This is a genomic window from Microcystis sp. M061S2 (genome assembly GCF_020245605.1).
In the GTDB taxonomy this organism is placed as follows: Bacteria; Cyanobacteriota; Cyanobacteriia; order Cyanobacteriales; family Microcystaceae; genus Microcystis.
Genome location: NZ_JADBUP010000071.1, coordinates 1 through 57,671 on the forward strand (window position 1 = coordinate 1; position 57,671 = coordinate 57,671).

40 protein-coding genes and 1 pseudogene (1 of these 41 running past the window's edge) are annotated in these 57,671 nt (G+C 42.8%); 16 read left to right on the forward strand and 25 right to left on the reverse strand.

The genetic code is table 11. The features are described 5' to 3' along the window. Window positions 1-123 (forward strand): annotated as a pseudogene (locus IM475_RS12065) (IS982 family transposase); the annotation flags it as partial. Window positions 124-199: 76 nt separating this feature from the next. Here IM475_RS12065 and IM475_RS12070 read toward each other — a convergent pair. The 13 genes from IM475_RS12070 to IM475_RS12130 form a co-directional block, all read right to left on the reverse strand. Next, window positions 200-979: a pentapeptide repeat-containing protein gene (locus IM475_RS12070; RefSeq protein ID WP_287727710.1), complete on the reverse strand. Its 780-nt coding sequence runs from the start codon at window positions 977-979 to the stop codon at window positions 200-202. Window positions 980-1,575: 596 nt separating this feature from the next. After that, the gene (locus IM475_RS12075; protein ID WP_287727711.1) at window positions 1,576-4,674 is read right to left on the reverse strand and encodes an efflux RND transporter permease subunit; all 3,099 of its coding nucleotides are present in this window, start codon (window positions 4,672-4,674) and stop codon (window positions 1,576-1,578) included. A 42-nt stretch (window positions 4,675-4,716) separates the two neighbouring features. Beyond that, window positions 4,717-6,072 carry an efflux RND transporter periplasmic adaptor subunit gene (locus IM475_RS12080; protein WP_194013288.1) on the reverse strand — a complete coding sequence of 452 codons (1,356 nt, stop codon included), beginning with the start codon at window positions 6,070-6,072 and terminating at the stop codon, window positions 4,717-4,719. A 60-nt stretch (window positions 6,073-6,132) separates the two neighbouring features. Continuing rightward, window positions 6,133-7,434 (reverse strand): MFS transporter, encoded by a 1,302-nt coding sequence (locus tag IM475_RS12085; protein ID WP_002776862.1) that lies wholly within the window; start codon window positions 7,432-7,434, stop codon window positions 6,133-6,135. A 48-nt stretch (window positions 7,435-7,482) separates the two neighbouring features. Next, the gene (locus IM475_RS12090; protein ID WP_287727712.1) at window positions 7,483-9,114 is read right to left on the reverse strand and encodes an FAD-binding oxidoreductase; all 1,632 of its coding nucleotides are present in this window, start codon (window positions 9,112-9,114) and stop codon (window positions 7,483-7,485) included. 80 nt (window positions 9,115-9,194) lie between these two features. Next, window positions 9,195-9,800: an isoprenylcysteine carboxyl methyltransferase family protein gene (locus tag IM475_RS12095; protein WP_002731647.1), complete on the reverse strand. Its 606-nt coding sequence runs from the start codon at window positions 9,798-9,800 to the stop codon at window positions 9,195-9,197. 12 nt (window positions 9,801-9,812) lie between these two features. Further along, window positions 9,813-10,988, reverse strand: coding sequence for a type III polyketide synthase (locus IM475_RS12100; RefSeq protein ID WP_193958744.1), 1,176 nt, complete (start codon window positions 10,986-10,988; stop codon window positions 9,813-9,815). Window positions 10,989-11,035: 47 nt separating this feature from the next. Next, window positions 11,036-12,355, reverse strand: coding sequence for a flavin-containing monooxygenase (locus IM475_RS12105; protein WP_287727713.1), 1,320 nt, complete (start codon window positions 12,353-12,355; stop codon window positions 11,036-11,038). A gap of 28 nt (window positions 12,356-12,383) precedes the next feature. Beyond that, window positions 12,384-16,346, reverse strand: a complete 3,963-nt coding sequence (locus IM475_RS12110; protein WP_287727714.1) for a beta-ketoacyl synthase N-terminal-like domain-containing protein — start codon at window positions 16,344-16,346, stop codon at window positions 12,384-12,386. A 40-nt stretch (window positions 16,347-16,386) separates the two neighbouring features. Continuing rightward, a complete protein-coding gene (locus IM475_RS12115) occupies window positions 16,387-21,828 on the reverse strand; it encodes a type I polyketide synthase (protein WP_287727715.1) in 5,442 nt (1,813 codons plus the stop codon). Window positions 21,829-22,023: 195 nt separating this feature from the next. After that, window positions 22,024-25,818 (reverse strand): AMP-binding protein, encoded by a 3,795-nt coding sequence (locus tag IM475_RS12120; RefSeq protein ID WP_287727716.1) that lies wholly within the window; start codon window positions 25,816-25,818, stop codon window positions 22,024-22,026. Window positions 25,819-25,911: 93 nt separating this feature from the next. Then, complete coding sequence (locus IM475_RS12125) at window positions 25,912-26,574, reverse strand: nitroreductase family protein (protein ID WP_002776854.1); 663 nt, start codon at window positions 26,572-26,574, stop codon at window positions 25,912-25,914. Between the two features lie 31 nt (window positions 26,575-26,605). After that, window positions 26,606-27,535 carry a VOC family protein gene (locus IM475_RS12130; protein WP_103112978.1) on the reverse strand — a complete coding sequence of 310 codons (930 nt, stop codon included), beginning with the start codon at window positions 27,533-27,535 and terminating at the stop codon, window positions 26,606-26,608. A 623-nt stretch (window positions 27,536-28,158) separates the two neighbouring features. On the opposite strand from IM475_RS12130, the gene IM475_RS12135 reads away from it, so the two are divergent. Beyond that, window positions 28,159-29,601 carry an AAA-like domain-containing protein gene (locus IM475_RS12135; RefSeq protein WP_287727717.1) on the forward strand — a complete coding sequence of 481 codons (1,443 nt, stop codon included), beginning with the start codon at window positions 28,159-28,161 and terminating at the stop codon, window positions 29,599-29,601. On the opposite strand, the gene IM475_RS12140 is transcribed toward IM475_RS12135, so the two are convergent. Next, window positions 29,598-32,315 (reverse strand): AAA-like domain-containing protein, encoded by a 2,718-nt coding sequence (locus IM475_RS12140; RefSeq protein WP_287727718.1) that lies wholly within the window; start codon window positions 32,313-32,315, stop codon window positions 29,598-29,600. The two genes, IM475_RS12135 and IM475_RS12140, sit on opposite strands and share 4 nt — an antisense overlap. A gap of 256 nt (window positions 32,316-32,571) precedes the next feature. Then, window positions 32,572-33,468: a helix-turn-helix domain-containing protein gene (locus tag IM475_RS12145; protein ID WP_287727719.1), complete on the reverse strand. Its 897-nt coding sequence runs from the start codon at window positions 33,466-33,468 to the stop codon at window positions 32,572-32,574. A gap of 197 nt (window positions 33,469-33,665) precedes the next feature. On the opposite strand from IM475_RS12145, the gene carA reads away from it, so the two are divergent. The 5 genes from carA (at window position 33,666) to IM475_RS12170 (ending at window position 36,980) form a co-directional block, all read left to right on the forward strand. Continuing rightward, window positions 33,666-34,814 (forward strand): glutamine-hydrolyzing carbamoyl-phosphate synthase small subunit, encoded by a 1,149-nt coding sequence (carA, locus tag IM475_RS12150; RefSeq protein ID WP_287656952.1) that lies wholly within the window; start codon window positions 33,666-33,668, stop codon window positions 34,812-34,814. Window positions 34,815-34,888: 74 nt separating this feature from the next. Further along, window positions 34,889-35,239 carry an STAS domain-containing protein gene (locus IM475_RS12155; protein ID WP_287656954.1) on the forward strand — a complete coding sequence of 117 codons (351 nt, stop codon included), beginning with the start codon at window positions 34,889-34,891 and terminating at the stop codon, window positions 35,237-35,239. A gap of 3 nt (window positions 35,240-35,242) precedes the next feature. Further along, entirely contained in the window at window positions 35,243-35,659 is a 417-nt protein-coding gene (locus IM475_RS12160) for a Mini-ribonuclease 3 (RefSeq protein WP_287656956.1), read from the forward strand. A 45-nt stretch (window positions 35,660-35,704) separates the two neighbouring features. Next, entirely contained in the window at window positions 35,705-36,571 is an 867-nt protein-coding gene (gene rlmB / locus IM475_RS12165) for a 23S rRNA (guanosine(2251)-2'-O)-methyltransferase RlmB (protein ID WP_287727720.1), read from the forward strand. Between the two features lie 112 nt (window positions 36,572-36,683). Beyond that, window positions 36,684-36,980, forward strand: a complete 297-nt coding sequence (locus IM475_RS12170; RefSeq protein ID WP_287656960.1) for a DUF1816 domain-containing protein — start codon at window positions 36,684-36,686, stop codon at window positions 36,978-36,980. Window positions 36,981-37,126: 146 nt separating this feature from the next. Here IM475_RS12170 and IM475_RS12175 read toward each other — a convergent pair whose 3' ends face one another. Then, window positions 37,127-38,560: a bifunctional orotidine-5'-phosphate decarboxylase/orotate phosphoribosyltransferase gene (locus IM475_RS12175; RefSeq protein ID WP_287727721.1), complete on the reverse strand. Its 1,434-nt coding sequence runs from the start codon at window positions 38,558-38,560 to the stop codon at window positions 37,127-37,129. A gap of 12 nt (window positions 38,561-38,572) precedes the next feature. Further along, window positions 38,573-39,577: a CHAD domain-containing protein gene (locus IM475_RS12180; protein ID WP_287727722.1), complete on the reverse strand. Its 1,005-nt coding sequence runs from the start codon at window positions 39,575-39,577 to the stop codon at window positions 38,573-38,575. 118 nt (window positions 39,578-39,695) lie between these two features. Between IM475_RS12180 and IM475_RS12185 the strand changes: the two genes are divergently transcribed. Further along, window positions 39,696-41,225 (forward strand): glycine betaine ABC transporter substrate-binding protein, encoded by a 1,530-nt coding sequence (locus IM475_RS12185; protein ID WP_287727723.1) that lies wholly within the window; start codon window positions 39,696-39,698, stop codon window positions 41,223-41,225. On the opposite strand, the gene cysS is transcribed toward IM475_RS12185, so the two are convergent. Continuing rightward, the gene (cysS, locus tag IM475_RS12190; protein WP_287727724.1) at window positions 41,208-42,650 is read right to left on the reverse strand and encodes a cysteine--tRNA ligase; all 1,443 of its coding nucleotides are present in this window, start codon (window positions 42,648-42,650) and stop codon (window positions 41,208-41,210) included. The genes IM475_RS12185 and cysS overlap by 18 nt on opposite strands. 302 nt (window positions 42,651-42,952) lie before the next feature. Between cysS and IM475_RS12195 the strand changes: the two genes are divergently transcribed. Next, complete coding sequence (locus IM475_RS12195; RefSeq protein WP_002768833.1) at window positions 42,953-43,228, forward strand: hypothetical protein; 276 nt, start codon at window positions 42,953-42,955, stop codon at window positions 43,226-43,228. A 12-nt stretch (window positions 43,229-43,240) separates the two neighbouring features. Here the strand turns inward: IM475_RS12195 and IM475_RS12200 are convergent, their stop codons facing one another. Then, window positions 43,241-44,407, reverse strand: coding sequence for an NAD(P)/FAD-dependent oxidoreductase (locus tag IM475_RS12200; RefSeq protein ID WP_287727725.1), 1,167 nt, complete (start codon window positions 44,405-44,407; stop codon window positions 43,241-43,243). A gap of 121 nt (window positions 44,408-44,528) precedes the next feature. Here IM475_RS12200 and IM475_RS12205 point away from each other — a divergent pair, with 121 nt between their 5' ends. Continuing rightward, window positions 44,529-45,170: a Uma2 family endonuclease gene (locus tag IM475_RS12205; protein ID WP_287727726.1), complete on the forward strand. Its 642-nt coding sequence runs from the start codon at window positions 44,529-44,531 to the stop codon at window positions 45,168-45,170. 24 nt (window positions 45,171-45,194) lie between these two features. Then, entirely contained in the window at window positions 45,195-45,836 is a 642-nt protein-coding gene (locus tag IM475_RS12210; protein WP_287656972.1) for a Uma2 family endonuclease, read from the forward strand. A gap of 3 nt (window positions 45,837-45,839) precedes the next feature. Here IM475_RS12210 and recN read toward each other — a convergent pair whose 3' ends face one another. From recN to IM475_RS12225, 3 genes are all read right to left on the reverse strand, one after another. Continuing rightward, the gene (gene recN / locus IM475_RS12215; RefSeq protein ID WP_287727727.1) at window positions 45,840-47,567 is read right to left on the reverse strand and encodes a DNA repair protein RecN; all 1,728 of its coding nucleotides are present in this window, start codon (window positions 47,565-47,567) and stop codon (window positions 45,840-45,842) included. 128 nt (window positions 47,568-47,695) lie between these two features. Continuing rightward, entirely contained in the window at window positions 47,696-48,376 is a 681-nt protein-coding gene (rppA, locus tag IM475_RS12220; RefSeq protein ID WP_012265866.1) for a two-component system response regulator RppA, read from the reverse strand. A gap of 103 nt (window positions 48,377-48,479) precedes the next feature. Further along, window positions 48,480-49,538, reverse strand: coding sequence for a DUF2157 domain-containing protein (locus tag IM475_RS12225; RefSeq protein WP_287727728.1), 1,059 nt, complete (start codon window positions 49,536-49,538; stop codon window positions 48,480-48,482). Window positions 49,539-49,716: 178 nt separating this feature from the next. Here IM475_RS12225 and IM475_RS12230 point away from each other — a divergent pair, with 178 nt between their 5' ends. Further along, window positions 49,717-50,187 (forward strand): DUF29 domain-containing protein, encoded by a 471-nt coding sequence (locus IM475_RS12230; RefSeq protein WP_002776837.1) that lies wholly within the window; start codon window positions 49,717-49,719, stop codon window positions 50,185-50,187. 616 nt (window positions 50,188-50,803) lie between these two features. Here the strand turns inward: IM475_RS12230 and IM475_RS12235 are convergent. Beyond that, the gene (locus IM475_RS12235) at window positions 50,804-51,373 is read right to left on the reverse strand and encodes a PEP-CTERM sorting domain-containing protein (RefSeq protein ID WP_046661903.1); all 570 of its coding nucleotides are present in this window, start codon (window positions 51,371-51,373) and stop codon (window positions 50,804-50,806) included. Window positions 51,374-51,777: 404 nt separating this feature from the next. Here IM475_RS12235 and IM475_RS12240 point away from each other — a divergent pair, with 404 nt between their 5' ends. Both IM475_RS12240 and IM475_RS12245 read left to right on the forward strand, forming a co-directional pair. Continuing rightward, window positions 51,778-52,218, forward strand: coding sequence for a Fur family transcriptional regulator (locus IM475_RS12240; RefSeq protein WP_002798934.1), 441 nt, complete (start codon window positions 51,778-51,780; stop codon window positions 52,216-52,218). Window positions 52,219-52,276: 58 nt separating this feature from the next. Next, a complete protein-coding gene (locus IM475_RS12245) occupies window positions 52,277-53,923 on the forward strand; it encodes a DUF3685 domain-containing protein (RefSeq protein WP_287727729.1) in 1,647 nt (548 codons plus the stop codon). A 67-nt stretch (window positions 53,924-53,990) separates the two neighbouring features. On the opposite strand, the gene lysS is transcribed toward IM475_RS12245, so the two are convergent. Then, complete coding sequence (lysS, locus tag IM475_RS12250) at window positions 53,991-55,712, reverse strand: lysine--tRNA ligase (protein WP_287727730.1); 1,722 nt, start codon at window positions 55,710-55,712, stop codon at window positions 53,991-53,993. Window positions 55,713-55,840: 128 nt separating this feature from the next. Further along, window positions 55,841-56,410 (reverse strand): TIGR04376 family protein, encoded by a 570-nt coding sequence (locus tag IM475_RS12255; RefSeq protein WP_287727731.1) that lies wholly within the window; start codon window positions 56,408-56,410, stop codon window positions 55,841-55,843. A 209-nt stretch (window positions 56,411-56,619) separates the two neighbouring features. On the opposite strand from IM475_RS12255, the gene IM475_RS12260 reads away from it, so the two are divergent. Continuing rightward, complete coding sequence (locus tag IM475_RS12260; protein WP_287727732.1) at window positions 56,620-57,534, forward strand: alpha/beta fold hydrolase; 915 nt, start codon at window positions 56,620-56,622, stop codon at window positions 57,532-57,534. 34 nt (window positions 57,535-57,568) lie between these two features. Further along, window positions 57,569-57,671, forward strand: partial view of a (E)-4-hydroxy-3-methylbut-2-enyl-diphosphate synthase gene (gene ispG, locus IM475_RS12265; RefSeq protein ID WP_287727733.1) — the 5' portion only. 1,118 nt of this gene lie beyond the right edge of the window; the window shows 103 of its 1,221 coding nt (coding positions 1-103); its start codon is at window positions 57,569-57,571; its stop codon lies off the right edge, out of view.

Here is a 57,671-nt window from a genome sequence, read left to right on the forward strand (position 1 = left end):
CATTCCCGCCACCGCAGCCCTGTTAATTTTTGCGTTAATCTTCTCTGTGGTTTGATTGCTTACTGTCACCAGCCGAAAAAACCCTCCTTGAAGATGGAATGGGCTTTACCCCCCGCTGCTTAACCCGAACTGGGGTTAATTAAGCTTTTCAACATCGATAATGTACCTCTTGCGAACAGGAAACGCTATATATTGACTTTTAAGTAGCAAAACGAGGCCGAAACCAGTCTAGGGGAAAAATATCATCTTCTTGGACGATTTCTGTCCAACCAGTGACACTCTCAAAACAAGTCCCCGTCAAGTTAGCACCCCTCAAGTCCGCTCCCTGTAGATTTACCTCTTGTAAACGCGCTCCCGCTAGATTAGCACCCGCTAAATTGGCCCCGCGTAAATCACTACCGGTCAGACGTGCCTCGCTAAAATTAGCCCTTTCTAAATTGGCCCCCTGAAAGTTCACCTCTTTTAGAAAAGAGCTGCTAAAATTGGCTTCCCTTGCGGAAATCTGACGACATTTAGCCCCACTTAACCGCGCTTCCTGCAAATTGGCCCAATTGAGATTGACTTTATCTAGGGTTGCCTCCAAGAGATTAACTAAGTATAAATTCGCCCCGCATAAATTCGCCCCGCATAAATTCGCCCCCCGGAGATTAGCATGGGAAAGATCCGCCCCACTTAATCGCGAGTTACGCAGGTTAGCCTGTACCATAAAGGCCCCGGTGAGATTGGCTTTGGTTAAGTCCGCTTCCACTAATTGCGCTTGACTTAATTTGGCATAGGTTAAATTCGCCCAATTCAAACTCGCTCCCCGCAGATTTGATTTAGTCAGAAAAGAGCGGCTCAAATTAGTTCCGCGCAAATTGGCCGCAGCAAAATTGACAGCGATTAGAGTCACTTGTTGTAGATCTAGACTCATCAAGTCAATGCCTAAAAAATCCCGTTCTCCTTGTTCGTAGAGTCTTAGTAACTGATTAACTTTCATCTCCCTTCTTCTACTTTAAGATGGTGGTTAAGAAGTAATCAACAAAAGCACCTAAAAACTTTGTCCGATAACTAACTCAGCTTTTAGATAAGAAATTTATCAGGCTCTCTTTTGAGTTTATGTAAAGTTTTTTGTCGATTTTTTAAGAGAAGATAACGCGAACAGCAAGTTAATTTTCATCATAGTTAAGTAGCTTGGCTAAAACAGTTGGACTGGTTTTTCCAATTCTACCCCAGTCCATCGGGTAATTAGTATCTAACACTACTCTTGTTAAAAAACTTATCTATTGTTTAAACTCGATTATATTTAACTCAGCTAATTCTCCGTACTTTCTCGGATCAGGGCGGTAGAGCCGAGATGACTTTCAGGGTATTTTTACCCAAATCATATTAAATCTGGTTATTAAAGACTGATTATTGATTGCCCCTTTTGCCGTTCGGACCTCGGCGTGAGCTTTTGTCGAACGCTGAGCTCACGGCCGAAGCCTATTGCCTATTGCTTTTTGCCGGTCCTGATATGTAGCCTATACTCAACGGATTTAGTATCAATAGAGACGTTGCCTAGCAACGTCTCTACAAAAGTGGTATTTAATCAAGTTACTCAGAAACAGACAGAGGGGAAACCTTTTGGGCTTGAGCGAGATAGTACCATCCCGACGGGACAAATACCAGTGCGCTTAAGGTGGTTCCGACCACCCCGATGGAAATACAGATAGCGAGGGGTTCCCAAAAAGCGCCGCCGTAGAGGAATAATGGCACAAATCCGGTCACGGTGGTTAAGGTAGTGGTGAGAATGTGACGGGTGGAAGCAATGACCACTTCCCGGATTGCCTTGCGTTGGCGTTGAAGATGGGGCGGTAAAGCTTGTAAAGCCGCCACCACGACAATAGAGTCATTAACGGAAACCCCAACTAAGCCGATAGTGCCTAAAATGGACATGAATCCCAAGGGATATTCAAATAACCAGAGGGAAAATAAGGCTAGTCCAATTGAACTAATACCGACGACAGTAACTAGGGCAGCAAGACGGAAGGAGTTAAAAGAAAGAACAAGGGTTGATAGCATTAGAATCGCCAAGACTCCCACACTAGCAATTAGATTAGCCACAGCCGTATCTCTTTCTTCTTCCTCTCCGCCAAATTCGAGCCGATACCCTGCCGGAAGGGAAAATTTGCCCGATTCTAAGTTTTGGCGAAATTCGTCTAAAACCGTTGCAGCGATCGCATCAGCTTGAACATAGGCCTTCACCGTATTAATTCGCTTGCCATTTCGTCGAGGAATCGTGGCTAATTCGGGGAGAAAATCAAATTCTGCCACGGAGGAAAGGGAAATATTCGCCCGTTCAGTAGTGGCGGAATTACCGAGAATATTTAAAGAGGCAATTTGTGGCAGTTGCTCGCGATCGCGATTAGCGACTCGGACTCGTACGGGTAATTCTTCCGTTGCTTCTAAAATCGAGCCACCCACAGAACCTTCTAAAAGGTTATCCAATTGACTTGCGATTGCTGCATTATCCAAACCAATTAGTCGAGCTTTTTCTTCATTAATTTTTAAGGCTAATTTAGCTTGAATTTCACTTAAATCAGCAACAGAATAGGTTATTTCGGGTATTTTTGCCAGTTCTTCCCGTAAGGACTCGCCAATTTTCCTTAACATCTCCAATTCTGAGCCATAAACCCTAATTTCGATCGGGGCGCCCACCGGTGGACCCTGTTCTAGGGGGCTGACTAATACCCTAGCCATCGGTAGAGCTTGACTTAATTGTTTTTGTAAGGTTTCGATCAATTGGGGTTCATCAGAAACTTGCCGAAGTTGAATCAACGCTTGGGCAAAATTAGGAGAGTCTTTGACGCCATCGGAGAGATTATAGTAGAAGGGGGGAGCATTACGCCCTAAAAACCAGTGAACTTCCCCAATTTCTCGATGATCTAGCAGTATTTTTTCAGCTTGAGCCACTTTTACCTGAGTTACTTCTAGGGTTGTGGTGGGGGCCAGTTCGATTTCTAGGGTTAACTGATCTCGTTCTGCCGGGGGAAAGAATTCTTCTGGGAGAGTGCCGGCGACAACAAAGCCAGTAATTGGGATAATCAAGCCAATAACCAGACCTAATACGGGAAAATAGAGAATTAACTTCAAAATTTGGCGATACAAACCCGTTAGGAGCGGTAAATTAATTCCCGTATCCCACCAATGGGTTTTTGTCTGGTGCGAGCGATGAGTCAGTTGATATAAACGTAAACTGAGGACAGGAATAATCGTTAGGGACAAAATTAGAGAACTAACCAAGGCTAAGATCACTGTTTGGGCGATAGTACGCACGAATTCCCCAGTGCCTCCTTGCAAAAGAGCGATCGGCATAAAAGACAAAATCGTGGTTAGGGTAGAAGCTAAGAGGGGAATCCCTAACTGTTTAACGGTTTCAGCAACAATATGTTGGTGAGCTATTCCCGTCCGTAGTCCTTTTTGCAGTTCATCGACAATCACAATAGCGTTATCGATCAAAAGTCCCAAAGCAATGACAATTCCTGTCACCGACATTTGATGTAGGGGAATTTGCCAGAGATTCATACCGGCAAAGACCATCAGGATCGATAAAGGCAAGGATACACTTACTACCAAGGCGGACTGCCATCCCATCATCACAAAAGCTGTCCCCATGACACAGAGTAACCCTAGGATCATGTTGCTGAATAATCCATCGAGTCGGTTAGCCACATAACGATTTTGGGCAAAAATTATCTTGAGGCTCACACCTTGGGGGAGAGAAGGGCGAAACAGGTCTAACTTGGCCTGGGCTGCCGCTGTCCATTCGTCTATGCGTTGCCCCGATTCCATCATAGCGGCCACCACAATAGCGGGTTTACCGTTAATAATGGTTAGTTCTGGTGGTGGTTCTTGAATTCCCTTGGTAACTAGAGCGATATCTCCTAAACGGGTAAATTGTCCCTCATTACTGTAACGAATCGGAATTGCTCGAATCCGAGAGAGTGATTCTAAACTGGTATCGACCTCCAATAATAAATTATTGCGATTACTGCGAAGTTGTCCGGCGGCGACCTTGGCATCACTGGTTTGAATTTGTTGGGCAACTTCGACGGCGGTTAGGCCCAGAGAGGATAATTTCACCGGATCGATTTCGACTAAAATTTCCTCGGCCGGAACCCCGACTAACTCGACCCTTTCGGTTCCCCAAAGGGCTTCTAATTCATCGAACAGTTCTTGGCCAAGTCGGCGTAAAATAGCGTAATTAGGAGCGGTATCTAGATCCCAAAGGATGGCAGTCAATAAACTAAAGGCTTTACTATATCCTTCTTCGTATAAGGGTCTTTGGGCTTCTGGGGGTAGTTGCGGGATGACATCGGTAATCCGATCGCGAATGCGTGACCAGACGGGATCCACATCAGTCACTTCATCTTTAAGTTCAATATTGACCGTGGAACGCCCTAATTCCGAGGAGGACTCAATCAGGCTAATTTCTTTGATGCTAGAGAGAGATTGTTCAATTTTTTCGGTCACTAGGGATTCGACCCGATAAGGACTGGCACCGGGTAAATTGGTGGTAATGGTGGCACCTCGATTAATTGTTTCGGGATCTTCCATGCGCGGCAAAATTTGAAAGGAAGACAATCCCCAGACAATAATCAGAATTAAGGTCAGAATTAGTAATCTAGGTTTACGTTCAAATAAGTTATTCATTGGAGATTATTAGGGATAATAAAGCTGATTAATGACCGCTGACTACCAAATTTCCACCATTTGCCCTGGTACGATGCGGTGAACCCCTTCGACGATCACCCGATCACCGGAGGTGAGAGTCCCGCGCACCAACAAGCGATCGCCTTGAATCGCTAGAACTTCTAAATCTTGGCGTTTGACGGTAAATTGTCGAGGATTATCGGGATTAGCTTCTCCTAGAACATAGGAAGACCATAATCCTCTCGTGCCTTGTACTAAAGCTTCTGTGGGCAACCAATAGCCCGATTGTGGAACCGATTGAGATAATTCTAGGCTGACCACTTGCCCCGGAATCAGGCCCTGAGTCTGATTTAAACTTAAAATAACCGTGGCGGTACGGGTAGTTGGATCAATTTGGGGCAAGGTTGAAGTGACTTGTCCTGTTAATATTTTGTTACCAATTTTTAAACGATGTTTACTCCCAATTGGTAAGTTTTCGGACTGGTCAATGGGAACCCCTATGCGCGCTTCCAGTTTATTACTTTCCACTAAACGAACGATCGGATTACTTGCAGAAACAACAGTGCCAATATTGACGTGAAGGAGGGCAATAGTGCCATCGTAGGGGGCTTGAAGTTGGCTTTTCTCAATCTCTAATTTAATATTCTTCAGTTGGGCATCAAATTGGTCAATAACGGCTTTTTGCAGAGAAATCAATTCGGGACGAGTACCAGCTTTGAGTTCATCTAATTGACTTTGGGCTTCATCAATTCTCGCTTGTTGTGCATTAACATCTGTTTGCACTTCTTCGAGTTGTTCTCTAGTAATTGCCCCTTCTTGATATAATCCTAGCCGTCTTTGGTATTTAGATTGGGCTAAAGCTAATTGTTCCCTGAGATCTCGGACTTTTGCTTGGGCTGCGGCGATACTTTCTTTCCTGGAACCAGCTTGTAATTCTTGCAGTTTAGCCGTGGCTTGCGATCGCTGGGCGATGAGTTCTTGTTTTTGTGCTTCTAAATTGCGTGTATCCAGAGTAGCAATTAAAGTACCTCGGCGTACCTCTTGACCCTCTTGAACCAATAAACTAATTAATTGTCCCGAACGCTCAAATCCTAGTTCACTTGTCCGTTTAGCCACAATATTACCGGTATAACGGCGCGGTTCTTGGTGATGGGTGACAGGACTTAAAGTTAAGGTTCGCACCGGTAAGGCTGCCGTCTTGCTCTTATCGATTGCTAACGAAGCGGTTTCTTCTGAGGTGGTGGATTCAGAGGTGTCTTCTAAGAGGACATTACGCAGGGTAGGATAGGCAAAAACCGAGGTGGCCGCTAGGATACCAGTAATAATTAATCGCCAAGGCAATCGCAGTTTTTTGATGGCAGTTTCTTGCTGTTTAGTGACAGGATTGGGGGAAGTCATAATCTAGTTCCAAATGAGTAGGGTTTTGTCAAGAGTAATAACAGATTAGCGAGGAAAGAACTATTTTTTGATGGCATAAGGCCGTAGGACAAAAGCCGCTGCTAGGGATAATATACCGGCGGACAAAAAGGCAATTTGTACCCCCCAGGGGTTATCAGGAGTTTTCCCGAAAGACAGGATTAATCCTGTTAGAAAAGACCCCGCACCTTGGCTAAATTGAATTAGTAGCCCCCTAGTTCCAAAAAATATTGCTTCTCGTCCCATTCCCTGTTGCTCCGCATCTTGATCGATAATGTCCGATAACATGGCATTCGGCAGACTAAAAAAGCTGGCTAGGGCTAAATTAGCGATGATCGAAAGGATTAACCAGGGAATCAAAGAATCTTGCCACCAAAAACGACCACAGGCCATGGCAATCATACCCAGACCAACCCAGATTAAAGAACCTTGAAAAACCAGTTTTTTGCCATATTTTCGCGCTAAGGGTAGAACTAGGGTAAATCCAGCCAAGGCACTACCGACGATAATAGTATTAATCACGGCGGCAAAACTTACCTCTCGTTTGAGGAGAGCAATTACTAAAAAAGTCGGAATCACCGAGATAATACTAATCACCATCCACGCCAAGATCATGGTGATCATATAGATACAAAAAGTCCGATTGGTAAAAGCCGCCGTTAAGGTGGTTTTAAAGTTAGGATATTTCCCCTTAGAAGGACTATATTCTTCTTTTTCTAGCAAGGGCATAGCTAGAGTAATTAGCCCAATAAGACTAATAGCAATACCCATTCCCTGAAAGCCATAGCTATCAGTTAACCAAGGGGCAATAATCCCACCAATGGTGGCACCAACTAAACCAAAAATTCCGATTTGAGTTGATAATTTAACCCTTCCTTCTGGGCTTTTAGCGAGAGTGGGCAACCAGGCTAAATAGGGAACATGATAGGATGCCATACCCACATAAAACACCCAAAGCATGGTGACTAAATAAATGAAGTAAGTGGTTTGATTTAAGTTATTAGGGGGATTAAACAACAGGATAAAACCACCAATTAAAGGGACTAAACTGGCCAGTATAAATGGTCTTCTTTTGCCCCAAGGACTCCAAAAGCGATCGGAAAAATAACCGACTACTGGCTGCACAAAAGCCCCAGCAATACGGCTAATCATTATCGCTATCCCCACTAAAGCAGAGGGCAATAAAATGGATAAGTTATAGTCATTGGGAATGCCGGGGTCGTAGCGATAGATTAGCATGGTTAGAAGGGCATTATTAACGATAAAGTTACCAAACCAACCAGTGATATAAGGAAGATAATCTATTCGGAGATGTTGCCATTTGCTGGAAGTGCTAGAAGTCATTATAATTGGGGGAGAGATGGGCAGTTAGCAGTAGATTGTTAGGCTTATTTAAAGAAATTCGTAGCGACCGGGTGAGAGAATGCGATGGGGATCCAAGCTGTCTTTAATTTTCTGGATTAAGCAACTATAATCGTCTTGGGCTGCGGGTAAAATATTCATAGAGTGGGTACTAAGACGGTAGGGATAATAGCCTTGATTGATCAATTCTGCCAACATTTCATCGTGACAATTTAAGGCTTTTTGGTCTTCGCCTTCTAGCAATCGATCATAAAAAATGGCAGCATTGATGTTAATATTGCGCTCGGTAACACAGTTAATGCCGATATTGGGTTCATAACCATATTTTTGAGCGATGCTGCTGATAATATTGAGAGCATTTCTGAGATGATTTCCCAGAAAAGGAACAGCGGGAACACACCAAATCATGCCACAGGCATCCAGGTCTAAATTCAACCTATCGGTGGGGGGCGTTTTTTTGCGCCAATAGGCCATCTTCAGCACTTTTTCGGTAATCATTCCTCGTTGGGGATTTTTGTGATAAATTAAATCCACCTTGTCCTTAATTTCCACACCAGTAAATACTTTAAAAATGGGACTCATTTTGCTGGCCATTTTGAACTTATTTTCATCAAAAAACATAAGTTTATTGACAATTCCTTTCAAGGCTTTTTCAATTAGGTTTCTTTCAACTTTTCCCTGTTCTGGTGAAGCCGAATATAAAGCACCTTCTCCTATCCAAACACCGCCACCCCATTGATGACTTAATTGTTCTAATAAATCGGGGGGTAAAGGGGTTTTTTCTTGGCATTCCTGCCAGGGATATTGTTGTTGAATAGACAACATTCGGTAGTTATTATTAATGTGGAAGGTGGTTTTAATTACCCCTGCCATTTTCAGTTGACGTAGTTTATCGATCAATAACTCTAATTTATTTTCCTGATCGATGCTATAGAAAAAAGCCTGAAAATATTCAGGATAGGGGGTTAACCAAAAAGTCATTTTGGTGACGATTCCCAGGTTAGATTGGGTAAAAATTCCATCAAAATAAGGACCGACTCCCCAACGATTGACCGCCCCTATTTGGGAATTTTCAAAGCGATTAAATCCCGTATGAACACATTCACCGGTGGGCAAAACTACTTCCATTCCACAGACATGATTAAAGCGATCGCCCAAAGGTCCTTTGGCTTCACCTCGTTCGAGAATATTGCCAATAATACTAGAATCAGGAGTCGAACCGGTGACACTCATTAATAATTTATTGCCATTTTTTTGCAAAAAATCGTAGAGTTGTCGCTGAGTAACACCGGCTTCAATAGTTACATAAGCTAGGGTTTCATTATAATCCAAAATCTGATTTAATCGACTCAAATCCATTAAAACCGAACCAGTGCGGCTAGGAACTCGCGAACCATAACCCCAATTTTTACCTGTACTAATAGGATAGACAGGGGTTTGATAGCGATTAGCAATTTTTAGAGATTCTTGGACTTCTTGACGATTACCCGGGCGAATAATTGCCGGGATTTTAGCATGGGTTTCGTAGGTAGCGGTCTCGGCTTCTAGGCGTTTTTTGTTATCGGTGCTGACATATTCGGAGCCTAATAAATTTTCCCATTCTTGTAGAGCGTTAGTTAAATTGTCGCTAATAATATTTTCGGAAACAATTAGAGAGTCCATAGTATTTTTTTTCTCCTTGAAATTCAGGTATGAAGGGTAATTAAAGGGCCGTAGGGAACCGGCCCTGCTATCCGTGGCAATTAACTTTTAAGCGGTTGCTGTTTGCGAGAGAAAATTGCGCTAAAACTAGGAATAAAACGGGGAGTATTGGCGAAAACTGCTTGATAATTGGTGTCTTGACTCAAAGCTTCTTCTTCAGCTGGAATGCGTTGGATTAATAACCAAGCATTCAGGAGACTAAAGACTATAGATGTCAGATAAGCGGTATGAAACAAGGGAACCACCGCTAATTCCGTGATCATGGCCCACCAGTTAGGATGACGGATATATTGATAAATGCCATTGTCGATCACGGGTGTCTGAGGAACCGTGACCACCTGATGAATCCAGCGATCGCCCAAGGCTTCAATGGAGGCATAGCGGAGCTTTTGAGCTAAAAAAGTAGTAATTAGGGAAAATAAAGCCAATGCTGGAATAAAAGGTCGATCGAGCAGATAAACTTCCCCGATCATGCAAAGCATCCAGCTAGATTGGAAAATCTTGACGAATCCCACATAATTAGAACTATGCAGTTTGCCACCTTCCGCTAAGACTTTGGCCATATTCTGTTTACTCAGACGAGTAACGCGCACTCGTTGGACAATAATGTAACTAATCAGGGCAATGAAAACTATTTGGCTTAACATCCTTAAATATCCTTAGAATTGAACTAAAATGGCTTCTTGAGCAAATCCAGGCCCCATGGAAATTATTAATCCGTAGGAACCCGTGGGAGGATGGGGACGGGAAAGGGTTTCATCGAGAATGCAGAGGATAGTAGCAGAGGCAATATTGCCAATTTCTGCCAAAATATCCCAACTAACCTGTAAAACATCCGGTTCTAACTGAAATTCTTCAACTATTGCATCGAGAATCTTTGGACCCCCCGGATGCACCATCCAACAGACAATTTCCTCGAGGGAAACTCCTGTTTTTTCCAGTAAAGATGTCACCGCTTTTCTCACCCCACCCTTGACGTAATCAGAGACTTCTGGGCGAAGAATTTGGCGAAAACCGTAGTCTGTTAAAGGTAATGCCATTAAATGCTCTGTGTGGGGCATTAACAGCGATTGAGTGCCGATAATCTTCAGTTTTGCTTTACCTTGCTTGACTAAGGGATGTTCATCTCCCGCTAAGAGAACCGTGCCGACTCCATCGCCAAATAAAGCCGCTACCACAAGGGTCATAATGATATTGCTATATTGAGACGGATCTTCGGGTAATTGTCCCAATAATTCCGTTAAATCGCTATGAATTGACCCTTGCCAAAGGCCAGAGGAGGGATCGGTGGTAAACAAAATCGCTGCTTCGGTGGGATGTCCTTGCAGATAATCGTTTACTCTGGCTAATCCTTGGGCGCCTCCCAAACAGCCGACACCGGATAACGCTTGCCGCTTGATATCGAGGGAAAAATCTAGACGATTGAGGAGTAAACTTTCTAGGGAGGGAACGGAAGGAAGAACAGTAACGGAAGTAACTAGGGAGATTTCTTTGGGAGAAAGAGCGGCTTTTTTGAGCAAATTAGTTACTGTCGATGTTACTAAATCCATAGTTAGATCGACCATTTGACGAAAGGGTTGGGCGATTCCGGGAGGATTATCGGCATCGAATTCATCTAGGGGAATAGTGAAGTATCGCCCTTGAATTTTGACATTACTGAAAAAACGATGAATTTGTTCTAAATCAAAAAAGGTTTGTTCCTGGAAGTCGAGATGATTTTCTCGGCAATAATCTTGAAGAAGATTAGCACAATGATTTCTGATATTGACTTCTAGAACCTCTTGGGGATAGTAATGTTCTGGAAAACCAGTAGCTGTCTCAATAATGTAGGGCATTGGAGTTAAGAGAGAGGGATTTCAGGGGGTAAATTATGGTGGGAGATTTAAGCCAGTAATCGGCGAGCTAATCCTTGGGCTTGGCGTATATAACCTAATTTGTCAATCACTAAGGAGTGAGTACCGCTATGGTGTTTATTGTCGGTGCTTAAATTGGAGCTAATTTGACGTTTTAGCTTTTCAAATTTATAGACAAACCGGGATTTTTTATCCTGAGCTTGTAGATAAGCGGCCACTAAATTACTTTGTTCTTCAAATACTCGCCAGTGGGTGCCAGTGGGATGAACCATTCCGATGACAAACAGGTTATTTTCCTCTGGGTGAAAAACATTCATATAGAGGTTAGGCTGGGTGGTTTCTTCTTGCCAATTTAAATCAGATTTGTCAATAAAAGAAAATTCAATTTTGTAACCAGTGGCGTAGATAATCAGATCAATTTCTTCTGTACTGCCATCGGCAAAAATAACATTCTTTCCGTCTAATTCTTGGATATTAGGCTTATGGGTGACATCTCCATGCACATAATAACGATAGATTTGTTGGTCACTATTGGGAATAATTAGACCGTTACTTTTACAATCTGTAGGAATATTGAGTTTTTTGAGATTAACTCCTTGTAAGAATAGAGCTATTGGTGATAATAAAGCCATCATTTTCATGTGTTCTTGGGCTGGAATTAGATTCATGATTGGCGTGTTAATCATCACCCATTCTGGGGGCAAACCGAACAAAAATTTCGGCATACAGAGAAAGCCACGGCGGGTACTATGGAAAGTTTTACTGCCATTGATAGCCGCTTCGACGACTAAATCCATGGCTGATTGTCCCGCTCCAACTACTAGGACTTTTTTAGCATTTAGTTGAGCGGGATTATCATAATCTTTTGAATGGATAATTTCCCCGTCAAAATGCCCAGAAAATTGAGGAATATTCGGTTTACTATGATAACCACTAGCGATTAAAACCCCTCGGTATCGTCTGGTTTCTTGGTTGCTAAGGGTGACATCCCAAAAGTTACCCACCTTTTTTACTTTCTCCACGCTGAGATTAAATTCCATGAAATCATAGAGATTGAAATGAGCGGCATAATTGCGAAGATATTCATAGACTAACCGATGATTGGGATAATCTGGGTAATCTTTTGGCATGGGAAAATCGGAAAAAGGTTGTGTGGTTTTATGACCAATCAGATGTGTATTTTTATACATTGGACTATCGGGACGATCATAAATCCAAATACCCCCAACATCCTGGGCAGATTCGATAACATTAAAGGGAATTTTGGCTTTGCTTAAGGCTCTAGCCGCCGCTAATCCTGCGGCACCAGCCCCAATAATACAGTATTGCTCTTTGTAATCTAAAGTCATGATTTTTCTCCCTTGAATAATTGGTTGATTAGGCAGTCATTTGTTCAGGAAACTCTCGTAAACTTTGGCAAATTATTTTCATAATTTTTTCCGTATGTTGATTGATAAAGAAATGTCCTCCCGGTAAGGTATGCAGGACAAAATCTTGATTGGTTTGCAGTTGCCATTGTTGTAATTGATCGGCAGAAACCTTGGCATCGTTGTGGCCTCCAAAAACGGTAATAGGACAATTTAATGGTTGACCTTGTTGATAAGAATAGGTCTCTAGGAGTTTGAAATCTGCTCGTAAAATTGGCAAAAAAGCCGCCATTAAATCGGGATTTTTGAGGAGAGTTTCTGGGGTTCCTTGAAAATGACCTAAAGCTGTTAAAAATTGCTCATCTCCCAGACGATGAATGGGTAAATCAGGATTGACAATTTGAGGCGCTCGAAATCCAGACATAAATAAATGTTGGGGTAGATTTTGCCGAGTTTTAGCTAATTCTCTGGTTAATTCAAAACTGATTAAAGAACCCATGCTATGACCAAAAAAAGCATAAGGTTGGTCTAAATAGGGAGTCAGAATCGGAATGAGACGATTAATCAGGGATTTTAGCGATGTAATCGCAGTTTCCTGAAGACGCGTTTCGCGTCCGGGTAGTTGAATCGCCCACAATTCCACTTGCTTGGGGCAGTAATTCAGCCAATTTTGGAATACGGAGGCACTCCCACCGGCGTAGGGAAAACAAAATAGACGAATGCTGGCGTTAGGATTAGCTTGTTTGCGAATTAGCCAAAGTTTCGGATCATTAGAGATATTTTCGGCTTTAGTCGTCTTGATTGGTTTTTTCTGTTTTGAGGGGAGAGGAGTTTTATTGCTAGTTGCAGTTTGGGAATTTTGGGTGATTAAGTTGAATATTTGCGGTAAAAACTGCTCAATACTCAATCCCGCTAGGTATTCCACGGGAACAATAATTTTTAAATCCTCCTCTAGTTGACGTCGTAATTGACTGGACATGAGAGAATCTAAGCCTAAACTAGAGAGCGGTTGCTTGGTATGTAGCTTGACCACGGATAAACCAGTAATCTGTTCTAAAACACCGATAATGTAGGTTTCTAGTTGTTTAAGCTGTTTCTCTGCGGGTGTGGCCAAAAGAGAGTCAAGGGTAATTAGATGACCAGAAGATGATGCGGTGGTGGTTTTGACAACTTCCGGCGGTTGCGGCGGTGTTTCTAGGAGATATTTCGACAATTCAGGCAATAATTGCGCTTCTTCTGGGGTCAAGTCGCCTGTTTTTAGCCAATAACTACTTCTTTCAAAGCTGTAAGTCGGTAAGATACAGGGTTTACTGTCTTGATTGGCCGTTATCTCTTGCCAATTCAGGGCGAATCCCCGCAGATAAAGCTGACTGACACTCTCGAGAATCTGTTGTCGGTCAGAGGTTTGACGACGCAAACTGGGCAACCAAAGACAAGAATAATTTTTATCCAGTAGGCTGCCCATGCCCGATAAAACGGGATGGGAGCCGCATTCGACAAATAGCTCATAACCGTTGTCCAGTAAGGTTTTTATCCCATCGGCAAAGCGAACAGAACACCGGAGATGACGACACCAATAATCGGGAGTAGTGACCTCAAAATTGACTAACTTGCCATTAAGGTTAGAAATTAAGGCTCGTTGAGGGGGATGATAGGTGATAGTTTCAGCAATTTGTCGGAACTCGTCTAAAATCTCCTCCATCAGAGGGGAATGAAAGGCTTGAGAGACATTTAACCGGGTAATTTTCAGATTTTTGACCTGAAGCTGTTTTACCAGGGTTTCTATGGTCTCTGCAGCACCAGACAGGACAATATTATCCTGACCATTAATAGCGGCAATAGCGACCTGAGATTGATAGGGGGCAATTAAAGGACTAATTTCAGCTTCACTAGCCGAGATAACGACCATTGAACCACTTTTTCCCACAGAATCCATCAATTTAGCCCGATAGAAGACTAATTTTAAGGCATCTTCTAAACTAAAGACTCCAGCAACACAGGCGGCCACATATTCCCCTAAACTATGACCCATAACCCCATGGGGGGTAATTCCCCAGGATTCCCAGAGTTTAAAAAGGGCGTATTCGAGAGCAAATAGGGCAGGTTGGCTGTAAAAAGTTTGATTGAGATGATTTTCTTGGTCAATAATCTCCGTTAGGCAATAGTCCCCATATTGACGGAGAATCTCAGCACAGCGATCGAGTGTTTGACGAAATAGAGGATAACATTGGTATAGTTCCCTTCCCATACCGGGGTATTGAGAACCCTGTCCCGGAAAGAGAAAGGCAATTTTTGCCCGATTTTTGCCATTAAATTCACTTTTTTGGCGAAAAGAACTGGGTTCACCTTGAACGAAAGCGGCTAATTTTTCTTGAAGTTGGCAGTGACTAGAGACAATACAGGTGAAACGATGGGGTAATTGGGAGCGACTGCGATTGCTAGTAGCACAAATAGAGCTTAAAGCCACATTTTTCGCATTTTCTAGGTAATTTGCGTATTTTTGGGCTAGTTTGATTAAAGCCGATTCAGTCTTGGCTGAGAGGGTGAACAGATAGGGCGATGAATCAGGTGCCGCAGTCGTTTGAGGTTCGTAAGGGTATTCTTCGAGAATAATATGGGCATTAGTGCCATTTAAGCCAAAAGAACTAACTCCAGCTAAACGAGCAGAATTTTCACTAACCCATTCACGGTTTTTAGTCGGAACTTTCAGCGGCTGATTTTCCCAGTCTAGATGGGGTGTCGGTTGCTGGAAGTGGAGATGGGGGGCAATTTGTCGATGTTGCAAGCATAAAATCACTTTCATCAGTCCGGCAATACCAGCGGCCGCTTCTAGATGGCCGATATTGGTTTTGACGGAACCAACCCAAACAGGTTGGGGATTTTTAGCAAAAACTGTCGATAATGCACCTAATTCAATGGGATCGCCCAAAGAAGTGCCAGTTCCATGGGCTTCAATATAGCTAATGTCCTCTGGCTTTACCTGAGCATTTTTTAAAGCTTGACGAATCAATTGTTCTTGACTAAGTTGATTGGGAACTGTTAAACCGCTACTCGTACCACCATGGTTAACGGCCGAACCTTTAATTAGTCCTAAAATCAAGTTATTATCCCGAATAGCCGCAGATAAAGACTTTAAAACTATAATACCGCCGCCTTCTCCCCGCACATAGCCATTCGCTGTTCTATCAAAGGTTTTACAACGACCGTCAGGAGACAACATCTGGGCGCGGGATTCCATGATAGTAACGAAGGGGGTTAACATTAGGTTGACCCCCCCAGCTAGGGCAACTTCACACTCGTTATTGCGTAAACTTTGGCAAGCTAAATGAACAGCGACTAAAGAGGAGGCACAAGCAGTATCAACCGTTAAAGTTGGGCCATGAAATCCAAAAAGATAGGATAAACGTCCCGAAGCTACACTTTTAGCATTTCCCGTTCCCGTATAGGCATCAATCAGATCGGGATGATGGCTAAAATGGGAGTAATCTTGAGTCATCATGCCGATAAATACCCCCGTTTGACTTCCTCGCCGATTTAAGGGTGATATTCCCGCATTTTCCAGAGCTTCCCAGGCTAGTTCCAGCAGTAATCGCTGTTGCGGATCCATTTGTGCCACCTCCCGGGGAGAAAGACCAAAAAAATCAGCGTCAAATTGATCTATCGGTTGATTTAAGAAGCCACCGTGACGGGTATAGACTTTTCCCCTTGCATCGGGCTTAGGATCGTAATAATTGTCAATATTCCAGCGTTGCGGCGGAATTTCGCTGATGGCATCGGTTCCTGATTGCAATAATTCCCAAAAAGTTTCCGGTGAATTAGCTCCCTGGGGAAAGCGACAGGACATACCAATAATTGCAATTGGTTCATTCTTAGCTTTTTCTAGGGTATGTAGCTTAGTTTTTAAGACCTTAATTTGATTTAAGGCATCTTTTATTAAGCTCATTTGATCAGTTTTGGCAGGTGTTTGTGTCATGGTAAACAGGTTATTTAGATAGGGTTTGAGGTCTGCTTTTCTAACTTAAGGAATTTAACTCCTGTAGCAGTAAATCGGACAATTCTTCTAGGGATAAATCTTCTTCGTTGAGGGGATCAAGATTGCTATCTTGATTTGCTCCTATTGCTAAGGGTTTTAAACTAAAGTCAAGGTCAATAACTTCAGCTACCAGATAATCGACCAAACTGGTCACTGTTGGGTATTTAAAAGTGATAGTTGCCGCCAAAGATTTACCTAAATCCTTGGCTAAACGATTGCGTAATTCCACCGTCATTAAAGAATCCATCCCCAACTCAAAAAAACCTTGGTCAACTTGGGTAAATTCTCTAGCCGGAATAGCGAGAATTTCCGCTACAATCCCTTGAACATGAGCAGTCAAAGCCGCAAAACGCTCCTCAATTGGTACTGTCCTTAAGACATCAATAAAATTATTGTCTGGGGTTAATTTTGGGGCTGAAAAACTTTGGAAATCTCGTAATAAAGGCGGAATTTTTTGATTCTCGAAACTGTTAAAAAAGCTATTCCAATTGAGAGAAGCGACAGTTACCTGTGTCCGAGAAGTCGTCAGCAATGTTTCGAGGAGATGTAAACATTTTTGGGGATCAAGAGGGGTAAAACCCTGTTTAATTAGCCTTTTTTTCGCTTTTTCGCCTAAATTTTCGGCCATACCACCCTCTGCCCAGGGTCCCCAATTAATAGTCAGGGCCGGCAGTCCTTGCGCTTGACGATAATGAGCTAGACTATCTAAAAAGGCATTAGCACTAGCATAATTACTCTGTCCAGAAGACCCTAACACCGAGGCCATCGAGGAAAAATTAATAAACCAGTCTAAATCCACTTCTTGACTGAGGAGATGCAAATTCCAAGCGCCGAGTATTTTGGGGGAAAAGACGCGCTCAAATTTCTCCCAAGTCTGTTTGGATAAGCTGGCATCCTCTAACACCCCGGCCGTGTGAATAATGCCTTTTAAGGGGGGTAACTGTTGCTCGATTATCTCAAAAGCCCGACGCATTTGGCCAAAGTCGCTAACGTCGGCGGCAAAAACTTCTACATTGGTTCCCTCTTGTCGCCATTGGTCTATAATTGGTTGGGTTTCTGGAGTTATTCCCCGGCGACTCAGTAAGACGAGGGATTTTGCTCCTTTTTTCCTTAACCAATTAGCCACTTGCTGCCCTAAGGCCCCTAGACCACCAGTAATAAGATAGGTGGCATTTTCGGCAATTTCTCGGTTTTTTAGCGACGATTTCGGGATAAATCGCCCTAAACGAGCCACATAGCTCTGGCCTTGCCGCCAAACGATTTGATTTTCCTCCTCCGAACTTTGTAAAGATTGGAACACCTCTAGGGCTAAGGTGTGGCTATCCTGAAATTTATCTCCATCTAGACACAGACAGCGCAATTCTGGGTGTTCTAGGGCAATAGTCCGTCCTAATCCCCAGAGGGAACTTTGGGCAAGGGCAATCACTGTGGGCTGAGAAGGAATGTATTGAGCCGATTGGGTGACAATATAGAGGCGAGGAGAGTAATTAACCTCTATTTTGCCTAGTTCTTGCACTATTTCCAGCAAAGTTCCACAAATTCGCTCCTGAGTGACGGCTAGGTTTTGATTATTTTCTAAAGCTTGGTCGTCATCGATTCCCCAGAGATAAATTAGACCTTGATAGGGTTTTTTGAGGAAATATTGCCAAGTCTGGCGATTGTTTTCGGTGATAAGTTGGCATCTATGCCCTTGTTGCGCCAATTTTTCGGCTAATTGTTGCCCCACTCCCTTTTTGTCAGCAAAAATTAACCAATCTCCTGTTTCTGTCCAATCCATTCCCGTCAAGTCCGTGGCTTGCCAAGTAATTTCGTATAAACTATCCTTGAGGTCGTTGGTCTGGGAAAAGAGGGTTTCTGGCCGGGCTTGTTGAAAAGTTAATCCGTCAATTTGGCTAATTAATTGACCCGATTCGCTGAAAATAGTCAAATCAGCGATTAAGATGCCGTTTTGCAAATTGCTATGGCTGAAGCGACCATGACAGTATATAGAGGTGTCCTTAACTCCCGAAAAGGTCAATCGGTCAATATTAGTGGGAAGATAGGTGCTATTCCCTGCGGGAAATAGTGCCGACATAGCGTGAAAGCAACCATCAAGTAAGACAGGATGTAGCTGGTAATCCACCGCTTGCGAGAGTAGATGGGAAGAAAGTTGAATTTTTGCGACAATTTCGGACTGATTGCGGTAAAGTTCCTGGATAACTCGAAAACTTTCCCCGTAGTTCACTCCTTTACTTAAACAGTCCTGATAATGCTGTGCAATTTCGATTTTTTGGTGACAACGGTTCCGGATATCTGTCCAATTGCAGCTGGGTAAGTCCTGGTTTTCATTGGTTAAATTACCGGATAGATGCAGTAGGGAAACTTCCCCTTCCCCAAGACTGAGAATCTGAAATTGTCCCCCCGCTAGTAAGCTTAACTGTACCTTTTTACTCTGGTTGTCTGAGAAAATTAAGGGTCGATTCAGACTCAATTGACCAATAGTAAACTGCTGATTGGGATATTGTTGACCGGCTGCCACTATAATCATCTCTAGATAGGCCGCGGCTGGGAAAACTACCTGGCCAAAAACTTGATGTTCTTGCAGATAGCTCGGAGAGCAGGGAGAAAGAGAGGATTGATAGTGGACATCCTTTGACCCCAATAGATGCAGCGGTTGCTGTAGGAGAGGGTGGAAAGCTGCCGCTGTCGGGGTTTTTAGCTGAGAATCAATGTAATCTAACCAATAGCGTTTTCTTTGGAAGGGATAGGTCGGTAAGGGGATTTTTTCGCGTAAATAATCCAGGTCGAATCCATTCCAGTCAATTTTGACCCCTTTTACATAAAGGGTCGCTAAACTTTGGAGCAGGGTTTCCCAATTCGACTGTTTTGGGGATAAACTAGCTAACCAGAGACCTTGGTCGGGGAGATTTTGCTGACCTAGGCTAATTAAGGTGGTTTTGGCACCAATTTCTAGGAATATTTCCGTATTTAACTCTCCTAATCTTTCTATACCCCGGGCAAACTCTACGGGAGACAGTAGATGATTAACCCAATATTGGGAAGTTGCTATCTCTGCATCGATAACATCCCCAGTCAGGTTAGAAATAAGGGGAAGACGTGGGGAATTATAGGTGATAGTTTCGGCAATCTTGGCAAATTCTCCCACCATACCCGTCATTAAGGGAGAATGGAAAGCATGGGAAACCGCTAAAGTCTGACTTTCAATGCCTCTCTGATTAAAGTTAGCGATTAAATGGTTAATAGCCTCAGTTTCACCAGAAATGACCGTATTTTCTCGACTATTGACCGCAGCAATGGTACAGATGCCCCTAATCTTCCTGAGATGATTGGTCACGGTGTCGGAATCGGTAAAAATTGCCGCCATTATGCCGTTTTTCGGTAATGTCTGCATTAAGCGTCCCCGATGGGCAATTAACTTCAAACCGTCTTCTAAGCTAAAGACTCCCGCTAAACAAGCGGCCACATATTCCCCTAAACTATGACCGATGAGAGCATCGGGTTTCACTCCCCAAGATAACCAGAGTTGGGCGAGGGCATATTCCAGAGAAAATAGGGTAATTTGACTGTAAAAAGTCTGATTAATCAACTGACTGGTTTTTTCGTCCCCATATAACACTTGCAGTAAGGATTTCACCCCATAGCTCCGTAAAATTTCGTCACATTTCTCTAAAGTTTGGCGAAAAGTCGGTTGCGTTTCGTAGAGTTCCCTCGCCATTCCGGGATACTGTGAACCCTGTCCCGTACACATAAAAGCCAGTTTAGGGGCTTTTTTCGAGGTTAAAAGACTTTTTTGACCTGAAAAGCGATTTTCACCCCTAATAAAGTCTTTTAAAGCTTGCTCAAGCTGTTTTTGAGCCAGAAAGGGAATAGCTAAACGATGCTCAAAATGCGATCGCCCAGTATTAGCGGTATAGGCCAGATTTGCCATGACCGTCTGGGAATTTTGACCTAAAAAATCGTAGTAGCGTTGAGCTAATTCCCGTAAGGCTGGCTCACTTTTCGCCGAAAGGGTAATTAAATGACAAGGACGTTCTAAATGAGGTTTTTCGTCACCAAGCCGCTCAAAATTGCTTTCCTCAACGATTAAATGGACGTTAGTGCCACTCATCCCAAAAGCGCTCACTCCAGCCCGTCGGACTCCTTCTCTGACCAACCAAGGGGTAAGAGTGGTGGGGATTTTGACCGGCAGTTTTTCCCAGGGAATATAGGGATTAGGGTTCTTAAAATGAAGATTAGGGGCTATTTGCTGATTTTGTAGCTGTAAAACTGTCTTAATTAACGCCGCAATTCCCGCAGCTCCTTCCAGATGCCCCATATTAGTTTTCACGGTTCCCAAAATCAGGGGATTATCTTGGCTATGACCCTGGCCATAAATTTTCCCTAAGGATAAAACCTCGATGGGATCTCCTAAAGATGTACCTGTACCGTGAACTTCGACGTATTGCAGATCTTTAGGTTGAATTTTCGCTCTTTCGAGGGCTTGTCTGAGTAAAGCTTCCTGTGCCTGACCATTGGGGGCGGTTAAGCCATTACTTTTTCCATCGTGATTGACAGCCGAACCGCGAATTTGGGCGAAAATAAGATTGCCATCTCGGAGAGCATCACTGAGACGTTTTAAGACCACGACACCGCAACCTTCGCCGCGACCATAACCATCGGCCGAAGCATCAAAGGTTTTACTGCGACCCTGGGGAGAAACGGCTTTTAATTTACAATTACTAATCGCAGTGGCCGGGGTTAACATCAGATTCACCCCCCCCGCTAAAGCGAGATTGCATTCTTGGCCGCGCAGACTTTGACAGGCCAAATGTACTGCCAAGAGGGAGGAAGAACAGGCCGTATCAATTTGCAGAGTCGGACCGTGAAACCCAAATAGATAAGAGATTCTGCCGACGGCAATAGCGCGACTGGTTCCTAAACTGTTGTAAGCATCAATGTGATTGACTACGCCTTGATGAAAACATAATTGGGCATAATCATCGCGAAAAATGCCCATAAATACGCCAGTTTGACTATTAATCAAACTTTCTGGCGCAATAGCCCCATTTTCTAGGGACTCCCAACAGACTTCTAACAGTAACCGTTGTTGCGGATCCATGGCGGCGGCTTCCCGAGGTGAGATGCCGAAGAAAGCCGGGTCAAATTCGTCAACTTTGTCTAAAAATGCCCCTTCCCGACTATACATTTTTCCCGGAACATCGGCATCTTGGTGATAATAATCGGCAATATTCCAACGTTCTAGGGGAATTTCTGTTACTGCATCGATGCCATTAACCAATAACTGCCAATAACTTGCGGAATCATTGACTCCTGCGGGAAAACGACAGCCCATACCCACAATAGCGATGGGTTCGGTTTGCGCTTTGACCATTGCATCGAGGTGTTTGTATTGTTCTAAAAAAGCTTGTTTTTGTTGATTCATCTTCCTAACAACTCTTGTCTTGTTATGTCACGTCACTTTCATCTCAGGTTATGCTTGGGAAAAAGTCACGGATAAGCGGGAAAAACCTTGATACTGTCGGGATGGGAAAATTTAGTAGCATAGTCACAATTGTCCCCGTGACTCCGAGGTGGGGGATAGGACAAGGGCAATTAGCTATCCTATCCCCACCAGCGATTAACTAAAGAAGGCAGAGATTTCTTCTTCGGATATTTGGGGTAAAACTGCTAAAATTTCGCTTTTTTCTCGATTATTTGTCGATTCAGCCGCCGTATTGCTTTGATTAATCTGGTTAGCTAAATATTCTGCCAAACTATCAATAGTGGGATAATTCCAAACAATGGTGGCTTCGACGGGAATTCCCGACCAATCGGCAAGATCTTGGGCTAATTCCACGGCAAAAATTGAATCTAAGCCAAAATCAGCAAAAGACTGGCTGGTTTGGATAGTGGCTGGATTGACCTTTAATTTCTGGTGTAACCAATTACCTAACCACATTTCCACCTTTTCGGGAGTTTGTTGGCTAAGAAGGGACTTTTTCGGACTAGAGGGGCTATTTATTCCGTCTTGCCGCGTTTGAATAGCAATTTCGACCAGAGAAGTTTCAGCTTGAGGATGAGTCTGTTTAGCTTCTGGTTCCAACGTCAATAACTCGTCGAGTTGATAATCGGAACCCTCTAGACGTTGTTCAATATCATCAATAGATTGAGTATAATCGAGGATACGATCGCGGATAGTCGCCACCGAAGAAGCAAAGTTTTCTTCGGGTGTTCCCCGGAGAGCTTTCTGCACAGATAAATCAAACTGCAATTGACTCCAAGCTAGGGCATGACTGTACTTTTCCCCGGGGTGAATTTGGGACATTTTCGCCGTTGTTGCTACTAAAGCGGCGTAACAACCCAATTCTCCGATTAAAGAATAAGCCCAAGCTAAGGCGGCAGAACGATCACCCCAGAGATTAGACTGGAGACAACGCTGATTAATAGATTGGGCAGTGGTGTGGAGTTGCAGGGCAATCTCGGGCGCTTCCAGAACTTTTGTCAGAAATTCGCCTAATTTGTCCGTATGGGTGATACTTTTGCCCAAAAAGATTTTCAAACTTTCGTTAGGACCTTCGCCAATTCGTAAAACTCTGGCATCCCGGAGAATTTGCGGGGCAAGATTAGTTTCCATGTAACCTCTACCCCCGAGCATCTGAACGAGACTATCGGCCGCTTCCCAGAGGTAATCAGCCCCCGTAATCTTGGCAATAACTGCCATTTCCCTGGGAACGGCAACTTTTTGGTCTAATGCGGTGGTGATACACTTTAAGAGACTGGACAAGGCCACAGTAGCCCCAGTTAAATGGTCAAAACGGGCTAAAGTAATCGGACTTTCTAGCAATTTACCGGTAGCGATCGAACGACGACTGGCATAACGTAACATTAATTGTAAACAGCGTTTCATGCCGCCAACTCCCATCATGCCAATACCTAAACGGGCATAAAGTAAAGCATCGTCGGCGGGTTCAGTGCCATTGCCCAATTCTCCCAGCAATTGCTCTTTAGTGACTAAAACATCCTCAAAATAGATGGCATTTTGCATAATTCCCCGTAATCCCATAGTTAGGGATTCAGGTCCCAAACGCAGACCGGGGGTACCTTGACGGACAAGAAAACCTGTCAAACCGTTATTCCCCGGTTCTTCCGAATCAAGCAAACGGACAAAAACATTAATCATTCCGGCCCAAGCAGAACCATTCCAACGCTTAAGGCCGCGAATTCGCCATTTATCTCGGCCATCCGGCACTGCAACGGTACTAATTGCCCCGATATTCGCTCCTGCTTCCGGTTCCGTCATGCCAAAGGAGGATAATTGTCTTCCTGTCGCTAAAAGAGGTAATAACTCTTGCTTGAGGGAAATAGTCCCGTAGTTGAGCAGCGGACGGATACCTAAGCTGTTATTAAGACTCACCATCGTCGCCAGGGTTAAATCAATGGCGGCTAATTGTTCCATCACCTGCAAAAAATTGCGATTATTAAGGGCTATTCCCCCGTATTCCTCAGGAATCTGCATTCCCATCAGTCCTTGATTGCCAAAATCCATGACAATATAGGGCGGCACACAACGACGGTCATCAATCAGATGGGAATTAATGCGAGTTTTGGCGTAATCTCGCAACCAAGTCAAGATTTGCTCGGTTTTTTCTTGACTAGCGGTTGTGGGGTCAGCTTGGTGACTGCTGAGGGGGGGGGTTAGCGTCGGCATAGGGGATGAAATTAGTGGAAGTTGCTGGTTTAAATACTGTTGACGGCAAGCGTGGCGTTGAATTTTGCCGCTAGAAGTTTTGGACAGAGATGCGGGTTTGATAAAAGCGATATCATAAACTTGCAATTCGTGTTCTTGAAAAACCGCTCGACGAACTGCTTCTAGGGCTTTTTGCTGGTTAAAACGGCGAATTGCCGTTCTTTCTACCTCTTGAACTAGGACTAACTTTTCTTCTGCCTCGATTTCTACGGTAAAGGCGGCAGTTCCACTGGGGCAAAAGTCGGGATAGCATTGTTCTACGGTCTGTTCGATATCCTGGGGATAGTAGTTACCGCCGCGAATAATCATCAGGTCTTTCAAGCGTCCGGTGATGTATAGTTGACCCTGATGAATAAAACCTAAATCCCCTGTACGCAAATAAAAACCCTGTCCGGTATCGGCGATAACTGCTTGAAAAGTTTTTTCTGTAGCTTCGGGATGTTGCCAATAGCCTTGGGCAACGGTTTTGCCTTTCACCCAAATTTCTCCCACCTGCTGGGAGGGACAGCGTTGACAGGTTTCAGGATTAACAATGGCAATTTCTGTGTCGATTTCTGTTTGTCCACAACTGACTAAGGATTGAGAATTTGGGCTTTTTTCCGTAAAAACGATTTGATGACGGTTTAAAGCGGCTTTTTCAACCCAGCAGATTTGAGGAACTTGATTTTTCCTGACAGCAGCAACTTTTAAGGTGGCCTCGGCTAAACCATAACCCGGACAAAAGGCGGCAAACTCAAAACCACAGGGGGCAAATTTACGAGCAAATTCGCTCAAAATTTCCATTCTGACGGTTTCTGCGCCATTTAAAGCCACTTTCCAACTGCTTAAGTCTAAATCCGTCAGCTGCTCCTCTTTAATCTTGTCAAGACAACGTTTATAGGCAAAATTAGGGGCGGCAGTGTGGGTGGCCCTGTATTTGCTGATGGCATTTAACCAACCGAGAGGACGTTGTAAAAAGGAAACCGGGGACATGAGATAACAGGGAAATCCTCGATAAAAGGGCAGTAAAATGCCATAAATTAGCCCCATATCATGAAAAGTTGGCAACCATGTCACCATAACGCTCTTTTCATCGTGTTCCCAACCTAAATCTAAATCTCGGAGGTTGGTCAAAAGATTCTCGTGATTGACCATCACTCCTTTGGGAGTCCCCGTGGAACCAGAGGTGTATTGTAAAAAGGCTAAGGTATCTGCTTTTATCTGAGTGGGGTGGTCTTCGGCTAAACTTTTGCCGATTAAGCTATCCGTAGCTAGAAAGGGAATATCTCTGTCTAGTTGCCTTTTTAATTGGTCTAATTCCGATTGTGTGCTTAAAAGTAAGCTTGCTTGCGAATTATTAATAATAGAAGTTAAGCGAGCCATCTTTTGGTTTTTCTTGGGCAAATTAACTGGAATTGCCACTACTCCTGCTAATAAACAGCCGAAAAACCCAGTAATAAACTCTAATCCCGAAGGGTATGCTAATAAAACTCGTTCCCCCGGTAATAGGATGGATTGGAGACTATTGGCAATCGCTTGCGCTTCTAGAAATAATTCCCCGTAGGTAAGGCGTTTTTCTTCGGTTTCGCCATCGACTAAAAAGGTATAAGCAGTTTTTTGGGGTTGGTATTGGGCGCGATAACGAATAATATCGACTAAACTACTTATTTCTGACAAATTAAGCTTAGTATCTAAACAAAGAGTCATTTTTTTACTCCCCATTATTCAATGGAATCGAAAACAAAGATTTAATCCTCTCGCACCGGGACAAGTTTCTGGTGACGGGGGGCGACGGTCACTCTAGGGGTGATTTGGGCTTAAATTAAAGGTTTCTCCGTAAATTTCGCCATAGCAGAGCTTCTGAGTCCCAAAACGTCCCCCATACTCGCTCAAGGGTTCATCAGCGTATCCCAAGGCTAACAAACAACAGACATCGACCGTATCGGGAATTTGGAAATACTCGCGCAAGGGTTTAGCCACAAATCCTTCTAGGGGACAACTATCCACCCCCAAGCTTTGCGCCGCTATCATGAGATAAGTAACCGCAATCATAACTTGTCGGTTGCTCCAAGCTTCTGGAGACTGATAACAGGGTTTAAATTGGAAAAAAGGCGGAATGGCCATGTGCATGAACTTGGCCCGTTTTTCGGAAATCGTCCCCTCTTGTTTTCCTAACTCAATCACTTGATTAATGTAACCACGATGGTTAACTTGGCGATCGCCACAACAGATTAAAACCACGGGTGCATCGACTAATTTATCTTGTTCAAAGCCGAATTCTCGCAATTTTGCCTTATTTTCTGGTTCTCTAACCACTATAAATCGCCATGGTTGCAAATTATAACTAGAGGGAGCTTGGAATCCTAAACGAAAAATTTCGGCTAAAATTTCTTCGGGAATGGCATCGGTGCGAAATTTACGAGTAGAGCGTCTTTTTTGAAATATTTCAGCAATATTCATCATCTAAACCCTTTTATGAGACGTTTTCAACGGTTTAACCTAAAAAACTTTCGGGAATCGCCGGTCCCCATTGATAGAGAATATCTAACCCACCCGCATGAAGTTCTGGCTCGGTGGTTTGCTCGAAAAGATCCCCATCGGTAAAATGTTCAATGAGGCTACCGAAAGGATCTTGCCAATAGTCAAACACTTGACTTCCCAACAAATGGCGACCAATACCCCACACAGGAGTCCATCCTTTTTCTCGTAACCAATCGTGGCCGATTTTAATAGAGTCAAAATCTTGCACCTCGAAGGCAGTATGATGGACTTTGGGGTGAGAACCTTGCAACATGGCGATGGTGTGATGATCAACCCATTCGTCTCCCCGTTGACAACGAAGAAAACCCCCGACTCGTAAACTGGGATGGCCGTAATAAATTAAATCTGTTGCTTTTAAGCCAAAAGTCTGCTGATACCAGTGATAGCTTTCCTCAAAGTCTTTGACATCAATAGCTAGATGACCTAGACGTAAAATAGGTGCGGGTTCTTTTTTCGGCCTTTGGGTGCGACCTAAACGGGTTTTGCGACTAGCGTGATTCCATTGCAAGGGTTCAGGAATCGGCAAAGGTTCCACTTCCTCGATACCATAGACCAATTCTAGGTTAAAACCGTTGGGGTCAATAATTTTGATGCGCTGACCACCGCCAGGGGTGAACAGGGTTTCCACGGTCGAAGCGGAGGCTAAAGTGGCTAGTTCATGTAAGACAGATTCTGATGTCGCTTCTAGGGCAAAACTGACAAATTTAGCTTCTTTTCCCCATTCTACGACATAGACAAACTGTTTTTTGCCTCTAGCTCGCATATACAAGGCTGTATCGGTTTTAACTGCGGTAATCAGGCCAAAATCCCTCAAAAAACGTTCGCACAGGTCTAAATCCGGATGTTGATAGGTAACGTAGGCAATATCAGCAATTTTAGTCATAGTCGGTCATCCAGTGGAGTTGTCTAATTCGGCACAAAATAGCCAGACAGATATCGGTCAAAGTGCTGCCATAGCAAGGGGAAAAAGACTATTAAGAAAATCTGAACTTTGTTGTGGTTGATTATGGCATTGTGGGTACACCCACAGTCAAAGGCTAATTTTTCTTGCCCTCAATTGCTATCCCAGACTGGAGTTTGAGTAACTTGGGGGTGGAGAAAAACCTTGGGGAACTTCGGGGTTTTGCGGAAAATTTTTTTGAGAGATGTGGTCAAGGTCGTCTAGAAAAATCCGCTATCGTTGCCATAACGGGAAATTCATGTTACTACTTGGAAATACTTGGATGGTCAACAGCCACAACCACCAGGCCCGCCAAATAGGGCTAAGTGGGTAGGTGAAAAAACTCATAAAATAGCCGAGAAACCTTTGTGGAGGATGAATCAAACCTTGCCAGTACCCCTAAAAATCGATTCGCTTGGATTTAGCGCACGCCGTTAAACAGGGGAGCGAAGCTTGCACTCAAAAAGGAGGATAGGAAACTCACTGTTTTAAGTTTAATCCGTAAGCAAATCATTACTTAAATTTTTCAATTACCAGCAAAGTCCTTAATTACTAAACTTGAGATAATGTCTAGAAAAGTTACCTATGGGGATATTCCCAGGCAAAGAACCAAATATCTGCTTAATGCTCTGTTAAAGTTTGCTAACTACGAGGTGGATAATTGTGAAAATCTGGCGATTAAATTTAGCTGGATTAATGAGAAAAAATTGAAAATTCAAGCCGAACTTAATGCTTTAGAAATGCTGACAGAAAAATGTGGTCAAAGGCTGGAGTTATGGCAAATTCGGGATGCTTTGACGGAATATCTTAACGAAAAGTTTTTAGGTATTTTGGAAGATCATCGTCTCAATAATCAAGGGAAAATTCGTACTTTTCAAATTACTTTTTGGCAACGGGGTCATGATATTTTAACTAACCTAAGGAGCTTTGATCAAGAGTGGGCAAACAAAAGTAAACATCAATCTCCCGCAATTGCTGCTATTTTCTCCTCTTTAGATGAGGAAAAACAACAGGATTATCAGACCTATATTAAGGATTATGTAAAACGTCCACCTCTGGAGGAAAATTGTCTCAAAGTTCTTCAGCAAGAACAATCGTTGCTAAGAATTCGCGCACCTCATAATAGTGGCAAAACCCGTTTAGTTAATTGGTTAGTCCATCATCTCAAACAAGATAATTATCAACCAGTTATCATTGATTGTGAGGAGGAAAAAGCCACTATTGCCCTTAGTTGTGAAGACTTGCTGCTGTCGATTTGTCGTACCATTACCCAAGAATTAAAGATTAACGAATCTCTTCTCGATAAATTTTGGTCTCGTCCCGGAACTCCTGCCCACAAAACTCGACGATATTTAGAGGAATATGTTCTCCAACCCAGCGCTAATCCTCTGGTTTTTGTCTTTGAAAAATTTGATACAATTTTGGAAACTGAAACAATCGGTAATGAAATTTGTGGTATTCTCAGAAGTTGGCATGAAAGACGTTCCCAACCTTGGCGGAAACTGCGCTTAATTATTATTCATTCAACGGAATTTTATAGCAACTACGATTTTTATGCCTCTCCCTTAATTGGTGTAGGTTATGTGGCTAGTTTATCGGATTTTAATGCGGAACAAGTTCTCACTTTCGCTCAAGTTAATGGCATTAATTGGACGTTATCAGATGTTCATAAGGTCATGAACTTAGTGGGAGGTAATCCTTATTTAATTAAGTTAATCTTGGTAAAATTGCAAGAAGGGAAGTCTCTAGAAAAGGTTCTAGATGATGCCTTGCAGGGACGAGAGCCATTTCAAAGTCATTTTTTCCTACTGATGAGATATCTGAAAAGTAATGCTAACCTACGGAATATTTTTAGGCAAATTCTTCAGAAAAAAGCTCTGACTCCGGCTCAAATGAAAGGAGAATCGGTTCAATTTTTGGACCGATTGGGACTGATCGACAAAAATTATGATACCCTAGAGGTGCGTTGCAATTTGTATCAAGTATATTTTGACGATTTACTTGATTAGTCTCGTTGAGATTCCAATTGAAACTGAATTGAGTTTTCAAGTTTTGCTTCTAACTTACTCTTAACCCTCACAGTAATTGGTTCTCGATTAGATTCAGATTCATTATCTACAAACCTGAGAGAATTGCCTGAGGTCAAACTGGCCGAAAGATTGAGGTTTTCTAAATGTTCTTGTATCAACTCTAAAGAAATTTTATTCTGGGATTGCAAGGCTCTAATAGCAGCTATAAATGATTGAGCCGCATCATAACTGGTAGCGGTTCGCCAACTAATATCTTCTTTCCATAAAGCTTGAGCATCTCTGACAAAATTTTGGGACTTAATTAGATGGGAAAACCAAGGCACAGCCAAAACTAAATTATTAATAAATTTACCGCTATCAACCAACATTTCATGTTCATACATGGAATGACTCCCTAAAAGAACTAGCTTATTTTTCAGTTCTGGAGTGGTGCTGGTATTTAACTGTTCAAGAGTATGGGATAATTCTACTACCACAGAAGCTGATTCCAAACTGGGAAATAAGACAATTCCTCTAACTTGATCTTGGGAAAATGCTTTTAAAACTTCTGCGTCAATATCTAGGGAAGATGATAAATCAATTACTTTAGTGATTTTACCGCCTTTTTTTTGGAAAGCTTGATGAAACTCTTGAGTAAGTTCTTGGCTATCAATCTGGTTAGAATTATTAAAAATAATTACCTTATCTAGATCATGTTGGCTGGCATAATTAGCTAAAGTTTCACCAATTTTTTCATTGGTGATAACGGTTCTAAAAAAGTATTCACTCTCAATTACATCCGAGGAACTTGTCGAAGAAATTAAAGTAATTTTGGCTCTTTCATAGATAGGTAAAGCTGCTAGGGTGGCTTCACTAGAATAATGTCCAATTACTCCAATAACTTTGGGGTCTTTAACGATTTCTTTGGCGACTATCTTAGCAACTTTTTCGTCATTATTATCATTGGCAATAACGATATTTAAAAATAAATTATTCGCACTTGTCGGTAATTGGCTATTAAATAAATATTGTGCTTGAGCAATCCCTTTCAGGATTTCTTGGGAAATTTCATTTTTTTTGCCACTGGGAATAACCACCGCCAAAGTCACATAATTATCACTTAAATAAGCGATAGCATTATTATAATAAATCAAGGTTTCTGCATCTTCAGGATGAGCAAGATAGGCTTTTTTGAATAACTGTTTAGCTTCCAAATAATTAGCATTTTTAAAAGCCAAAATACCCCGATCTTTATAAAAATTTTCCTGTTTAATAAGTAGCTTTTTTTCGCCTTGGCTAAATAGTTCAGGCTCCTTAGTATAGGGAATTTTATAAAAGTAAGGTAACAGCCATGACTGGTAGAATCCCAACCCAAGTAAACCTGTAACAATGCTAGTAAATATTCCCGCTGCCAACATAAATAAACGAGATTGTTTTTGACGAGTAATGCTCTCAGATGCGGCTAAAAAACGATAATCGATACTATCTAATTCTTTATCTTCTTGCCATTTTTTAGATTCCTCTAACTTTTTACCTGTCAGTAAACAATTTGTATCGGTAAAATTTGAGTCTTCCCACTTAGCAATTTCCGATTGATAAGGACGACTAGCTGCTAATACATTATATAACCATTTTTGATTAAAAATTGCCTGATAAATAGCATTAGCCACTCTAAGATAGCCCTGATTATCGACGATAACTAATCCAGATAGTAATAATTCATCATGTTCTGGTGTGTTACTCGCTTTCACCAATTTACCTTTTAAAAGGTTGGCATAAACCCTTAGTAAATATCCTTGATCAGGATGATAAATAAGTCGCTCTCTTATACTTGATAAAAAAGCAGGTTCATCTTTTTTTTCCCAGTTATCAATAATGTGTTTATAAACAAAATCTCGCATCCAGGCTGATAAGAGAGACCGAGGTATTTGAACTTTAAACTTGGCCATTAAATAACACAATTTTTGAGTTAGAAAAGGTTGACCATTAGTCCAGCTAAAAATTTCTTGTAGAATTTCTTGAGGGGACACACCCAACCCTTCTAGTCCTTGCATCAAGGGTTGACAGTTATCTTCTAACGACAGTCCATTTAATTCAATTGCTTTACCAATATTGAAAGGAGTTCTTTGACTATCCTGAATTAATTGATTGGGGGTAGCCGTGCCAATTAAAACAAATGAAATACGATTAAAATCTGCATTAATAACTCGCTTTTCATGACAAGACCTAATGTAAGCAAAAAAGTCATCAGTAGCAAAAGGTAGTTTTCTAACCACATCAATTTCATCAATAAAGATAACAATACTGGTTGAAATTTTTCTTAATAAAATTTCTTTAATAAATTGTCTAAGTAACCCAACATTAGAAACAGATTGACTGGCGATCCAGGATTCTAAATCCGTCATGTTTAGTTTTAATTGTTCGGCAATTTCAATAATTAAGGAATGATACCAGCTAGATTGATCTACTGATGTCCCCAATTCATTTAAGTCTATACGGGAACAGGCTACTCCTTGGACTTCAATTTGAGTTTGGATGCGTACCGTCAAACTCGACTTGCCCATTTTGCGAGAATTGAAAATATAACAATACTGACTGTTCATCAGAGCTTGGTACAGTTCCAGATCAGCCCTTCTATCCACATAGCTTGGATCGGAAGGAGATAAGGTACTAGAAAACTTATAAACATTCTCGGCGGTTGCGTTTTCTTGCATATTTCGGTATTTTATTGACCAGATAACCAAAACTTGGGTAAGTAATACCAGTTTGAACTACACTAACCCCGGTGATAAATCCAGAAAAAACCGCGCTCACTCATAGCCGATTATTGGTAAGCTAGTTCTGCTCTGAATGAAATTGGCATATTTTCTTCGGGTAAACTCATCTAAGCTGAATTCTCTCAACTGCGCGAGTCCCCACCCTCAGCAACGGGTTCGGGGGAGACTGAAAAGTCTCCTATCCCCTAATTCCCTACTCTAAAGCGTAGATACGACCATCCATGAGCAGACGGGTGATCCCTTTCGCTTCCAGTTGAGCGTGAGCTTTTTCGATCAGGCGACCGTCGGGAACTTTAATCACTTTTTCCTTGCGCTTGGAGAAACGACGAGCGATGCGATGACTTTCAAAGATGGGGAGAGTGCGCTGCTGGATTTCCTGAGGGGGAACCTTACCCAATTCGGCAAAATCCTTGAGGGGACGGGTGATTAATTCGGCAGCACGATCGATCACCAAGTAACAGGTTTTGGGAAAAGCCGCCGCCGATAGGGGTAATATCTGTAATTGGGCTGTTTTAACGATAGTGGGGCCTAAATAGCTCCCCGCTAGTTCCTCCTCCTCCTCATCCTCATCCTCATCCTCATCCTCCTCATCTTCCTCTTCGTCCCAATCCTCGTCAAGCTCATCTTCCTCCTCCTCTTCCTCGATAGCTTCGACGGAAAAATCGGTTAAATTAGCGTTTTCTAGGGGTTTATCGCCATTAATTTCTGTGTCTTCCGAATTATCTGCTTCTGGCGGGTAAGAGGTATCTATTAACAGGGTTAATTGTTCCACAGCGGCGATCGGTTGCTGAAAAGCCGGCTCATCCTTAGCTGCGATGTGGGCTGCCGGAAAACCAATCACCTCGAGCGCTTCTTCCGATAAATCCGCTGCTGCTCCCTCCTCCTCGAGGCCGCGAGGATTGCGGGCCAAGCGTTTTTTCTGGATTAATTGCTCGTATTCCTCGCTAGAAAAGGAATTTTTGAGAAAACGACTGACCGTAGAACTACTCACGCCATAACGCTCGGCTAAGGTGGAAGTGGTGGCCTCCGTTTCCCGATAAAGCTTAAGAATTTCTTTTTTCGTGGCATCAGTCAGTTTTCTTGGACTCATATTACTTATATAGTTATTTTTTAAGCGATAGGATCTTGCCGATGGCTAGTCAGGGGAAGCTGTTGTCCTTGAGCGGATGTACTCTTAATCATAAAACGCTCTAGCCAATTAAAACTAAGCAATTCGTTTTCTAGTCCCTGTTCTAGTCTATCCTTGACTTCTGTTTCTCACCACTACTCAAGATTAAAAAATTGACGATGATATCAAGTGCTGCTAGTCAAAAAGCCTTATTAGTTCTGGCCGATGGTACGGTTTACGAGGGTTATTCCTTCGGGGCCAAGGGAACCACTGTCGGCGAAGTTGTCTTTAACACGGGGATGACCGGTTATCAGGAAGTCCTCACCGATCCCAGTTATGCCGGTCAAATCGTCACTTTTACCTATCCGGAATTGGGAAATACGGGGGTTAACCCCGAGGATGAGGAGTCAATTCGTCCCCAGGTGAAAGGAGCGATCGCCAAAAATATCTGCCACCGGCCCAGTAATTGGCGTTCTAGCCAATCCCTACCGGATTATCTGGCCGCTCATGATGTTATTGGCATCTATGGCATCGATACCCGGTCTTTGACCCGCAAAATTCGCTCGGTTGGGGCGATGAATGGGGCAATTTCTACGGAAATACTCGATTATCACGATTTACTGCGGCTAGTGCAGGCGGCCCCCAGTATGGCGGGGTTAAATCTCGTTAAAGAAGTTACCACCAAGGAAGTGTACGAATGGACGACTCCCACCCCGTCCGCCTGGGAATTTGCGCCAATCGATAGTGATCAAGAACCGTTAACGGTGGTGGCGATCGATTTTGGCATCAAACGCAATATTCTCCGGCGTTTAGCCAGCTACGGTTGTCGGGTGATCGTGGTTCCCGCTGACACTCCCCCGGAAAAAATCGCCGCCTATAATCCCGATGGTATTTTCTTTTCTAACGGACCGGGAGATCCGGCGGCTGTCACCGAAGGGATTGCCCTAGCCAAGCAACTTTTGCAAGGGGAAAAACCCACTTTTGGCATCTGTATGGGTCATCAAATTTTAGGGCTATCCCTGGGAGCAGAAACCTTTAAGCTGAAATTTGGCCATCGCGGGTTAAATCAACCCTGTGGACTGCGGCAACAGGTGGAAATTACCAGTCAGAATCACGGTTTTGCCGTGCAGGAAGCCTCTTTAAATCCGCAAGTGGAGATTACCCATCTCAACCTCAATGATCGCACCGTAGCGGGTTTAAAACACAAGTCTCTGCCCTTTTTCTCGGTACAATACCACCCCGAGGCCAGTCCCGGCCCCCACGATGCCGATTATCTGTTTGGCCAATTTGTCGATTTAATGCGGGAAGCAAAAAAGGGTCGGTCGTAAATTTTTAGGATATACTAGGGTTTTGATTTTTACGGCTCTAGAGCTAGGAGGCGATTATTCCAGAAGCAATTAACTTGACCGTCAGCTTGCGAGGCACGCGTGAGGTCAGAGATAAGTACCAAATTTTCCGTTTGACGGGTCTTTTAGATGCCTTTTCCGAACCGACTTTTTGTAAGGTGATCGAAGGCTATGTGGAGGAAGGTCCTAAGGATGTGATTATTAGCCTCGCTCAGATTGATTTTATCGATAGCTCCGGTTTAGGGGCTTTAGTAAAATTGGTGAAAAAGGCCAAAACCGAAGGAGGCAGTTTACAAATTGTTACCAATGCGCGGGTAACTCAAACCGTAAAACTGGTGCGATTGGAGAAGTTTTTGTCCCTGCAACCCACCCTAGAAGCAGCGGTCGAATATCTAGAAAAAGCGTAAATCGTGGAATCTCCTCTCGAAAAAATTCGCTTACAGGTCAATGGCGAGGGTTCACCAATCCTAGAGGGTCTTGACCGATTATCGCCCGCTTCCCTGGCCTATCTAGGGGATGCTGTTTATGAATTATATATCCGCACCTATTATTTACTGCCGCCCCAGCGTCTGGGAGACTATCACGCTCAGGTGGTGAGCAAGGTCAGGGCCGAACAACAGGCTTTAGATTTAGAACAACTGCAGCCCTATCTGACGGACCAAGAAAAAGAAATTCTGCGCCGGGGACGCAATGCGGTCACGGGAAAACGCCGTCGTCTGACAGCCCAAGTCTATCAGCAGGCCAGCAGTTTAGAAACCCTGTTCGGCTATCTTTATCTACAAGACCCCTCAAGATTACATCAACTATTAGAAAAACTAGAATTATAGCCCTCAGGTATTATTCCCGACCCCCTTTTATTAATCCATCCAATCATGAGCGATCGACCATTTCGTGGCAAGTCCGATAATAGTAATTTTCGCCGGCCCTCGCGGCCGAAAACCGGGCCAATTCTGGCTAAATCCCCGGCAGTAACTCCAGAAAACCAAGAAGCTGATGATCTGCTCTACGGTCGCCGGGTGGTTTTAACGGCCATGGAGGAGGAGCGCCAACTGAATCGGATTTGGGTAGTCAATCGACTCCGTTATGATCCCCGTTATCATACCCTCTTAGAAAAAGCCAAAGCCAACGGCACGGTAATTGATGAGGTGGATGATCTGCGTCTCGATCAGATTACCAATAAGGCCAATCATCAGGGGATCGCCGCCCAGATGTCTCCCTATGAGTATATAGAATTAGCCGATCTGATCGAGAAAGCTAAGGGCAAAAGTCGCCACCCCGTCATCGTCATCGCTGAAGGTATTACGGATCCCCATAACCTTGGGGCAATTATTCGCACCGCCGAAGCCATGGGTTGTCAGGGGGTAGTTATTCCCCAACGTCGCGCCGCCGGGGTGACATCGACGGTGATGAAAGTGGCGGCGGGGGCCTTGGAATATTTACCTGTGGCTAGGGTGGTTAATCTCAATCGTGCTTTAGAAGAATTAAAAGCGGCCGGTTTTTGGCTCTACGGCACGGCGGCAAAAACTGGTAAATCTTTACACACAATCAATTTAACGGGCGCGATAGGATTGGTCATAGGTTCGGAGGGAGAGGGGTTGAGTCTGTTGACCCAAAAGTCCTGCGATGAGTTGGTATCTATCCCCTTGGCAGGCAAAACCCCCAGTCTCAATGCTTCGTTGGCGGCGGCTATGGCTCTTTATGAAGTTTACCGTCAACGCTGGCAAAATTCCCCCGACTGAAAATCTGTATTTTTCGACACTCCCAATAGCCAAAAGGAGAAAGTATAAATAAAATAGGAAGGAAGTTTGCGAAATGTAAACGAACGTAACAAAACCACCAGAGTAGATTTAGATGGGGAACGAAATGAAAGAATTTTTGATTAGCTTACTGGAAATGTTCGGATTAGCCTACTGGGTCGAGATTAAAACCGACTATCCCAGATGTACTTATTATTTCGGTCCTTTTCTCGCTAAAGACGAGGCTGAAGTCGCTCAAGCTGGTTACGAAGAAGATTTGAAAACAGAAGGAGCGCAGGGAATTAAATTGCATATAAAACGTTGTAAACCCGAAGATTTAACTATTTTTGAGGAAAAAGAAGAAAGCAAGCTCCTGAATACCCTAAAGGTATTACGCAGTCAAGCTTCTTAACGACTTTCAGTGATCGGTAATCAGTAATCAGTGATCAGTAAACAGTAAACAGTAATCAGTGAAAAGACAGCAGAAAACTGCCATTTAATAATGCACACTTAATACCGATAACTGGTAACTGATAACTGATAACTGATGGCTAAATATCAATGGGATCGATTTAAAAAACAGCTATATTCTGCTTCTGTCAGTCTTCCCGCTTCGTAGAGAGTATCGGTAATTTCTGCCAGGGTTAAAACCGAATAAGGTTGATAACCATGACTACGAAGTTTATCTTTAACGGGACCACCATGGTCGATAAAAACCACGATATCATTAACTAATAATCCCGCCGATTTAATCTTTGCTGCCCCCTCGATCGCACTTTTGCCAGAAATTAAAATATCGTCCACCACTACCACAGTTTCCCCCACTTGAAAATTACCTTCAATTACTCTTCTTGTGCCGTGAGCTTTTACTTCTTTGCGGGGGAAAATCATCGGATGATTTAATAATAAAGATAAACCCGTAGCTGTGGGTAAAGAACCGTAGGGGATACCGGCAATGCGGTCAAATGTCAAGGTTTTTAATATTTCTCCATAGGCTTCAATTACCTGCTGAAAAATATTAGGATTAGAGATAATTTTTCTCAGATCAATATAGTAGGAAAAAGTTTCTCCCGATGCTTGCACATAATCGCCAAACATCAAGCAACCAATATCAAATAATTGTAGAATTAAATCCTGATGAGGATGTTGTTTTAAAAGACAAACGTTAGCAGTCCAAGTATCATCTCCGCTCGATTCTTGCCTTTGATTTTGTTTAATTTTGTTGACTTCCTCGCGTAAATCCTTCACTTTTGCCCCCAAATCGGGTTGAGATAAAAAGTCTTGGGGTACAGGAATTAATAAACCCTCGCCATGACTATTTAAACCCACAGTAATTAACTCGGAGAATTTACTTTTGTCTTCCCAAATACTGCGTAATAAAATCAATCTTTCGGGGGCAAAATTGCGAATCTTTTTCAATATCTCCGGTTGAGTGGTTCCCACTTCTAAAAATACTTGTTCGGGAGTTCCCCAAGTACAAGCTTCTTTGACAACTTGCAGATAAAAAGGATTGTCGCGACTGGGAAATTCTTGCAGATTAATCGCACCTTGATTGGAAGTATGACAGAGGATAAAAGCGCCATGCTCGGGGTAAACTAAAAAAGGAGCAACGTGATCCTGTCCGGAGTAGGGATTGAGAGTAACCGCGTCCACCTGCCAAGTTTTAAAGATAGTCTCGGCTAAAATACTGCTAGTATTAATATCACCGTGTTTAGCATCCAAAATTACCGGGATATGATCGGGAATTGCCGTTAAAATTCGCTGTAATAATTCTAACCCTGCCGCTCCCAAAGCTTGATAAAAGCCTAAAGTTGGTTTGTAGGCACAGACAAAAGGGGCAGTTTCATCGATAATAAACTTGAGCCACCGTTCTAAATTAACGATTAATTCTCCCGGGGTGGGGGGCATCATTTCGGGGTTAGCATCTAAACCGAGGACAAGTAGAGTCTGGTTTTGACTAATGGCGTGGTTTAACTTTTGAAAAAAATTCATCGGTTCCTAATCTCAGGATTCTGGATTAGCTTCTAATTCTACACTATTTGGTCGAAAAATAGGCTGTAAAATTGTCTCGTGCAGACTTTTTCTGGTGTCAGCGTCAAGGAATTTCTTTTGTAGCGGTTGCCATTCTTGCCATTTTTGGTGACGGATATTTCGGAAAATTTCTAGTAAGGTGGGCATTTCCTTGGCAAGACAATTAGGGAAAATTTGGCTAAGAAAAGCCGAGAGAACACAACAATCCTGCATTTCTCCGAGAATACTTTGAAGGTTTTTAATATCTTCTAGATACTCTCGATATTTGTCGCCATAAAACTGAGGGAATAACTCCATATTATAGCGGGAACGCTTGGCTTCTTTACGGAGATCGTGCAGTAATAATCCTTCTTTTTCCAATAAGTCATCAATTTCTTGACTAGAAAACTCTCGTAATCTTTTATAGTCCTCTAAATTTACCCCAACTAACCAGCCTTCATGGAGTAAAAAGCGACTCGCTTGCGGTAATAATAAGTCTGGTAAAACTGTGGCAATATCTAATTTTCCAATCGGTTGATAGGTGGGATTATCCAACCAACTGGCAAAATCTGCCTTAAAATTGAGAAATTTATCGGACTTTAAGAGTTTTTCTACCTTAGTAAAAGCCTTCTTTCTTTGGCCTTCGAGAACTTGTAAAACTTTCTTCAGTAAATCCTGTTCTTTCGGGGGTAAAATTGGCTGATAATGGCCGACAAAAGCCGATTTTAACACATCTAAATCCCGCAATTCTCCTAAAATTCTGCCCAGATTACCCACCCGTTTTTGGTCGGCAGATTTCGGCATGGTTAAAGCGGGGGCAAAACCGGTTAAGGTACTGCGAAGACGGCGCATTCCCACACGAATTTGATGTAATTCTTCCGTATCCTGATCGAGTAAAACCCCAGCTTCGTGTTTAAGAACTTTATGAAAATGTTTATCAATACCGATATAGGCCCAATCGGCAACAGTTTTAGCCCGAGGATTAAATTTGTTAGTCATTTGTCTTTAGCGAGGAAATAATGTCAAGATGGTGATAGAATCTTTAAATAAAGACTGGAACTAATAGATCCCATTTATTCTACACAATAGGATGAAGCAGCCGCTTTAAGAGAAGTTTATGGATAGTTTTTGGCTAGATTATGCGGGGGAAATCGCTTTTCGCACTGGAGAGCATCTTTTCTTGACGGGAATAGCCATGGCTATGGGTAGCTTAATCGGGATTCCTCTAGGTATTTTAATTAGTCGTCAAGCTATTCTCGCCCCACCAATTATAGCGATCGTTAACACCCTACAGACTATCCCCAGTTTAGCCCTATTTGGTTTTTTAATTTCCGTGCCTTTTTTGGGAGGAATCGGCAAAATTCCCGCTATTGTTGCCCTAACTCTCTATACTTTACTGCCAATTGTTTTAAATACCTATCTGGGCATCAAAAAAGTTGATCCCGAATTAAAATTAGCCGGGTTATCCCTAGGCATGACCGACGGTCAAATCCTGCGCTATATCGAATTACCCCTGGCCAGGGCGACAATTTTGGCAGGAGTGAGAATTGCCACGGTGATTGCTATCGGTGTGGCTACGATCGCAGCTGCCATCGGTGGCGGTGGTTTGGGAGTGTTTATTTTTCGCGGTATTGCCACGGTCAACAATCAGTTAATTTTGGCGGGGGCAATTCCTGCCGCTTTTTTAGCCCTTGTTGCCGATTGGAGTCTCGGTCGGCTAGAAAAGACCTTTTCCCCTTCGCAACGTCCGAAAAAGCCCTCTAAATGGCAATGGGGCTTAGGTTTAATCGGGTTGGCCTTGCTATCTTTCCTCTTGACTCAAATTTTCCATTCATCCCCCGGCACCGTGGTGATCGGTTCCAAAAATTTTACCGAACAGGTGATTTTAGGGGAAATTTTGGCACAGGAAATCGAAAAAGAGACGAATTTACGGGTTGAACGTCAATTTAATCTCGGTGGTACTCTGATCTGTCATGAAGCGGTGAAAGCGGGTAAAATCGATGGTTATGTGGAGTATTCTGGCACGGCTTTCACGGGAATTTTGCAGGAAAAACCCCTTAACGATGCCCGATTAGTCTTTGAAAAGCTGCAAGAGATTTATCCAGAAAAATTTAATCTAGAAGTCTTTCCCAGTTTAGGATTCGAGAATACTTTCGCCATTGTTATCCGGGGAGAAACCGCCAGTCAATACAATCTGAAAACTCTCTCGCAAGTGGCTAAATATACCCCCAATTGGCAAGCGGGTTTTGGTTATGAATTTTTGGAAAGGGAAGACGGTTACAAGGGATTAGCGAAGACCTATGGTCTAACTTTTGCCGGACCCCCGAAAGTGATGGATTTAGGGTTAATGTACCGCGCTTTAGCCGAAAAACAGGTGGATTTAGTGGCGGGAAATTCCACCGATGGCTTAATTCCCGTGCTAGATTTAGTCATCCTAGAAGATGATCAACGCTATTTTCCTCCCTACGAAGCGGTACCGATTTTTAACCTGGATAGTTTGCAAAAATATCCACAATTGCGACAGGTTTTAGCCAAACTCACCGGCAAAATTACCTCCACAGCTATGCAGAAATTAAACTATCAGGTGGATGGACGCGATCGCAGGGTGGAGGAAGTGGTTAAAGAATTTCTAGTCTCCCTCTCTTAACCATTTAGTCACTCCCCCGGGTTGATCGATTAAAGTAATGCCTTGGGCTTTTAATTCTGCACGAATGCGATCGCTTTCGGCGTAATTTTTCTCTTTTTTCGCCTCTGTCCGTTGTTGGATGAGATTTTCGATATCCGCTGCACTAATTCCTTCAGAAACAGGGGTTTCTCCCTGGTCAGCGGCCATTTCTAAGCCCAAAACCCTAGACAATTTCACCAAAGTATGCCATTTTACCGCTAATTGGGCCAGATTGCTGTCTGTCTTACCCGCATGGGTTAAATTATTACCCTCCTTGCGTAATTCCTTAGCGATTTCAAATAACACCGCTAAACCACCGGCAAAGTTAAAATCGTGATTTACCGCCTCTTGAAAGCGATTTTCTAGCTCTTGGTCAGTAATTGCGGGATTATCTGGCGGAAGATGCTTATAACCAAAGGATAAACCCTCTTGTAAAGTATGCCAGCCATTAGTGGCCGCCTGCAATCCCTCATCGGAAAAATCGATCGGTTTGCGGTATTGGGCGCCTAAAATTAATAATCTCACGGCTAAGGGGTCATATTTTGCCAATAACTCGCGAATAGTGATGAAATTACCGAGGGATTTCGACATTTTTTCCCCAGCCACCTTAACCATGCCATTATGTAACCAATAGTGGGCCAGAGGTTTACCCGTAGCCGCTTCACTTTGGGCAATTTCGTTTTCGTGGTGGGGAAAAATTAGATCACTTCCCCCCACATGAATATCGATAGTTTCTCCCAATTGTTCTTTGACCATGGCCGAACATTCAATATGCCACCCCGGACGACCTTGGCCCCAGGGAGAATCCCAACTAGGTTCCCCCGGTTTTGCCCCTTTCCAGAGGGCAAAATCAAAGGGGTCTTGTTTTTTAATTGCTTCCGGGTCGTCGGTTTCTACCCGGCCGCTGGCCCCAGCTTGCAAATCATCCAGTTTTCGCCCTGATAGTTTGCCATAATCAGAAAAACGACGGACGGAGTAGTAAACATCGCCATCGCTGGGGTAAGCATAGCCTTTTTGTTCTAATTCATAGACTAGGCGCTTGATACCGTCGAGGGTATGAGTGGCCCGGGGATAAGCGTCCGCCGGTCTGACTCCTAATTTTGCCATATCCTCAAAGTAGGCCTCGATAAATCTCTCGGCCACGGCCGCCATGGTGGTATGTTCATTTTTAGCCCGATTGAGAATTTTATCGTCAATATCGGTGAAATTCTGAATATAGCGCACTTTATAACCGAGATACTCTAAATAACGCCGCACCACATCCCAAACCACACAGGTACGCGCATGACCCAAATGGCAATAATCATAGACGGTAATGCCGCAGCAATACATGGAGACCATGCCGGGGATGAGGGGGGTAAAGGGTTCTTCGCGACGACTGAGGGTGTTGTAGAGGATTAAGGTCATGGAGGGGGAATTTTTTTTCTGGGGAAAAAGGCTAGTCCAATTTTATAGCAGTTATCAGTGATCAGTTATCAGTTACCGCTAACCACTTTCCCCGTTCCCTGAATTTCGTTACTATACTTTGTGTTTTTTGTCAAGAGGTTTTTAGGGTTTTAGTAAAGATATGACGGTAAGATTCGAGGAGATAGGACTGTTTTGATGACAACTATTATTGATAGAATCGATAGAATAACGAGAGGAAAGCTTGATTGTTTGCCTCAACCGACAATTTTTAATTGTTAATAAACTTTGACCAGACCCTAACTATGAATGAACCACCTAATAGCGCTGGCGATGAAATCCAATTACCCCGGGGAGAAAGAGTTGACCAGCTAAGAAATCTCATCGAAACCCTACGCATTGCCGATGAAGTGGCCAATCGCGGTTATTTGATTACCAGCGCCGAAGTGGCCGATTTAATGGATATTAATCCAGGTGCCGTTACCAGTCGCGGCGACCATTGGCCGTGGCGAAATTGGGTAATCTCCCGGGTCAGACGCGAGGGAAACCAAATTCTTTGGCAGTTGGAAAAAGTCGATTAGGATTAATTGCAACTATCGGTTAATTTCTCTCGTAATTATCTCGTCATTTTCCCCGAGCAGATGACGCGCAAAACGTCGGGCCAGGGGCGGAGCCGATACGAGTGTACTGGTAAAACCAGAAAATACCTGCAATCCCACTTTATCTGCGATCGCTCCCACTAGGGGCCGTCCCGAGGGGGCAAAGGCCACTAGGCAATGATGACAGCTGCCGGGGAGAGAGGCTAAAGAGGGCAGCAATGTCCCCACGGCGGCGCGTATTGCTTTTTCCCCCGCCAGAGGGTTTAAAATCGCGCCTGGATCGGTGATAATGGCGCTAATTTGCCCTAGATAAAGACTTTGATCCCGGAATTGTACCGCTCCCGTTTCTAAAACACTGGCAATTATTTCTGGGGTTTCTCTCTGCCAAATGCCCTGCTTTTCTAGTTGGGTGATTTTTTGCTCTAATAGCAATCTGGCAGGAATTGCGGGCATAACTAGGGTGTTTAATTTGATCTCAGTGGGGGGAATTTTGATCACCTGGGCATGGGTAAAATAGACGGGAGCAGCAATACCGGATTTTTGCAGTAAAGACCGGGTTAATCCCCCCGCACAGACGATAGTTTCCCCAGCAGAATAATTATTTTTAGGAGTTTTTACGCCGGTAATTCTCGATGCAGTTTCAATTAATTTGATGACAGCTTCCCGAATAATCGTGCCTCCCAGACGCAGAAAAGCTTGTTGATAGGCAAGATTAGTTTTTTCGGCGTTGATGTGACCGTGGGGCAGTCGTAAAGCTCCGGAGATAGCAGCGGGATTTAATAGGGGTTCTAAAGCGATCGCTGCTTGCGGATCGAGAATTTCGGGGGTAATAGCAAAGATAGCAAATTTTTCGGCCACAGTGGCTGGATCATCTTCGGGGTTAACGGTGAGAATTAACTCTATGTCCCGGTATTCGTTATCTATGCCCAATTCCTGCGATAAATTGCGCTGAATTTCTCGACCTTCTTGATATAATTTTCTCTGGATTTCTGTGGTGGCCGACCAATAGGCTAAACCCCCGTAACTGTAGAAAGTGGCGTTGAGGGGATGGGTTTCTTTTTCTAATAAGAGGACTCGACTGCCTAGATTGGCTAGTTCATAGCTTAAGGCAGAACCGGTGATACCACCACCGATAATTATATAATCATAAGTTGTGGTCATAATTGGGCTAATTTTTCCTCGATTAACCTATTCTATCATTATACTTGCTCGGTTACTTGGTTCTGATTTTGTCGATAATTGCTATAATTACAGAAAAAGTTCAAAGCGGGATAGGATAACTATGAAACAGTTAGAAACTAGGGGGATAACTGACTCATGGATTAAAGGTAGTTGGGAAGAATACCTAGCAGCGATTAACAACTTCCCAGAAAATCAAGGCAAAAGTTATTATTACAATGGCTATTATCGATTAGAAATGACTCCTATTGGATTTGAACACGCTAGAGATCATCACGTTGTCTTTTTGGGGGTGAGTCTCTACGCTATCCTCAAAGAAATTCCTTTTCAAGGACTCCCCACTTGTTCTTATCGTAAAAGAGGAATTAGAGAAGTGCAGCCAGATATATCTTACTATCTAGGAGAGAAAGCGAATCTGATACCAAATGGGACTTCGATTATTGATTTAAATCAGTATCCCCCACCAGATTTAGTCATTGAAATCTCAAAATCTAACCTTAATGATGACCTAGGCAATAAACGCTTACTCTATGAAGAATTAGGGGTTAGTGAATACTGGAGTGTTAAGGTAGATGATCCTCAAATATTCGCCTTTGAAATAATCGATCGAGGTAGTAAAAGAATTGATATATCAAAGGTTTTACCTAATTTAAAACTTGCGGTTTTAGAGTCAGCTTTACAACAGGCACGCACCAGAGATCAAAGTCAGGTGGGACGTTGGTTAATCACTCAATTTCAAGGTTAACTCCATAAAATCGAGGCTAAGATTATGCAACAGCTAGAAACTATTATCTCGACAGATTTATGGATTAAAGCTAGTTGGGAAGAATACTTAGAAGCAATTAAAAACTTCCCAGAAAATCAAGGAAAAAGTTATTATTACAATGGCTATTATCGATTAGAAATGACTCCTATTGGTAACGATCATGCCAGCGATCATGCTATTTTGATCTTCGCTGTTAGTCTCTATGCTACCCTAAACAATCTGGCCTTTAGTGCCAAAGATAATTGCAGTTTTCGCAAGTCTGGTTATCGAGAAGTCCAACCGGATATATCTTATTATTTTGCAGACAAAGCTAATCTGATTCCCTACGGTACTTCGATTATTGATTTGAATCAGTATCCCCCACCAGATTTAGTCATTGAAATCTCAAAATCTACCCTTAATGATGACTTAGGTAATAAACGCTTACTCTATGAAGAATTAGGGGTTAGTGAATACTGGAGTGTTAAGGTAGATGATCCTCAAATATTCGCCTTTGAAATAATCGATCGAGGTAGCAAAAGAATTGATATATCAAAGGTTTTACCTAATTTAAAACTTGCGGTTTTAGAGTCAGCTTTACAACAGGCACGCACCAGAGATCAAAGTCAGGTGGGACGTTGGTTAATCAGTCAATTTCAAGGTTAAATCTTACTGTTTTTTGGCAGCCGCTTTCTCCAATAAAGACTCGGCAAAAGCGAGAGCATCCGCTGCCGAATTTCCCCCGGTTAATTGTGCCAATTCTTCCCTTCTCGTCTGACGATTATCGAGAGAAGTAACCCGGACAACCGTGCGAATTTCCGAGAGATTAGTGGGATTATCTTCGGCAATCATTTGTTTATAAACCCGAAAATGGTGATCAGCTAAAGCAGCCACTAAGGGTTGATGGGTAACGCACAAAACTTGATATTGTTGACCTAATTGATCTAATTTATCGGCAATTGCCTGGGCAACTTTTCCCGATACTCCCGCGTCAATTTCGTCAAAAATTAGGGTTGCCGCTGCCGATTGGGATTGGGAAAAACAGGACTTTAACGCTAGGAGAAAACGACTCATTTCTCCTCCGGAAGCGGTACTGGATAAAGGTTGGATTTTTTCCCCCGGATTGGGACTAAAATAAAATACCACTTGATCGACTCCCAGACTGCTAGGATTACCCGGGGCAATCCGACAGACAAAAATCACCTTTTCCATGGCTAAAGGTTTTAATTCCTGTACCAATTGTTTTTCTAGTTGACTAGCGGTTTCTTGTCGCAAAAAGGTTAACTGGGTGCTAGTTTCTCGATAGATGTTTTCCTGTTGCTGACAAATTTTTTCTAATTCCTCAATCGATTGTCCTTCTCCCGTCAACTCCGCTAATTCCTGCTGTAATTTCTGATAATAATCGAGTGCTTCGGCTAAACTTGGGCCATACTTGCGACAAATGCGCTTAAGTTGGACGATTCTCTCTTCTATCTCGTTCAATCTCTCGGGATCTGCCTCTAGACTATCCCCATAAACGTTGATTTCCTGTCCCGCTTCCACCACCTGATTTAATGCCGATCGCACCATCTCTAAAATTGGCTCTAAACTGTTATCATAAACCATCATATTTGTCAAGATATTTTCAGCTTTTCCTAACAAATCAGCGACGGCCGGTTGATCGCGATCGTTTTGGTAGAGTAGTTGATAGACTTGATAACTGGAATTTTGTAAATCGACACCGTGGGAGAGTCGGTTTCTTTCCTGTTCTAACTGTTCCAACTCGTCAGCGTCAGTTAAATTAGCTGATTCTAGTTCTTTTAGTTGATATTCTAATAAATCTAATCTCTGTAGGCGATTTTGTTCCGATTGCAATCTATTATTGAAAATATTCTTGCTTTCTTGCCAGTTAAGGTAGGCTGTGGCTACCTTTTCCCGCTGCTGCAGCAGCGATTCACCCCCGTAGAGATCTAATAATTCCCTCTGTCGATTAGCGTCCATTAACTGAACTGTTTGACCTTGAGCGGTGATTTCTACCAAAAAATCTCTTATTTGCGCCATTTGTTGGCGATTAGCGACGACTCCGTTAATCCGAGAGCGAGAACGCAAGGAATTATTAGTAATCACTAATTCCCGGCTGATGGTCAGACTATTATCCTCTAATAGGTCAATTTCCTGACTTTCTAGCCAAGCAATTAATTCTGGGGTGAGAGAAAAAGTCGCTTCTAGGGTTGATTGTTGGCTTCCCTGACGGATGACGCGATGATTGACTTTACCACCGAGAACAATATCGATCGCATCTAATATAATTGATTTTCCTGCCCCCGTCTCACCGGTCAGTACATTTAATCCGCTGCCGAAAGTTAATTCTAAGCGATCGATGAGGGTAAAATTTTCAATTTGTAGGCAGGATAACATATAAGTAGGTAGGCGTTAAAAATTATTAGACACCCCCCTTATCAAGGGGGGCAGGGGGGATCGAACCTAAAATCCATTTTTAATTTAATTATAACCAGTTACTTATTCTCATTATCTTTCAGCATTCCCTAATTTTCCCCGAAACGGTAGCCCTTCCCATAGACAGTATTAATTAGAGGTGTTTCTCCGGCCGCTTCGATTTTACGACGCAGCAAACGCATCAGGGCAGGAACCACATTACTATTAGGTTGCTCTCCTTCTGACCAGAGATGCTGATAAATTTGTTCATGGGTGAGAAGTTGACCAGGATGGGTCATAAATAAAGTCAACAATTGTACTTCTTTTGCTGATAAACTGATCGTGCGACCGTGACGATAGGCCACTTGATTTTCGCTATCGAGTTCTAAATCAGCAGATTTTAGTTTACTGCTATTACTAGCTTCAAAATTGGGAGAACGACGCAATAAAGCGCGGACTCTCGCTAATAATTCTCGCAGTTGAAAGGGTTTGACTAAATAATCATCAGCGCCGGCATCTAATCCCGCCACTCGATCATCTATGGTATCCTTAGCGGTTAGAAACAAAACGGGAGTGGTGTCCCCTTGATTGCGTAAATATTGACAGATTTGTAATCCGGATTGCTGGGGTAACATCCAATCGAGAATTAAGAGGTCATAATTATTCTCTTGTGCCAATTCTAAACCCGTCCGACCATTATCAGCAATATCAACTTCATAGCCTTCTTGAGCAAGAATTTGTTCTAAGGGTTCGGTTAATTCTTTTTCATCGTCAACAATAAGTATTTTCATAAAAGTAAAAAAGATGGTGTCGGGTGTTGGGGTGTTGGGGTGTTGGGGTTTTGGGGTTTTTTAGTTGAATCTCCCCATTTCCCCATATCCCCATTTCTCCTAATTATCGATCTTTGGGTAATAAATTGCGCCATTCGAGAGGGATATAACTTTCAATAAATCTAGCTAGGGTTGGGTAATGACGCTGATATAAAACTCCCATATAGATAATACCAAGTCCTAGGACGGTTAGGGCAAAGGGAAAAAAAATTGAATCGGCAAAGAGACGATAGGAGAGATAGGAAAGATAGCCAAATACTCCGATCCCTCCGAAAACCACAAATAATCTTCTTTTTAGCAGGACGGATAATAACATCAATCCCAAGTTAATTAGACAGTACAAAAATCGTTGCGCTTCATTATCATCGATGAGGAGAGATAGACTAAACCAAAACATAATTAATCCGAATAGGTATAGCCAAAAAGCAAAATCTCCCCGACTGCGACGCTGACGTACATCAATTAAATAGGCAGTTATTAAACAGGCAATTCCAAACCAAAAGGATACCCACAGTCGTACTTTCCATGTATATTCGTTCTCTCCAAATAGTAAAGGGGTTAAGTCCATTGACATATACCACAGACTAAAGGCAATGGGTGCAGTTAAAAAAGGAAATTTAACAAATCGCAAAGTTATTAATCCCGCGATAATCGTGCCTAATTCCATTAAAAACCAACTGCCTTTAATCCATGTATGGAAATCTCGATAGATGCCAGGATATCCGGCTTGCCAGTATCCTGTCCAGCGTTGTAAACCATAGATTGCTAAGGGAGTCATTGCCACTGCCATGGTAAATAAAAGGCCGCCGGGGATTTTGAGATTTTGCTGAAAATAGAGATTTTTACCGGTGAAAATAAAACAAATTGCATAAAACAGGGCGATAAAAAATAGTCCTGCACCGCCGAAACTCTCCCAAGCTTCGTTCATAAACCACCCTAGGGCGGAGATAACAATTAATGCCCCAAAATAATAGGCCACATTAGCGAAATTAAAGCGAGGGCGATTAACTTCATCTTCCTGGGGATAACGGGACAAAAAAGCCGTCCATAAATTTTCAGCTTGGCTGGCAGTAATTATGTTTTGTTGTACCGCCCAATCAAAATCTTCTCTTTCTAGTCTCATAATATTCTCTAGTCCTTAAGCTAAGATGTATTTTAACCGCTTATCCTAAGGATAAGGGAATAGGGCATAGGCGCAGATGTTAAATCCTGTAGTAAAACTTAACATTTACCGATTGCAACATCCGAAATCTGCAAAATAGAGTATAATTCAATCTATATTAACTATTATCGAAGCCATCATGATAACTAAATCAGAACTCTATGAACAAGATTTTCAATTATGGCTGATAACAACAATAGGTCAGTTAGAACAAGGAGATTTTCAGGCATTAGATGTATCTCATTTGGTTGAGGAGTTAAAAGAATTGGGTAAATCAGATAAAAATGCCTTGGAAGGAAATTTAATGATTTTGCTGGCTCATTTACTGAAATTAAAAGTACAATCCTCCGCCCCTGAAAGCATGAAATCTAGCTGGTATAGCTCCATTGTCGAACACAGGGAACGAGTTATCGCCTTACTAGAAAACACCCCTTCTTTGAAATCTCATGTAGCAATCGCCATCGATAAAACCTATCCTAAAGGTCGCAAAATTGCCATCAAGGAAAGTAAATTGGCTGACTTTGGAATTGCGATTCCTCCAGAGGAAGCATATCCCTTAGACTGCCCTTTTTCCTTAGAACAGATTCTTGATGAAGATTTCTATGGCTGATAATTCATATTTAATCCATCGGCTAAGACACTTTCAAAATGCTTCTAAAAAGTCTTCAAATCTCAAAAACTGGGAAGCTATACAAGTCACATCTGTCTCCCGATACTAAGCGACTCGACTGACTTTAAATAGAGCTTACAAGCTTTTTTTCCCAACCCTAGTTAATCAGCCTTCAAGAATAAGTAAAAATTATAAATTTAAGGTAAATAATTAAAATATTTAAATATTTGGGGCGATTAGTCAAGTGTAACAAGCAAGTTACAACATTTTGATTTTCCCAGAATTTGCCAAAATTTGGCTGTAAATCTGGGTTGCCTACATTTATTAATATGGTATGATCGTGGTATGCTGTGGGCTTAGTTTAAGCATTAAACGTTAAATCAACGGAAAACCAAGGCAATCAGGGGACTATATCGATTCTCTTGCCCAAAAAAAGCCGCCAGTGATGAAATTTTTTTATGTTGCAATTTTTGAAGTTTTGTAAAGGCTATTGACTTAAAGCCAGAATTGTGCAACTCTCCCCGCTCCAAACTCTGGCACTCGCAGACAGTCAACAGCTAATCAAGTTGGGAACTAGGAGGAGAGGTCAACTCCTAGTCCCCTGTTTTTTGGAATATCAATTCCGCTTAAGGTACTTCAGTCCAGCGCCTAAGCCTCCTAGTACCAGCAAACTCAGCACAGTTGAGGGTTCGGGAACAGAGACAGGAACAGGGGCAGGGGCAGAAAAGTTAGAAATCGTCACACTAGCCCGTCCGAGGGTGTTGTCTCTAGTGAAAATACGGAAACCAAAGCTGTCGCCAGCTAGGACGTTAAACGTCGATGTCCCGTTTTGGACAACACCTCCCCCATCATTAGTTACTTGGGTGAAGCTGCCGTTGAGCAGATATCCGAAGGGATCGGAAAAAGGCCCATCACTATCATTAGTCGAATAGTTCCAATTAAACGTCACCGTCCCAGCCGCAGCCGCAGTGGTGGTGTAGTTTGTGGTTCCAGAAATCATAGAACCATTGTCCCCCCCAGTCAGGCTAATGGACGCGGGAGCGCCGCCGGTATTAACCGACCCGTCGGCATTACTATTGGTAAATGTCCAGTTAATGGGAGCGTAGGGAGTTTGGAAACCGGACACTGTTGCGGCACTAGCACCAGAAGCAGCGGCTAGGGTGAGTCCAACAGTAGTGACAGTCATTGCGGTCTATGACCGCAATGACTCGAATAATTTTGGCGATTTGGTGGCCATAGCCCTGGAAATAAATTAATGTACCCCTTAAAGTTAAGGTTGATCAAAATATTTTTCAAGAGGATTTTTTATGAAAATATTCAATCCTATCTATATAGATAAGTAAATGGTTGGTTCTCTTATTCTTTGTGTGATCGGTGTAACTTATATAGTAGCGATCGATCTTTGTGTCCTTTGTGTCTGGAGTGGTTGGTTTCACTCATTCGCCCGCAAATCTACTCGAATCTGGCGCTGCTGATTTTTTATCTCAGTTTGAAGAGGGGCTAAAAACTGGGGCAATGTGGACATCGATCGAAAGACTAAGCTAAACTGGTAATGACTATGTATTAGGGCGGAGGTCAACGGATACAACTATGGACAATTTGGAGGTAAAACAAAAACCGATCCGGTGTTTAGAAGATGCGATCGAAAGGTGTCAAACTTTAGGAATGCGGGTTAGTCGTCAGCGTCGCTATATTTTAGAATTGCTGTGGCAAGCGCAGGAACACCTATCAGCGAGAGAAATTTATGATCGTCTCAATCTGCAAGGAAAGAACATCGGTCATACCTCAGTGTACCAAAACCTAGAGGCCCTATCGGGTCAAGGAATTATCGAATCTGTGGAACGCTGGGACGGCAGACTCTACGGTAACATCAGCGATTCTCACAGTCACGTCAACTGTCTAGACAGTCAACAAATCATCGATGTGCATATCGAACTTCCCCCGGAATTAATTAAACAGGTCGAGGCATCGACGGGGGTAAAAATTACTGATTATCGCATCGATTTCTATGGCTATAAACAAAACAAATGAGCGGGATCACTGTATAATTGACCCTGTGAATAGTATCCGTTGACAGGCTGCAACTCTTGTGATCGATCGCCCTCTCACCTTAATTATCATCGATAATGACCCGATTTTCCGCTTGGGTCTGGTGCAGGCCTTGTCGCGGATAGAAAATATTAGTATCGTCACCGAAGGGGATTTAGAAACAATTTTCGCCTTGACTCTTAATCCAGCCCCCGAAATTATTATTATCGATCCTCTCTTTGATTGGTCTTACTGTGAAATTCTCCACTCTCGCTATCCCGAAAGTAAAATTGTTTTATTAACCTTTCCTCTCGATTCCCGACAGCAACTAATCGCCAGAGAATTAGGCATCGCTGGTTATATTCCCAAAGGCACAAACCTAGAGCAATTTATCACTATTTTAGGGCAAATTTCCCGAGATGAATCCCCGGATGTTGCCCCTTCTGCTCTCACCATTGCTACTCGTTCAAGTTTAGCCCCTAGCCATTGGTTAATCACTGCCGGAAGAACGGGATTAAATCGCATCGAAAGTGAATTACATTTAATTGATCTCCATCTCAATCAACAGTCTTTATCTGGCTTTGATCGCTTTTATTGGCAGGGGAGAAAACGAGAACTTTTAGCGGCCCTATGGCTAGTGAGAAAACTAATTCCCCTGGAAGGTAGCTCTTACAATTCAGCTTCAGCGACACCTCCGATAATAATTAACAATATCGATCGGGAATTACCAATTTTAAGCCGCGAGCGTCCCCTCTGTGTTTCGGCGGTTTTTGAGTCCACTTTAGCAGTTATTCGATCGCCTTTAATTAATAGAACAAAGATTAGTTTTGAAATTGATGTTTTACAGGATAATCGGCAACGAGAATTATTGTATTTAGTTCTCGATGAAATTCGTAAAAATGTCGATGAAATGAGATATTTACAGGTTAGCAGTGGGGAATTAACCAGTCGCTTAAATTTGATTATTTACGATATCTGGGAGAAAGTTACGCGTAAATTTTTAGAAATTAATGCCTCGGTTTCTGACGAAATTAGTAAAAGCAGACTTAACGAAATTATTCTGGAAGAAAGAGAGGCAATTCAAACAGAAATCCTCAATAAAATTCCTTTTACTCTTGACTTATTTTCCTATTTAGTGTACGAAAATAGTTTAACTATTGACGGAGTAGGATACCGAGCTAATGCTCCTGAAACTATCGCCAGAGCCGAAATTCTCCTGCAAAATCTCATTCATAATCTTGCCAATGCAGTGACAGTAATTATTCTCAATAACTTCTCGGAATCGGAAAGAATCAAACAAAAACTTTACCGGTCAGAATTTCTCATCGCCAGAAAATTAGCTAAAATCCGCAATGAATTATCTTGGAAATACCGACGGCAACAATATTGGCAAGAACCTAAAGATATCTTTGAAAGTCAATATCAATTATTTCACTATAGCGAGGGACAAATCAAATCTCTAGCCATTTATTCCCCCCGACAGGAAGAATTAAATAGTTTAACAGGCATACCCTGGTTAGTTTCGATCGCCTTAGAATTAAGAGACTCTTTATCTCCTCGTTTACGCGCTTTTTTTCGGGTGGTGGGTAAGGGAGTAGTCTATATTCTTATCCAAGTTATCGGTCGCGGTATTGGTTTAGTAGTTCGCGGGGTTTTACAGGGAGTCGGTAACACTTGGCAGGAAGTCAAAGGTAAAAAGGAATTATGAATTATGAATTATGAATTATGACTGATAACTGATAACTGATAACTGATAACTGAAGTGACCCTAACTTTTACAATTCCTTATCAAAACTGTATTGATCGCGAATTTGTCCGACAAAAAACTGTCCTTTCGATGGTGCGGACTGAAAATCTTTATATACTGCCAAAGGTAGATCATGATAAAGATAGATACCACCGTGATTAAATTCCACTTTCAGAATTTTTTTTTCCTGATCGTAGTCAAAAGATTTAATCGCTGTACTTTGACTTTTTAATAAGGGGAAAGCAATCACATCGCGAATACTGGCAGAATCGGTTAATAACATGATCAGGCGATCGATGCCAATTCCTAAGCCTCCCGTGGGGGGCATTCCGTATTCTAAAGCGGTTAAAAAGTCCTCATCAACGCCTTGGGCCTCCAAATCTCCAGCCGCTTTTTTGAGTGCCTGTGCTTCTAATCTTTGCCGTTGATCGATGGGATCGGTTAACTCAGAAAAACTATTAGCTAATTCCCGTCCAACCACATATAATTCAAATCTTTCTACGAGGTCAGTTTTTGAGCGATGGGGTTTAGCTAAAGGCGAAATTTCCACGGGAAAATCTAGCACAAAAGTGGGCTGTATTAGGGTTTCTTCGACTTTTTGTTCAAAAGCTTCATTTAGGAGCTTACCGATGGTTTTACAGTCCTCTGGAACGCCAATACCGGCATTTTCTGCGGCAATACGAGCCGACTCGAAATCCTCAAAACTATTCAAGTCAACCCCAGTTATTTCTTGGACTAATTCGTGCATAGTCACTCGTCGCCAAGGGGGAGTTAGGTCAATTTCCCTGTCTTGATAGGTGATTTTCAGCGTACCTAAAACATCTTGTGCAGCGTTAACAATAATGTTTTCGGTTAACTCCATCATGTCATAATAATCGGCGTAGGCCTGATAGATTTCGATGGAAGTAAACTCAGGGTTATGTTTAGTAGAAACCCCTTCATTGCGAAAAATTCTGCCTAACTCGAAGACTTTTTCAAAACCACCGACTATCAATCTTTTTAGATGTAACTCGGTGGCAATGCGGAGATATAACTCCATCTCCAGCGTATTATGATAGGTGATAAACGGTCTAGCATCGGCTCCTCCCGCTTCACTTTGTAGCACGGGAGTTTCAATTTCAATAAAACCTTCTTGGTCTAAATATCTGCGAATGGCAGCGGTAATTTGGGCGCGACGGCGAAAAGTTTGTCGCACTTCGGGATTAACAATTAAATCCACATATCTTTGTCGATAACGTTTTTCTACATCGGTTAAACCGTGCCATTTATCCGGGAGAGGTAAGAGGGATTTGGTGAGAATTTCGTACTCGTTTACATAGATAGATAATTCCCCGCGTTCTGTGCGTTTAATTGTGCCTTTTGCTCCTAAAATATCGCCCGTATCGGTCAGTTTAATTACCGTGTTAAAGGCATTCGGCACGGCGGCCATGGTTTCACTAATGCGTTTTTTATCGAGGTATAATTGAATCGTTCCCGTTTCATCTTGCAGGTTAAAAAAGGCTAGTTTACCCATAATTCTTCGGGCAATAATCCGACCAGCAATGGCTACTTCTGTGCTAATTTCTTCCCCCGGTGCTAAGTCAGCGTACTGCTCTTGTAATTGTTGAGCGTGAGCGGTGGATTTCCACTGGTAAGCGTAGGGATTTAAGCCAGCTTTTTGCAATCCTGCCACTTTTTCTAAACGAGCGGCCCGGATTTCTTCGAGGGTAGAGGAGGGTTGATTTTCAGGATTTTGTGCTTGAGATGCCATCGTTTTCTAAGAGGAACAATTCTGGGGAATTTTTAGGTGTTGGGGATTTCAGTTATCAGTGATCAAGTGATCAGTTATCAGATGTGAGTTATCAGTTTACTGTTTACTGTTCACTGCTCACTGAAAAATTATCGTCCCATTTCTCGCTTTAATTTTTTCAATTCTTCTTCCATTTCCCATTCTTTAAATTTTAGATCGAGATTATCGTAGTTCGAGCGCTGATAGTCCGATTCTTGGGGTTGATCCCAAAAAGTGGTTTCCCAGTCACGCGACTGATTTTTAGGGGCTTTTTCGGCTTTAATTTGCACTTCTTGACGACGTTGTTGGACCTGTTGCAGTAACTCTTGGGATTGACTCAGACGTTTTTTCACCCCTTCCATCCGTCCCCAAAGTTGATTACCCTCACGGAAGAGGGCCGCCTCGCGTTCATTAGCAGCCTTCAGCAAGTCCTGCCGTCCAGCGGCCTTAGCCTTATCAATTCTAGCGTGCCAAGTTTGGATATCTTGGGCAGTGGCCAAAATTTGCTGTTCGAGACGTTGACGCTCATTTTCTAGGGCGCTAATCAGTTTAGCAGTATCGCGCTCCTGTTCGCGCAGTTGTTCCACCAGCGCCTGTAATTCTAATTGGGGATGACTTCTGAGAAATTCTTCCAGTTGGGTTTCAAGAAAGCGACTGACATCATCAAATAGATTGCCCATCTGTGCAATATCCTAAATTTTCAATTAAAGTCTAGGAGCGATCGATTTTAATCCCCCTCTTTTTAGCATAGGCTAGATCAACCCTAGGTTTAAATATATTTGGTAAAAGTAGTACAAAGATGTTATTCGGCTGCCGGTTAGGGACGGGGAAACCAGTATAATAAAACTAGAATAATATTTCCTGAAAACCTCTTAATTGTTTGACTTAAGTGACAACTTCACCAGCTTGGACAGAACGCATCGGTTATCAACGGGATTGGGTGTGGCGCGGTTGGCAAATTCGTTATAGTTTTATGCCGGCAAAAAACCGCCAAGATGCCGATAATCCCCCTTTAATTTTACTGCATGGATTTGGAGCGGCGATCGAACATTGGCGCCATAATATTCCTATTCTCAGCCAAAATCATCGAGTTTACGCAGTAGATTTATTAGGTTTTGGTGGTTCGCGCAAAGTACAGGTTCCCTATAGCGTTAATCTCTGGGTGGAACAAATACACGATTTCTGGCAAACTTTTATGAATAGACCGGTGGTATTAGTGGGAAATTCGATCGGTTCTTTAGTTAGTATGGCCCTAGCGGGTAAATATCCGGAAATGGTAGCCGGATTAGTTATGCTCAGTTTACCCGATGTCAGCCGTCGGCGGGAAATGATCGCCAATTGGTTATTAAATATCGTCACTCCTATCGAGAACTTTTTCACTTCTCCTTGGCTATTAAAACCGATATTTTACTATCTGCGTCGTCCGCAAGTCTTGAAAAAATGGACAGGAATCGCCTACGAAGACAAGAAAGCCGTTAGCGACGAATTAGTACAAATTATCGCCGCCCCAACCCTAGATGAGGGGGCAGCCGAGGCCTTTATTTCCCTGGCACAAGCTGTCAATCATCCCGAATATTGTCCACCGGCAAAGTTAATTTTACCACGCTTAGAAATCCCGATTTTATTGTGTTGGGGCAAGCAAGATCGCATGGTTCCCATCCAGTTAGCGCAGGGTTTTGTCTCCCTTAATCCTAGGATTAAATATGTAGAATTTGAACGGGCCGGTCATTGTTTACAGGATGAATGTCCTGACCGTTTTAACCCAATTTTATTAGAGTGGCTAGAATCTGTTGCTGTTCTTTGAGAGAATAGGGAGAGTGATTGTTGGTCATAGTCCTATGCAAACCTTGGAATCGACGCTCAACCCCCCCGCAACTGCCTCCGAATTCGACACCACGATTCACCGGCGCAAAACCCGTCCCGTTCGGGTAGGTAGCGTTA

Excerpts from the sequence above, each read along its gene's own strand:
- IM475_RS12075 (WP_287727711.1), bottom strand. The coding sequence starts at position 4,674 with ATGAATAACTTATTTGAACGTAAACCTAGATTACTAATTCTGACCTTA.
- IM475_RS12225 (WP_287727728.1), bottom strand. The coding sequence starts at position 49,538 with ATGAGACTAGAAAGAGAAGATTTTGATTGGGCGGTACAACAAAACATA.
- IM475_RS12230 (WP_002776837.1), top strand. The coding sequence starts at position 49,717 with ATGATAACTAAATCAGAACTCTATGAACAAGATTTTCAATTATGGCTG.
- IM475_RS12105 (WP_287727713.1), bottom strand. The coding sequence starts at position 12,355 with ATGACTTTAGATTACAAAGAGCAATACTGTATTATTGGGGCTGGTGCC.
- IM475_RS12240 (WP_002798934.1), top strand. The coding sequence starts at position 51,778 with ATGGACAATTTGGAGGTAAAACAAAAACCGATCCGGTGTTTAGAAGAT.
- IM475_RS12100 (WP_193958744.1), bottom strand. The coding sequence starts at position 10,988 with ATGCCCTACATTATTGAGACAGCTACTGGTTTTCCAGAACATTACTAT.
- IM475_RS12235 (WP_046661903.1), bottom strand. The coding sequence starts at position 51,373 with ATGACTGTCACTACTGTTGGACTCACCCTAGCCGCTGCTTCTGGTGCT.
- IM475_RS12070 (WP_287727710.1), bottom strand. The coding sequence starts at position 979 with ATGAAAGTTAATCAGTTACTAAGACTCTACGAACAAGGAGAACGGGAT.
- IM475_RS12095 (WP_002731647.1), bottom strand. The coding sequence starts at position 9,800 with ATGTTAAGCCAAATAGTTTTCATTGCCCTGATTAGTTACATTATTGTC.
- IM475_RS12085 (WP_002776862.1), bottom strand. The coding sequence starts at position 7,434 with ATGACTTCTAGCACTTCCAGCAAATGGCAACATCTCCGAATAGATTAT.
- lysS (WP_287727730.1), bottom strand. The coding sequence starts at position 55,712 with ATGGCATCTCAAGCACAAAATCCTGAAAATCAACCCTCCTCTACCCTC.
- rlmB (WP_287727720.1), top strand. The coding sequence starts at position 35,705 with ATGAGCGATCGACCATTTCGTGGCAAGTCCGATAATAGTAATTTTCGC.
- IM475_RS12185 (WP_287727723.1), top strand. The coding sequence starts at position 39,696 with ATGGATAGTTTTTGGCTAGATTATGCGGGGGAAATCGCTTTTCGCACT.
- IM475_RS12115 (WP_287727715.1), bottom strand. The coding sequence starts at position 21,828 with ATGAATCAACAAAAACAAGCTTTTTTAGAACAATACAAACACCTCGAT.
- IM475_RS12195 (WP_002768833.1), top strand. The coding sequence starts at position 42,953 with ATGAATGAACCACCTAATAGCGCTGGCGATGAAATCCAATTACCCCGG.
- IM475_RS12145 (WP_287727719.1), bottom strand. The coding sequence starts at position 33,468 with ATGAGTCCAAGAAAACTGACTGATGCCACGAAAAAAGAAATTCTTAAG.
- IM475_RS12255 (WP_287727731.1), bottom strand. The coding sequence starts at position 56,410 with ATGGGCAATCTATTTGATGATGTCAGTCGCTTTCTTGAAACCCAACTG.
- IM475_RS12170 (WP_287656960.1), top strand. The coding sequence starts at position 36,684 with ATGGGGAACGAAATGAAAGAATTTTTGATTAGCTTACTGGAAATGTTC.
- rppA (WP_012265866.1), bottom strand. The coding sequence starts at position 48,376 with ATGAAAATACTTATTGTTGACGATGAAAAAGAATTAACCGAACCCTTA.
- IM475_RS12200 (WP_287727725.1), bottom strand. The coding sequence starts at position 44,407 with ATGACCACAACTTATGATTATATAATTATCGGTGGTGGTATCACCGGT.
- IM475_RS12125 (WP_002776854.1), bottom strand. The coding sequence starts at position 26,574 with ATGATGAATATTGCTGAAATATTTCAAAAAAGACGCTCTACTCGTAAA.
- IM475_RS12090 (WP_287727712.1), bottom strand. The coding sequence starts at position 9,114 with ATGGACTCTCTAATTGTTTCCGAAAATATTATTAGCGACAATTTAACT.
- carA (WP_287656952.1), top strand. The coding sequence starts at position 33,666 with ATGATATCAAGTGCTGCTAGTCAAAAAGCCTTATTAGTTCTGGCCGAT.
- IM475_RS12080 (WP_194013288.1), bottom strand. The coding sequence starts at position 6,072 with ATGACTTCCCCCAATCCTGTCACTAAACAGCAAGAAACTGCCATCAAA.
- recN (WP_287727727.1), bottom strand. The coding sequence starts at position 47,567 with ATGTTATCCTGCCTACAAATTGAAAATTTTACCCTCATCGATCGCTTA.
- IM475_RS12180 (WP_287727722.1), bottom strand. The coding sequence starts at position 39,577 with ATGACTAACAAATTTAATCCTCGGGCTAAAACTGTTGCCGATTGGGCC.
- IM475_RS12210 (WP_287656972.1), top strand. The coding sequence starts at position 45,195 with ATGCAACAGCTAGAAACTATTATCTCGACAGATTTATGGATTAAAGCT.
- IM475_RS12120 (WP_287727716.1), bottom strand. The coding sequence starts at position 25,818 with ATGACTCTTTGTTTAGATACTAAGCTTAATTTGTCAGAAATAAGTAGT.
- IM475_RS12110 (WP_287727714.1), bottom strand. The coding sequence starts at position 16,346 with ATGACACAAACACCTGCCAAAACTGATCAAATGAGCTTAATAAAAGAT.
- IM475_RS12205 (WP_287727726.1), top strand. The coding sequence starts at position 44,529 with ATGAAACAGTTAGAAACTAGGGGGATAACTGACTCATGGATTAAAGGT.
- IM475_RS12175 (WP_287727721.1), bottom strand. The coding sequence starts at position 38,560 with ATGAATTTTTTTCAAAAGTTAAACCACGCCATTAGTCAAAACCAGACT.
- IM475_RS12140 (WP_287727718.1), bottom strand. The coding sequence starts at position 32,315 with ATGCAAGAAAACGCAACCGCCGAGAATGTTTATAAGTTTTCTAGTACC.
- cysS (WP_287727724.1), bottom strand. The coding sequence starts at position 42,650 with ATGACCTTAATCCTCTACAACACCCTCAGTCGTCGCGAAGAACCCTTT.
- IM475_RS12135 (WP_287727717.1), top strand. The coding sequence starts at position 28,159 with ATGTCTAGAAAAGTTACCTATGGGGATATTCCCAGGCAAAGAACCAAA.
- IM475_RS12130 (WP_103112978.1), bottom strand. The coding sequence starts at position 27,535 with ATGACTAAAATTGCTGATATTGCCTACGTTACCTATCAACATCCGGAT.